Source organism: Nocardia sp. NPDC006630, from assembly GCF_040611495.1.
Lineage (GTDB): Bacteria > Actinomycetota > Actinomycetes > Mycobacteriales > Mycobacteriaceae > Nocardia.
Genome location: NZ_JBEXOK010000014.1, coordinates 111,988 through 169,305, shown reverse-complemented (window position 1 = coordinate 169,305; position 57,318 = coordinate 111,988). Strand labels below are relative to the sequence as shown.

The 57,318-nt window shown below is 66.8% G+C and carries 55 protein-coding genes (2 of these 55 cut by a window edge); 42 read left to right on the top strand and 13 right to left on the bottom strand.

Annotation, left to right across the window (positions count from 1 at the left end):
- Positions 1-616: the 5' portion of a hypothetical protein gene (locus ABZX86_RS35340; RefSeq protein ID WP_355129995.1), read on the bottom strand. The gene continues 71 nt to the left of window position 1, outside the view; 616 of the gene's 687 nt are visible here — the first part of the coding sequence; it begins with the start codon at positions 614-616; the stop codon falls past the left edge of the window.
- Positions 617-1,045: 429 nt separating this feature from the next.
- Here ABZX86_RS35340 and kdpF point away from each other — a divergent pair, with 429 nt between their 5' ends.
- From kdpF to ABZX86_RS35315, 5 genes are all read left to right on the top strand, one after another.
- Positions 1,046-1,132 carry a K(+)-transporting ATPase subunit F gene (gene kdpF, locus ABZX86_RS35335; RefSeq protein WP_355130033.1) on the top strand — a complete coding sequence of 29 codons (87 nt, stop codon included), beginning with the start codon at positions 1,046-1,048 and terminating at the stop codon, positions 1,130-1,132.
- On the top strand, positions 1,133-2,809 hold the full coding sequence (kdpA, locus tag ABZX86_RS35330; RefSeq protein WP_355129993.1) for a potassium-transporting ATPase subunit KdpA: 1,677 nt from the start codon (positions 1,133-1,135) through the stop codon (positions 2,807-2,809). It abuts the gene before it with no gap.
- Positions 2,806-4,956 carry a potassium-transporting ATPase subunit KdpB gene (kdpB, locus tag ABZX86_RS35325; RefSeq protein WP_355129991.1) on the top strand — a complete coding sequence of 717 codons (2,151 nt, stop codon included), beginning with the start codon at positions 2,806-2,808 and terminating at the stop codon, positions 4,954-4,956. The genes kdpA and kdpB overlap by 4 nt, the downstream gene beginning before the upstream one ends.
- Positions 4,956-5,882 carry a potassium-transporting ATPase subunit C gene (locus tag ABZX86_RS35320; protein WP_355129989.1) on the top strand — a complete coding sequence of 309 codons (927 nt, stop codon included), beginning with the start codon at positions 4,956-4,958 and terminating at the stop codon, positions 5,880-5,882. The genes kdpB and ABZX86_RS35320 overlap by 1 nt, the downstream gene beginning before the upstream one ends.
- Positions 5,883-6,128: 246 nt before the next feature.
- Complete coding sequence (locus ABZX86_RS35315; protein ID WP_355129987.1) at positions 6,129-6,464, top strand: hypothetical protein; 336 nt, start codon at positions 6,129-6,131, stop codon at positions 6,462-6,464.
- A 149-nt stretch (positions 6,465-6,613) separates the two neighbouring features.
- Here the strand turns inward: ABZX86_RS35315 and ABZX86_RS35310 are convergent, their stop codons facing one another.
- From ABZX86_RS35310 to ABZX86_RS35280, 7 genes are all read right to left on the bottom strand, one after another.
- Complete coding sequence (locus ABZX86_RS35310; RefSeq protein WP_355129985.1) at positions 6,614-8,716, bottom strand: acyltransferase family protein; 2,103 nt, start codon at positions 8,714-8,716, stop codon at positions 6,614-6,616.
- A gap of 95 nt (positions 8,717-8,811) precedes the next feature.
- Positions 8,812-10,101 carry an ArsB/NhaD family transporter gene (locus ABZX86_RS35305; protein ID WP_355129983.1) on the bottom strand — a complete coding sequence of 430 codons (1,290 nt, stop codon included), beginning with the start codon at positions 10,099-10,101 and terminating at the stop codon, positions 8,812-8,814.
- A 16-nt stretch (positions 10,102-10,117) separates the two neighbouring features.
- A complete protein-coding gene (locus ABZX86_RS35300; protein ID WP_355129981.1) occupies positions 10,118-10,561 on the bottom strand; it encodes a CBS domain-containing protein in 444 nt (147 codons plus the stop codon).
- Positions 10,562-10,775: 214 nt separating this feature from the next.
- On the bottom strand, positions 10,776-11,273 hold the full coding sequence (locus ABZX86_RS35295; RefSeq protein WP_355129979.1) for a MarR family transcriptional regulator: 498 nt from the start codon (positions 11,271-11,273) through the stop codon (positions 10,776-10,778).
- A gap of 284 nt (positions 11,274-11,557) precedes the next feature.
- Positions 11,558-12,106 (bottom strand): hypothetical protein, encoded by a 549-nt coding sequence (locus ABZX86_RS35290; protein WP_355129977.1) that lies wholly within the window; start codon positions 12,104-12,106, stop codon positions 11,558-11,560.
- A gap of 374 nt (positions 12,107-12,480) precedes the next feature.
- Complete coding sequence (locus ABZX86_RS35285; RefSeq protein ID WP_355129975.1) at positions 12,481-13,605, bottom strand: acyl-CoA dehydrogenase family protein; 1,125 nt, start codon at positions 13,603-13,605, stop codon at positions 12,481-12,483.
- A 2-nt stretch (positions 13,606-13,607) separates the two neighbouring features.
- Positions 13,608-14,840: an acyl-CoA dehydrogenase family protein gene (locus ABZX86_RS35280; protein ID WP_355129973.1), complete on the bottom strand. Its 1,233-nt coding sequence runs from the start codon at positions 14,838-14,840 to the stop codon at positions 13,608-13,610.
- A gap of 164 nt (positions 14,841-15,004) precedes the next feature.
- On the opposite strand from ABZX86_RS35280, the gene ABZX86_RS35275 reads away from it, so the two are divergent.
- Positions 15,005-15,433, top strand: coding sequence for a DUF1707 domain-containing protein (locus tag ABZX86_RS35275; RefSeq protein WP_355129971.1), 429 nt, complete (start codon positions 15,005-15,007; stop codon positions 15,431-15,433).
- 6 nt (positions 15,434-15,439) lie between these two features.
- Positions 15,440-15,919, top strand: a complete 480-nt coding sequence (locus tag ABZX86_RS35270; RefSeq protein WP_355129969.1) for a hypothetical protein — start codon at positions 15,440-15,442, stop codon at positions 15,917-15,919.
- Positions 15,920-16,068: 149 nt separating this feature from the next.
- Here ABZX86_RS35270 and ABZX86_RS35265 read toward each other — a convergent pair whose 3' ends face one another.
- Entirely contained in the window at positions 16,069-16,272 is a 204-nt protein-coding gene (locus tag ABZX86_RS35265) for a cold-shock protein (RefSeq protein WP_297628059.1), read from the bottom strand.
- A gap of 340 nt (positions 16,273-16,612) precedes the next feature.
- Between ABZX86_RS35265 and smc the strand changes: the two genes are divergently transcribed.
- Positions 16,613-20,221: a chromosome segregation protein SMC gene (smc, locus tag ABZX86_RS35260; protein WP_355129966.1), complete on the top strand. Its 3,609-nt coding sequence runs from the start codon at positions 16,613-16,615 to the stop codon at positions 20,219-20,221.
- 181 nt (positions 20,222-20,402) lie between these two features.
- Positions 20,403-21,056, top strand: a complete 654-nt coding sequence (locus ABZX86_RS35255) for an HAD family acid phosphatase (RefSeq protein ID WP_355129964.1) — start codon at positions 20,403-20,405, stop codon at positions 21,054-21,056.
- Position 21,057: 1 nt separating this feature from the next.
- On the opposite strand, the gene ABZX86_RS35250 is transcribed toward ABZX86_RS35255, so the two are convergent.
- Positions 21,058-21,990, bottom strand: coding sequence for an NmrA/HSCARG family protein (locus tag ABZX86_RS35250; RefSeq protein ID WP_355129962.1), 933 nt, complete (start codon positions 21,988-21,990; stop codon positions 21,058-21,060).
- Between the two features lie 106 nt (positions 21,991-22,096).
- On the opposite strand from ABZX86_RS35250, the gene ABZX86_RS35245 reads away from it, so the two are divergent.
- From ABZX86_RS35245 to ABZX86_RS35230, 4 genes are all read left to right on the top strand, one after another.
- Positions 22,097-23,023, top strand: coding sequence for a helix-turn-helix domain-containing protein (locus tag ABZX86_RS35245; RefSeq protein ID WP_355129960.1), 927 nt, complete (start codon positions 22,097-22,099; stop codon positions 23,021-23,023).
- Positions 23,024-23,033: 10 nt separating this feature from the next.
- Positions 23,034-23,396, top strand: coding sequence for a cupin domain-containing protein (locus tag ABZX86_RS35240; protein WP_355129958.1), 363 nt, complete (start codon positions 23,034-23,036; stop codon positions 23,394-23,396).
- Positions 23,397-24,038: 642 nt separating this feature from the next.
- Entirely contained in the window at positions 24,039-25,016 is a 978-nt protein-coding gene (locus ABZX86_RS35235; protein WP_355129956.1) for a LacI family DNA-binding transcriptional regulator, read from the top strand.
- Positions 25,017-25,173: 157 nt separating this feature from the next.
- Entirely contained in the window at positions 25,174-25,527 is a 354-nt protein-coding gene (locus ABZX86_RS35230; RefSeq protein ID WP_355129954.1) for a hypothetical protein, read from the top strand.
- 34 nt (positions 25,528-25,561) lie between these two features.
- On the opposite strand, the gene ABZX86_RS35225 is transcribed toward ABZX86_RS35230, so the two are convergent.
- Positions 25,562-26,143 carry a helix-turn-helix domain-containing protein gene (locus ABZX86_RS35225; RefSeq protein ID WP_355129952.1) on the bottom strand — a complete coding sequence of 194 codons (582 nt, stop codon included), beginning with the start codon at positions 26,141-26,143 and terminating at the stop codon, positions 25,562-25,564.
- An 89-nt stretch (positions 26,144-26,232) separates the two neighbouring features.
- On the opposite strand from ABZX86_RS35225, the gene ABZX86_RS35220 reads away from it, so the two are divergent.
- A complete protein-coding gene (locus ABZX86_RS35220; protein ID WP_355129950.1) occupies positions 26,233-27,339 on the top strand; it encodes an FAD-dependent monooxygenase in 1,107 nt (368 codons plus the stop codon).
- Positions 27,340-27,351: 12 nt separating this feature from the next.
- Here ABZX86_RS35220 and ABZX86_RS35215 read toward each other — a convergent pair whose 3' ends face one another.
- Complete coding sequence (locus tag ABZX86_RS35215; protein ID WP_327144786.1) at positions 27,352-27,741, bottom strand: DUF2237 domain-containing protein; 390 nt, start codon at positions 27,739-27,741, stop codon at positions 27,352-27,354.
- 215 nt (positions 27,742-27,956) lie between these two features.
- On the opposite strand from ABZX86_RS35215, the gene ftsY reads away from it, so the two are divergent.
- From ftsY to ffh, 6 genes are all read left to right on the top strand, one after another.
- Complete coding sequence (gene ftsY / locus ABZX86_RS35210) at positions 27,957-29,480, top strand: signal recognition particle-docking protein FtsY (protein ID WP_355129948.1); 1,524 nt, start codon at positions 27,957-27,959, stop codon at positions 29,478-29,480.
- A 263-nt stretch (positions 29,481-29,743) separates the two neighbouring features.
- Entirely contained in the window at positions 29,744-31,102 is a 1,359-nt protein-coding gene (locus ABZX86_RS35205; RefSeq protein WP_355130031.1) for an ammonium transporter, read from the top strand.
- Between the two features lie 5 nt (positions 31,103-31,107).
- Positions 31,108-31,446: a P-II family nitrogen regulator gene (locus ABZX86_RS35200; protein WP_297628039.1), complete on the top strand. Its 339-nt coding sequence runs from the start codon at positions 31,108-31,110 to the stop codon at positions 31,444-31,446.
- A 142-nt stretch (positions 31,447-31,588) separates the two neighbouring features.
- Positions 31,589-34,057, top strand: coding sequence for a [protein-PII] uridylyltransferase (locus tag ABZX86_RS35195; RefSeq protein WP_355129945.1), 2,469 nt, complete (start codon positions 31,589-31,591; stop codon positions 34,055-34,057).
- Positions 34,058-34,213: 156 nt separating this feature from the next.
- Positions 34,214-34,528 (top strand): hypothetical protein, encoded by a 315-nt coding sequence (locus ABZX86_RS35190; protein ID WP_327144789.1) that lies wholly within the window; start codon positions 34,214-34,216, stop codon positions 34,526-34,528.
- 74 nt (positions 34,529-34,602) lie between these two features.
- A complete protein-coding gene (ffh, locus tag ABZX86_RS35185; RefSeq protein ID WP_355129943.1) occupies positions 34,603-36,183 on the top strand; it encodes a signal recognition particle protein in 1,581 nt (526 codons plus the stop codon).
- A gap of 408 nt (positions 36,184-36,591) precedes the next feature.
- Here ffh and ABZX86_RS35180 read toward each other — a convergent pair whose 3' ends face one another.
- Positions 36,592-36,765, bottom strand: coding sequence for a hypothetical protein (locus ABZX86_RS35180; protein WP_355129941.1), 174 nt, complete (start codon positions 36,763-36,765; stop codon positions 36,592-36,594).
- A gap of 74 nt (positions 36,766-36,839) precedes the next feature.
- Here ABZX86_RS35180 and ABZX86_RS35175 point away from each other — a divergent pair, with 74 nt between their 5' ends.
- The 22 genes from ABZX86_RS35175 to ABZX86_RS35070 all read left to right on the top strand — a co-directional run.
- Positions 36,840-37,766 (top strand): LysR family transcriptional regulator, encoded by a 927-nt coding sequence (locus ABZX86_RS35175; protein WP_355129939.1) that lies wholly within the window; start codon positions 36,840-36,842, stop codon positions 37,764-37,766.
- Positions 37,767-37,885: 119 nt separating this feature from the next.
- Positions 37,886-38,986, top strand: a complete 1,101-nt coding sequence (locus ABZX86_RS35170; RefSeq protein ID WP_355129937.1) for an amidohydrolase family protein — start codon at positions 37,886-37,888, stop codon at positions 38,984-38,986.
- Between the two features lie 257 nt (positions 38,987-39,243).
- Entirely contained in the window at positions 39,244-39,819 is a 576-nt protein-coding gene (locus tag ABZX86_RS35165; protein WP_355130029.1) for a class I SAM-dependent methyltransferase, read from the top strand.
- A gap of 113 nt (positions 39,820-39,932) precedes the next feature.
- The gene (locus ABZX86_RS35160) at positions 39,933-40,511 is read left to right on the top strand and encodes a Uma2 family endonuclease (RefSeq protein ID WP_355129935.1); all 579 of its coding nucleotides are present in this window, start codon (positions 39,933-39,935) and stop codon (positions 40,509-40,511) included.
- A gap of 491 nt (positions 40,512-41,002) precedes the next feature.
- Complete coding sequence (gene rpsP / locus ABZX86_RS35155; RefSeq protein ID WP_327144794.1) at positions 41,003-41,449, top strand: 30S ribosomal protein S16; 447 nt, start codon at positions 41,003-41,005, stop codon at positions 41,447-41,449.
- Complete coding sequence (locus tag ABZX86_RS35150; RefSeq protein ID WP_067827290.1) at positions 41,449-41,691, top strand: RNA-binding protein; 243 nt, start codon at positions 41,449-41,451, stop codon at positions 41,689-41,691. Before rpsP ends, ABZX86_RS35150 begins: the two co-directional genes overlap by 1 nt.
- Positions 41,692-42,228, top strand: coding sequence for a ribosome maturation factor RimM (gene rimM, locus ABZX86_RS35145; protein ID WP_355129932.1), 537 nt, complete (start codon positions 41,692-41,694; stop codon positions 42,226-42,228).
- A 5-nt stretch (positions 42,229-42,233) separates the two neighbouring features.
- Positions 42,234-42,917: a tRNA (guanosine(37)-N1)-methyltransferase TrmD gene (gene trmD, locus ABZX86_RS35140; protein WP_355130027.1), complete on the top strand. Its 684-nt coding sequence runs from the start codon at positions 42,234-42,236 to the stop codon at positions 42,915-42,917.
- Between the two features lie 152 nt (positions 42,918-43,069).
- The gene (locus ABZX86_RS35135; protein WP_355129930.1) at positions 43,070-43,393 is read left to right on the top strand and encodes a hypothetical protein; all 324 of its coding nucleotides are present in this window, start codon (positions 43,070-43,072) and stop codon (positions 43,391-43,393) included.
- A 159-nt stretch (positions 43,394-43,552) separates the two neighbouring features.
- A complete protein-coding gene (locus ABZX86_RS35130) occupies positions 43,553-46,006 on the top strand; it encodes a Tex family protein (protein WP_355130025.1) in 2,454 nt (817 codons plus the stop codon).
- A 444-nt stretch (positions 46,007-46,450) separates the two neighbouring features.
- Complete coding sequence (locus ABZX86_RS35125; protein ID WP_355130023.1) at positions 46,451-47,323, top strand: hypothetical protein; 873 nt, start codon at positions 46,451-46,453, stop codon at positions 47,321-47,323.
- 24 nt (positions 47,324-47,347) lie between these two features.
- A complete protein-coding gene (locus tag ABZX86_RS35120) occupies positions 47,348-49,015 on the top strand; it encodes a thiamine pyrophosphate-binding protein (RefSeq protein ID WP_355129928.1) in 1,668 nt (555 codons plus the stop codon).
- 177 nt (positions 49,016-49,192) lie between these two features.
- Positions 49,193-49,534, top strand: coding sequence for a 50S ribosomal protein L19 (gene rplS / locus ABZX86_RS35115; RefSeq protein WP_355129926.1), 342 nt, complete (start codon positions 49,193-49,195; stop codon positions 49,532-49,534).
- A 191-nt stretch (positions 49,535-49,725) separates the two neighbouring features.
- A complete protein-coding gene (gene lepB, locus ABZX86_RS35110; RefSeq protein ID WP_355130021.1) occupies positions 49,726-50,421 on the top strand; it encodes a signal peptidase I in 696 nt (231 codons plus the stop codon).
- A 93-nt stretch (positions 50,422-50,514) separates the two neighbouring features.
- Positions 50,515-51,213: a ribonuclease HII gene (locus ABZX86_RS35105; RefSeq protein ID WP_355130019.1), complete on the top strand. Its 699-nt coding sequence runs from the start codon at positions 50,515-50,517 to the stop codon at positions 51,211-51,213.
- 43 nt (positions 51,214-51,256) lie between these two features.
- A complete protein-coding gene (locus tag ABZX86_RS35100; protein WP_067514125.1) occupies positions 51,257-51,562 on the top strand; it encodes a DUF2469 domain-containing protein in 306 nt (101 codons plus the stop codon).
- A gap of 86 nt (positions 51,563-51,648) precedes the next feature.
- Complete coding sequence (locus ABZX86_RS35095; RefSeq protein ID WP_355129924.1) at positions 51,649-52,008, top strand: YraN family protein; 360 nt, start codon at positions 51,649-51,651, stop codon at positions 52,006-52,008.
- Between the two features lies 1 nt (position 52,009).
- Entirely contained in the window at positions 52,010-53,518 is a 1,509-nt protein-coding gene (locus ABZX86_RS35090) for a YifB family Mg chelatase-like AAA ATPase (RefSeq protein ID WP_355129922.1), read from the top strand.
- A 425-nt stretch (positions 53,519-53,943) separates the two neighbouring features.
- Positions 53,944-55,101, top strand: a complete 1,158-nt coding sequence (dprA, locus tag ABZX86_RS35085) for a DNA-processing protein DprA (protein WP_355129920.1) — start codon at positions 53,944-53,946, stop codon at positions 55,099-55,101.
- A 311-nt stretch (positions 55,102-55,412) separates the two neighbouring features.
- Complete coding sequence (locus ABZX86_RS35080) at positions 55,413-56,336, top strand: tyrosine recombinase XerC (RefSeq protein ID WP_355129918.1); 924 nt, start codon at positions 55,413-55,415, stop codon at positions 56,334-56,336.
- 4 nt (positions 56,337-56,340) lie between these two features.
- Entirely contained in the window at positions 56,341-57,135 is a 795-nt protein-coding gene (locus ABZX86_RS35075; protein ID WP_355129916.1) for an N-formylglutamate amidohydrolase, read from the top strand.
- Positions 57,136-57,220: 85 nt separating this feature from the next.
- Positions 57,221-57,318 carry the beginning of a siderophore-interacting protein gene (locus ABZX86_RS35070; RefSeq protein WP_355129914.1) on the top strand. 664 nt of this gene lie beyond the right edge of the window, so 98 of the gene's 762 nt are visible here — the first part of the coding sequence; it begins with the start codon at positions 57,221-57,223; the stop codon falls past the right edge of the window.

The following is a 57,318-nucleotide window of genomic DNA, read 5'->3' as shown; positions in this document are numbered from 1 at the left end:
TGTGTGCGTTGGTGATCACAGTCTTACCCAGCGCGTGGTTGCCGACACCACCGATGACCGCGCCGATTCCGGCGGGCAGCGTCTTACCGAACATGAGGACACCGCGCTTGACGATGAACCCGCCGATGAACCGTTTCGCCATGGCATTGTCGATATTGCGGACGACGGGAAGTTTGTCGGCCACCACGGTGGCCCAGTCCCGGGCCGATTGGCTGGCGCTCTTGCCGAGCATTTCCGAGCCGGCCTCACCGAGAACGACACCGGCGATGAGCGTGCGCCGCTGTTTCGGCGGCAGCGACTCCATACCGTGCACCGCGCTCATCGACGCCGCGTACAGCGCGGACGCCTCCAGGAAGAACACCGATTCGACGCCGCTGACCGCCAATCCGATCAGCGTGCCCACGCCGGGCACCGCGGCGCTAAGACCCGCGACCGTGCCGCTGACGGTGACGATGGTCAGGTATCGCCATTCCAGGCCGTGCGTAATGTCCTCGGGCGAACGGCCGGGGTGCTTGCGCCGCAGCCTGCCCACATACTTCGCCGCCAGCGGGGCCTGTATGCCCGTCCCACCGCGGATCACCATTTCCACGGACTTCTGCAGCGCACGTTCGAACATTGTGGCATCCCCTTCTTGTCGGCCTGCCCGAGATTACGGACGGCGTGCAGCGGTTCGGCGGTCCGACACGAGGATTCGCCGACCCGTTACGGCGGATACCCCGGCTGCCGTATCTGAACCCGTCACCTGGATCAACTAGGTAATGCCTGGTCCTGACGCTTTCTTTACGGCATTGCGGCGGATGTTGACGGAGCGCGTTCGACACTCCGGGAACCTCTGTAAGCGGAACGTCAATGCGTCGGTTTGAGACGCTAAGAGAGCGTAAAGGCCCTCGAAATCGAACCGAACGAGCGTTTGACTCACTCCCGTCGCATCTGAGGTGCGGCATGTAGAGAGAGGTTTCGAAGAGATGTCCGTCGTCGTTTTCACAGTGCTGACCGTGGCGATTTTCGCCCTGTTCGGCTTGATCCAACGCGGGGTGGAACGGCTGTGACTCAGAACATCATCGGTCTGGTCCTGGCCATCGCGATCGCTGTCTATCTGATTGCGGCGCTGCTTTACCCGGAGAGGTTCTAGGTGAGTACGACTACAGCGGGGATCATCTTCGTCATATCCCTGATTGTCGCGCTGGCCCTGGTTCATGTCCCCCTGGGCGACTACATGTACCGGGTTTACAGCAGCGAGAAGAATTCCAAGGTCGAACGCGGCATCTACAAGCTGATCGGCGTCAAGCCGGGCGTGGAGATGACCTGGGCGGTCTACGCGCGCAGTGTGCTGGCCTTCTCGGCCGTCAGCGTGCTCTTCCTGTTCTTCATGCAGCTGCTGCAGGGCAAACTGCCGCTGCACCAGCATGATCCGGGCACCAAGATGACCCCGGATCTGGCGTGGAACACCGCGATCAGCTTCGTCACCAATACCAACTGGCAGAACTACGCCGGTGAGTCGACGATGGGTCACCTCGTGCAGGCCATGGGCCTCGGGGTGCAGAACTTCGTCTCCGCCGCCGTGGGCATGGCGGTCGCGATCGCGCTGGTGCGTGGTTTCGCGCGCCGGCACACCGGCGAACTCGGCAACTTCTGGGTGGATCTGGTGAGGGGAACCACCCGCATTCTGCTGCCGTTCGCGATTCTTTTCGCGATCGTGCTCGTCGCGGGTGGTGTGATCCAGAATCTGCACATGTACGACCAGGTCGCGACGACGGTCGGCAACACCGGTTCACAAACCCTGCCGGGTGGACTCGTTGCCAGCCAGGAGACGATCAAGGAACTCGGCACCAATGGTGGCGGCTTCTACAACGTCAACTCCGCGCACCCGTTCGAGAACCCGACCGCGTGGACCAACTGGCTGGAAATCTTCCTGCTGCTGGTCATCAGCTTCTCGCTGCCGCGCACCTTCGGCCGCATGGTCGGTTCCAAGAAGCAGGGCGTCGCCATTGCCGCCGTCATGGGCGTGCTGGCGATCCTGAGCGTCACGGTCATGAACATCACCCAGCTGCAGCACCACGGCACCGTGCCGACTGCGATCGGCGCGTCCATGGAGGGCGTGGAAACTCGCTTCGGCGTACCGGATTCGGCGACCTTCGCGACCGCGACCACGCTGACTTCGACCGGTGCGGTGGACTCCGCGCACGATTCGTACACCAGCCTCGGCGGCATGATGACCATGTTCAACATGCAGCTGGGTGAGGTCGCGCCGGGTGGTACGGGCTCCGGCCTCTACGGCATGCTGATTCTCGCCGTGATCACGGTCTTCGTCGCCGGCCTGATGGTCGGTCGCACCCCGGAATACCTGGGCAAGAAGATCAACCCGCGCGAAATCAAGCTGGCCGCTTCATATTTCCTCGTCACGCCGCTGATCGCCTTGACCGGCACGGCCATTGCGATGGCATTGCCCGGCGAACGAGCCGGTATGGCCAACAGCGGTGCACACGGTTTGTCGGAAGTGCTCTACGCGTTCACCTCCGCGGCCAACAACAACGGTTCCGCGTTCGCCGGTCTGTCCGGAAACACCCAATGGTGGAACACGGCACTGGGTTTGGCCATGGTGTTCGGCCGCTTCGTCCCCATGATCTTCGTGCTGGCTCTGGCCGGTTCGCTGGCGAAGCAGGGCTTCACCCCGGAATCCGAGGGCACCCTGCCGACGCATCGGCCGCAGTTCGTCGGCATGGTCGCGGGTGTGACGGTCATTCTCGTCGCGCTCACCTTCCTGCCCATGCTTGCGCTCGGGCCGCTCGCTGAAGGAATCCACTCATGACCACTCCCACTATCGATTCCGCACCGGTGACGGAACCGGAAACCGCCTCGAAGGGGCGCGTCGCGAGCGGGGCGTTCGATCCGAAGATGCTCGTGAAAGCGCTTCCGGACGCCTGCAAGAAGCTGGATCCGCGCACCATGTGGCGCAATCCGGTCATGCTGATCGTCGAGATCGGCGCCGTCTGGTCCACCATCCTGGCGATCACGCACCCGACCTTCTTCGCCTGGGCGATCGTCGTATGGCTCTGGCTCACAGTGATTTTCGCCAATCTGGCCGAAGCCGTCGCCGAGGGGCGCGGTAAGGCACAGGCCGACGCACTGCGAAAGGCGAAGACCGACACCATCGCTCGTCGCCTGGCGAATTGGTCGCCCGGCGCCCGCGTGGTGGAGGAGAAGGTTCCGGCACCGGAACTGCAGCGCGGCGACTACGTCGTCGTCGAAGCCGGACAGGTCATCCCCGGTGACGGTGATGTCGTGGAAGGCATTGCCTCCGTGGACGAATCGGCCATCACCGGTGAATCCGCGCCGGTGATCCGCGAGTCCGGCGGTGACCGCTCGGCCGTCACCGGTGGCACCACGGTGCTGTCGGACCGGGTCGTCGTCAAGATCACCCAGGAGCCCGGCGGCTCGTTCATCGACAAGATGATCGCGCTCGTCGAGGGCGCGAGCCGGCAGAAGACGCCGAACGAGATCGCGCTGAACATCCTGCTCGCCGCGCTGACGATCATCTTCGTCTTCGCGGTGGCGACGCTGCAGCCGCTGGCCATCTTCTCGAAGATCAGCAACCCGGGTGTGCCGGACAATCAGGCGCTCGATATCAACGGTGTCACCGGCATAGTCATGGTCTCGCTGCTGGTCTGCCTGATTCCGACCACCATCGGCGCGCTGCTGTCCGCCATCGGCATCGCCGGTATGGACCGTCTGGTGCAGCGCAATGTGCTGGCCATGTCCGGTCGTGCCGTCGAGGCCGCCGGCGACGTCAACACGCTGCTGCTGGACAAGACCGGCACCATCACCCTCGGCAACCGCCAGGCCGCGGACTTCGTGCCCGTGCCCGGCGTCACCGCGGACGAATTGGCCGATGCCGCACAGCTTTCCAGCCTCGCGGACGAGACGCCCGAGGGGCGCTCCATCGTGGTGTACGCCAAGACGGCGTTCAACAAGCGCGAGCGCACCGCCGGGGAACTGACCGGCGCGACCTGGGTGGAATTCACCGCCCAGACCCGTATGTCCGGTGTGGACCTGTCCGATGGTCACCAGCTGCGCAAGGGCGCCGCCAGCGCCGTCACCGAATGGGTGCGGTCGCAGGGTGGCGAGGTGCCGAACGAGCTCGGCGCTGCCGTGGACGGTATTTCCGCCTCCGGTGGTACCCCGCTGGTCGTCGGTGAGGTCGTCAAGGGCAAGCCCCGCGTGCTCGGCGTCATCCACCTCAAGGATGTCGTCAAGCAGGGCATGCGCGAGCGCTTCGACGAGATGCGCAAGATGGGCATCCGCACCGTCATGATCACCGGTGACAATCCGCTGACCGCCAAGGCGATCGCGGACGAGGCCGGAGTCGACGACTTCCTCGCCGAGGCCACCCCCGAGGACAAGCTGGCGCTGATCCGCAAGGAGCAGCAGGGTGGCCGCATGGTCGCCATGACCGGTGACGGCACCAATGACGCTCCCGCGCTTGCCCAGGCGGATGTCGGTGTCGCCATGAACACCGGTACGTCGGCGGCCAAGGAAGCCGGCAATATGGTCGATCTGGATTCGGATCCGACCAAGCTCATCGAGATCGTGGAGATCGGCAAGCAGTTGCTGATCACCCGTGGCGCGCTCACCACGTTCTCGATCGCCAATGACATCGCCAAGTACTTCGCGATCATTCCTGCGATGTTCGTGGTGCTGTTCCCTGGCCTGGACGTGCTGAACATCATGCGTCTGCACAGCCCGCAGTCGGCGATCCTGTCCGCGGTCATCTTCAATGCCCTCGTCATCGTGGGCCTGATTCCGCTGGCGCTGCGGGGTGTGAACTACACGCCCTCGAGTGCGTCGAAGCTGTTGAGCCGAAATCTCCTCATCTACGGCATCGGCGGCATCGTCGCGCCGTTCATCGGGATCAAGGCCATCGACCTTGTCATCCAATTCTTCCCGGGGATGTCCTAATGCGTATGTCAACCTGGATCCGGCAACACATCGCGGCGCTGCGCGCGCTGCTGGTGCTCACCGTCATTACCGGAATCATCTATCCCGCAGTGGTTCTCGGTGTCGGTCAGCTGCCCGGTCTGAAGGACAAGGCAGAGGGGTCCCTGCTGAAGCAGGACGGCAAGCTCGTCGGCAGCAGCCTGATCGGTCAGGCCTACACCGACGGCAAGGGCACGGCGCTGAACCAGTACTTCCAGACCCGCCCATCCAACTCCGCGCCGACCGACGGCAGCATTCCCGACGGCTACGACCCGACGAACTCCGCGTTCGGCAATATGGGCCCGGAGTCCGTGGTGGATTCGCTGGACGCGAGCGACCCGAAGAAGGACAAGGCCAGCCTGCTCACCACGGTGTGCTCGCGCAGCGCCGCGGTCGCCACGCTCGAGGGTGTGGACGGCAGCCGGCCGTTCTGCACCTCCGGCGGCGTCGGCTCGGTGCTGTCGGTCATCGGACCGCGGGACTCGCACGGCAATGTCACGCATCCGGCGCAGGTGATCAGCGTCAACGAGGCCTGCGCGACCAGCGGACCGGCGACCAAGCCGTTCCAGGACGCCTATGAGGGCGTCAAGGTCGAATGCGCCAAGCGCGGCGAGGATTACTCGGCCGGCCAGATCGTGCCGATCCGGGGCGACGCCTCGGTCGATACGGCGGTTCCGTCCGATGCGGTCACCGCTTCGGCCTCGGGGCTGGATCCGGATATCTCGCCGGAGTACGCGGCCATTCAGGTCGCCCGGGTGGCCAAGACCCGCGGTATCTCCGCGGATCAGGTTCGGGCGCTGGTGGATTCGAATACGCACGGCCGGGCCCTCGGGTTCATGGGTGAGAAGCGGGTGAACGTGGTCGAGCTCAACCTCGATCTGGACGGCAAGTACCCGTTCAAGGGCTGATGCATCGCAGCGTCATCGCAAGCAACGGCTGACCACCGCAGAGGTCGGCCGCGAAGGGCCGCAGTCGCTTCCGCACAGGGAAGGGACTGCGGCTCTTGCGCTGTTCGTGGCGCGCGACTGTATGGATTCGGTAAATATGCGCAGGCGGGCCGCATGGGCCCCGTCAAGGCGGCTGCCGCCGGATTCGGCCTGCGAATAGCGTTGAAACAAGCAAGGATTCGGCCCCGAAGGTGAGGCAGTGGTTCGATGGACAACCAGGCATACGAGCTGAGCGCACTGCGCGAGCTGGTGAATCACCGCGGGGTGGTGGAACTCTTGGACCTGCTGGCCCAGGAGCCGCAGACCGTCGATGAATTGCGAGGCGCGCTCGGCATGCGCCGCCAGGGCGCGGCGCGAGTACTGCGCGTGCTCGCCGCCTACGGACTGGTCGCCACCGACGGTGTCGGCAGCTGGGACGAGTCGCTGCAATTCCAGGGACCGATCCGGCTGACCGAGACCGGCTGGCGCACAGTCGAAATGCTCTCCAACTTCGCGGTCTGGGTCGAACTGTACGAACAGTCCGACACGGCCCGCGACCGGTGAATCAGCTCGGCCACAGCTGAATCACCCCGGCCACAGTCGCCGCCCCCGAGAGCGGCGGCTGTGGCCGGGCCGTATCTCCGTGATCGCTGACGCGGGCGGCGCAGGGGGCCGCTCGCCGCCGATATCGGATGTCGCCCTGACGGACTCGGTCACCACCAGCCGAGGATCGGCTGTAGTTGACGGTCGAGTTCCGGTGCGAGAGAACGTGAATAGCTGGCTGTCAGATGGTGTTCGTCGTGGTAGACGAGGATATTGCCCTCCACCACGGCGCAGACGGCAGGTTCGCAGACGGCATTGTTCAGGTCGATATTGTGCACATTGGGCAGCCCGGCGGCGGCGGCGATGGCCGGGTTCACGGGGTTGAGGGCGTCCGTGCGCTTCATGCCGCATTCGACACGATTGCCGCCCGAGGCCAGGCAATCGATGGCGCGGTAGCGAATACCGTTGCGGCGCAACCACGGGGTGTCCCGGATGGTGATCAGCTGCAGGCCGCGGTCCGACAGCGCCGACCACACGTCCCGGTAATCGTCGGGAACCTCGTCGCCGCCATTGTCCGCGGGGCGGGTGCCGGTCGTGAAGACGAAGTCGGGGCGTTCGGTGCCGAGCCGCTCGATCACATCGTGCGACCAGTCGCGGCAGTCCGGATTGTGCTGGCCCTTGTACATCGGGTCCTCGTCGGCGACGGTGAGCGGACACCCCATCTTCAAGTACACGACAATGCGGAAGCGGTACTTCTCGCCCAGGATCTGCAGCGCCGGAATCCAGTGCTCGGCATGGGAATTGCCGACGACGGCCAGCGTGCGATGGGCATTGGCGTCACCGTAGTTGCAGGTGATGACCGTGCGATTGTCGAAGTCGGCGATGCAGCCGTCCCGGGTGGGATAGGCGATATCGGCGGGCGCCTCTTCGGTGGTGGGGCGCATGGGCGCGCGCGGCACCAGGGCGTGATCGGTCAGGGCCGAGGCGCCGGGGTACTTGGCCGGGTCCAGTTCGCCCACCGCGTGGGCCTTGGCGCTATTGCTCCACTGCCACGCCAGCGTCGAACCCAGCAGCAGCACACCGACGGTCGAGACCGCGACCCCGGTGAGCATACGGGTGCGGGACGGCAGGATCGGGCCCGAGCGCAGCCGCAGCGGCTCCTCCACGAACCGGTGGATGCCGTAGGCCACCACGAACGAGATCGCGATGATGATCAGGCCGCCGAGCGCGCCCGCCTCGCGTTCGTGGCGCTCACCCAGATAGAAGATGAGCATCGGCCAGTGCCACAGGTACAGCGCGTACGCGAATCCGCCCAGCCCCACCATGGGCGCGGTGGCGAGTAGCCGGTTGACGACTGGTTGATCGGCGGTGTCCTGCCCGGCCCCGGCCAGAATGAGCGCGGCGGTCGCGGCCACCGGCAGCAGTGCGGCGGGACCGGGAAACACCATGACGCCGTTGACCAGCCAGCCGCAGGCCACGATCGCGGCGATACCGGCCCACGCGAATATCTCGCGCACCGGCTTCGGCAGCTTGACCAGGGGAGCGGCAATGGCCAGCAGCGCACCCGCGAGCGGTTCCCAGGCGCGGGCCAGGGTGTCGTAGTAGTTCCAGCCCTGCTGTGTCGAGACACCCTGGGCGGCATACCAGAACGAGGCCGCGGCGATACCGGTGAACAGCACGGCGGTCGCCAGGCGCAGTCGTTCGGGGTGTGCGGCGCGGCGGCAGCACCAGGCCAGCAGCGCGATGAGCAGCAGCATGCCCAGATAGCACTGGCCCTGCACCGACATCGACCACAGGTGCTGCAGCGGGCTCACCGAGGGATCGGCGGCCAGATAGTCCGACCAGGACAGGGCCAGATACCAGTTCTGGTAGTAGAAGAGCGAGGCGAGCGTCTGTCCCGCGATATCGGACCAGCGGGTGTGCGGGAGCAGGATCACCGCGGTGACCACGACCGCGGCCAGCACCACCACCATCGCGGGTAGTAGGCGGCGCAGGGTCCGCCGGATGGTCGCCGGGACGCCCACCGGGCCGTGGTCGGCGCGGCGCAGCAGCATGCCGCCGAAGAAGAAACCGGACAGCACCAGGAAGACGTCCACGCCGCCGGAGACCCGTCCGAACCAGATATGGAAGGCGACGACCAGGGCGATGGCGATACCGCGCAGCCCGTCCAGATCGTGCCGGTAGGCGCCGGGAACTCGACTCGGCGCCGGTGCGGCCTGCGGGTCGCTGTCCGGCGTTCTGGGCGCGGGTTGCTCGGTGCTGGATAAGGACATGGCGGCGACCATTCTTGTATCGGCAACGCGAAATTTGCCAATCGCCACACATATCTTGACCTGAATGTGCTCTTCGTCCCTGTTGGAAGGGGTTCTCAGGCGAAGGCGAAATACCGCAGCCACAGATACGGCGCAGCTACCGCGATGGTGACCACCGTCACTACTATGCCCTTGCGGGTGAATTCCCAGAACGAGATGGGATGGTCCGAACGCCGCGCGATTCCGAGCATCACCACATTCGCGCTCGCGCCCACGGCGGTCAGATTGCCACCGAAATCCGCGCCCAATGCCAGCGCCCACCACAGCGCATGCGCCTGACTTTCATTGCCGACGGTCGCCGCCAGCTGTGCTACCAGCGGACTCATGGTGGCCACGTACGGAATATTGTCGATGACACCCGACAGGACCGCCGAGACGACCAGGATGAGCATGGTGGCCACCAGGGCATTGCCGCCGGTGAGCTCGGTGGCGTATTTCGCGAGTCGCCCGATCACACCGGTTTTCACCAGTGCGCCGATCATGACGAACAGACCCGCGAAGAACAGCAGCGTCTCCCATTCCACCGCGGCCAGGTAATCCCGCTGCGGCAAACCCGAAATCAGCACCAGCGCGCCCGCGCCGAGCAATGCGACGAGTGACGGTTCGAGGTGGAAAAGCGGCTGCCCGAAGAAGCCCGCGAATACCGCGGCCAGGACGACCGCGCTCTTGATCAGCAGTTTCGGATCGCGAATGGCCTCACGCTCGTTCAGTGCCATGATGTCGGCCACGCGTTCGGGATCGACGGAGAACGAACCGCGGAACAGGCGCGGCAGCAGCAGGGTGAACACCGCCAGTTCGATCAGCACGATCGGGGTCATATTCACCACGAAGTCGTTGAACGACAGGCCCGCCCGGCTGCCGATGATGATATTGGGCGGATCGCCGATCAGGGTGCCCGCGCCGCCGATATTGGAGGCCAGCACCTCGGCGATGAGGAACGGCGCGGGCGGGATATCCAGGCGCTCGCACACCAGCATGGTCACCGGGGCGATGAGCAGGATCGTGGTGACATTGTCGAGGAAGCCCGAGGCCGTGGCGGTGATGAGGGTCAGCAGGATCATCACCCGCAGCGCGGAACCCTTGGCTCGCTTGGCCGCCCAGATGGCGGCCCATTCGAAGACGCCGGTCTGCCGCAGCACGCCGACGATGATCATCATGCCGAGCAGCAGGAAGATGACATTCCAGTCGATGCCGGTCTCGTGGGAGTAGAAGGCATCGTCGGAGTCCATGACCCCGAGCGCGATCACCACACCCGCACCCGTCAGCGCCGCAATGGTTTTGTGGACGCGTTCGGTCGCGATCAGGATGTAGGCGATCGTGAAGACCGCCACGGCCACCGCGGTCACGTGGACCGCGCCGGGGTCAGTGCGTCAGGGCCACTTCGAGCAGCCGCGACGCGGTGATCACGCCGAGCAGCTTCTTGCCGTCCAGCACCGCGATGAGCGGCGTCTTGTACCGCGCCATGAGCGCCGCCACCTCGACGGTATTGTCGTCGGCCTGCGCCGCCGGAATCTTGGTGAGCCGCTCCGGAATCACATCGCGAACCTTCTTGCCGCGCAGCCGATTCGCCACCTGATTGCACATGCTCTCGTTGAGCACCCCGGCCAGTGACGGATCGTCCTGCACATACTTCGGCACGATGAACAGCACCACCTGCGAGGCCGGCAGCACCGAATGCGGCGCGCCCTGGGCGTCGGTCACCAGGATGCCCGGTAGTCGATGTTCGGCCAGTAGTCGCGCCGCGTCCATCGCGTCCGAGTCCAGGTCGATCATCGGGTATTCCTCGGCCATCTGAGCGGCATGCATAACTGCAGGATACGACGCTGCGCCGGGGTATCACGCGAAGAGAATACGTCAAGATCGAATACAGTCGCCGCACCGAAGCTCCCACGTCGAGGCGCACGACCCGAGGCTTCGGGCCGCACGCCGACCAGGCTTCCCGGCACACCGCAAGACAGAATTCCGTTAAAGAATACGTCCGGCGGGCCACATGTTCGGCATCGGCGAATGGACTGCCCCTTCAGGGCCGCGGGTAGGGGTCCATGGTGCAGAGGCGTTGCCGGTGTATTTCCTGCAGCTCGCTCACCCGGGTGAGAAAGCCCGCGATCATTTCGAGTTCGGCGGGGGCGTACCAGCTCAGCATCATCTTGTAGCCCTCGTCGACCAGTGATGAGATGAGGTCCTGGACGCGGCGGGCGGCGAGTTCGGTGGCCACCACGATCACGCGGCGGCGATCGGTGGGGTGCAGCGAGCGGGCGATATAGCCCTGCTTCTCCAGCCGGTTGAGCATGATCGTGGCGCCCGCGGCGGTGAGGCCCAGCCGTTCGGCCAGCATTCCGGGGGTGGTGGATTTCGCGTCTCCGAGCAGGACGATTTCCAGCGCGCGCCGATCGGTCTCGTTGACGCCCAGCAGCCGGATCAGTTCGCGGGCAAGATCTTCGAGCGTTCCGTGATAGAACTCCAGGGCTTTTCTGAGCTCTACCGCGATCGGGGCCGGTTCGGTTGATATCGGACGCACAGGCTCCCACCCTCGAACAGTTGAAACATGAAACCTCTCAACAGGAGTCACCGTCCACGTCTGGGCCGGACATGCACTGTACGACACAGTGGCGTTGCTATAGTCCGCATTACACACCCGGGCCAGATCGGTTTTCGCGCATGAAAACCGAAGCGGGGCACGGTAATTACCTGATACAACTCGTGGAACCTGGACCGGGCCGCTGCGGGCAGCCCGGTCCAGGCCTTCACCACATGGCGCCGGCGGGTATGCCGGCGGTCATGCTGATCCTGCTGCCCTGCGGATCAGCTGACGGTTGTTGTGGTGAGCGTGGGGGACGGGCTCGGGTAGCACGCGGTCGCGACATTGCCGACGATGGCCACCTTGGTCGTCATGGTCATCCCGGGGTTGGAATAGCTGGTCCCCGCGTATTTGCTGGTGATCGGCGTTCCGGGGGTGCCGGCCGTGACATTGATGGTCACCGCCGGCGGGGTGAAGCTGGTGCCGCCCGCGATCGGACCCGGCACGGTGAGAACGACATTCCCGCCGGAGGTGGACACGGTGCCGGCCACGCTACCGCCGGAAGCGGTGGCCGAGACCAGCGTCGAATTCGCCGGAGTCGGGAAGGTCATCTTCAAATTGCTGATGTTCGTCACCGTGAAGCCGGAGGCCGAACTGGGAACCGAGGACGCACCCGGGGTGAGGGTGATGGCCACGGCGGAGCCCGATGTCGTCGAGCCCGGCGCGGTGCCGGTGACCGAGGTGGACATGCTCGAGGTTTGGCTGATGCCGAAAATGGTGCCCTGACAACTCCAGTTCACGCTGACAGGGGTGGCGCTTGCGGGTGCGGCCAAACAGAAGAGAGTGGCAAGTGCCACCGGCGTAACAACACCGGCACGAAGCAGCACAGATGCGGTCGATCTCATAATAATCTCCAAAATGTGAAGCAATGGCACGACCCGAGGGGTGGTGGGCCGTAACCGTAAGAGATTTGAAATGTAACCTGTTCTCATCTGGCCGCGGGCGGAATTGAAAATAACGGTTTGGCATCGATGATACATACCGGACGTTCTGCCCGGTATGTATTTATCTGCAGTTAGTAACTCACTCTGGAAAATTAATATGAGCCCTGAACAGGGGTTCAGTCATATTCTCGACTATTAATTTCCCGGCATATTCCTTCGGCCTCGATACTTCTTTCTTTCGTCGAGCGGCGATATCGATACGATTACGGCCGGGTCAGCGCCGCATAGCGGGCGGTGTGGTGGGCGGTGGTGCCGTATTCGTACTGGATTGCGGTGAGGCGCTTGAAGAAGTGACCGATGGGCAATTCCTCGGTCATGCCCATGGCGCCGTGCAGCTGGACCGACTCCTGGCCGATGAGGCGGGCAGCGCGGCCGATGGTCACCTTGGCGGCCGCGGCCGCCTTGGCCCGTTCGACGGGGTCGGCGGTCAGTTTCAACGTCACCAGATATGTTGCGGCTACCGCCTGTTCGAGCTCCAGATGCATATTCACCATGCGGTGCTGCAGGGCCTGGAAACTGGCGATCGGGACGCCGAACTGGTGGCGCTGCTTGGCGTATTCGACGGTATCGCCGACCACCTTGCGCATGATGCCCACCGCCTCGGCGGCGACGGCGGCAATGGCCTCGTCGAGGGTGGCGGCCACGGCCTCGCCCGCCTGCGCCAGCAGCAGGGAATCCGCTGGGAGGCGCAGGTTTTCGAAGGTGAGGTCGGCGGCGGGGCGCTCGTCGATGGTGCGGAACGGCTCGACGGTGAGACCGGCGGGTGGGGCGGCGGGGTCGACATCGACGACGAAGAGCGCGATTTCACCGTCCGCCACGGCGGTCACCAGCAGGTGGGTGGCCAGCGGCGCCGAGGTGACCACGCACTTGCTGCCGGTGAGCAGCCAATCGTCGCCGTCGCGGCGGGCGATGGTGGCGACATTGGTGTAGTCGTAGCCCGATTGCGCTTCCAGAGCGGCGAATCCGGTGATGACCGCCCCCTCGGTGATACCGGCGAGCAGATCCTCGGCCCGCTTACCGGTGGCGCGCCGCAGCAGGCCGCCGCCCACCACCACGGTGTCGATATACGGCTCGACCACGAGCGCGCCGCCCAGCGCCTCGGCGATGATCATCGTCTCGACGGGTCCGCCGCCGATGCCGCCGACCGATTCGGGCAGCGCCGCGCCCAGGATGCCGACCTCCTGCGCCAGTCCGCGCCAGACCTGCGGCTGCCAGCCCGCCCCGATTCGGGCTGCGGCGCGGCTGTTTTCGAGGTCGTAGCGGGCCGCGAGGAACTCCGTGACGGTGTCGCGGAGCAGTTCTTGTTCAGCGGTGAAGGAGAAGTCCATGGCTACAGTCCCAGGGTCGCTTTGGCGATGATATTGCGCTGAATCTCATTGCTGCCGGCATAGATCGAACCGGCGCGGTCGTTGAAGTACCGCAGGGGTGCGACCGCCTGCCACTCCTCGCCGCTGACGAAACCGTCTGCGGGCGGGGTGAAGTCGGCGATCGGGCCGCCCGGCATGGTGGCGTGCGGCTGATACGCGCGACCGCGCGGGCCTGCGGCCTCCAGGGCCAGCTCGGTGAGGACCTGGCTCAATTCGGTGCCCAGGATCTTGATGGTGGAGGCGGCCGGGCCCGGATCCTTGCCGCTGGAAACCAGTGCCAGCGTGCGGTATTCGAGAATCTCCAGCACGTCCGCGCGGATCCGCGCATCGGCGAGCTGCGCCGCGAAGGCCGGATCATCGAGCAGCGCACCGCCGTTCGGCCCCGGCTGGGTCTGCGCGGCCTGGGCCAGCTCCTCGGCCATCACCTGCAGCGCCGGTGCGGCCGCGCCGCCGCCGCGTTCGAAATTGAGCAGGAATTTGGCGACGGTCCAGCCATCGTCGATGCGGCCCAGCACATTCGCCTTCGGCGCCCGCACCTGATCGAAGAAGACCTGGTTCTGCACCTGCTCACCGGAGGTCATGACCAGCGGCCGGACCGTGATGCCGGGCGCGTCCATCGGTATCAGCAGGAACGTGATGCCCTGCTGCTTCTTGGCCTGCCGGGAGGTGCGCACCAGGGCGAAGATCCAATTGGCCTCGGTGGCATGGGTGGTCCAGATCTTGGAGCCGGTGATCACCAGGTCCTCGCCGTCCTCGACCGCGGCCATGGACAGCGAGGCGAGGTCCGAACCGGCCTCGGGCTCCGAATAGCCTTGGCAGAAGAAGACTTCGCCGGTGAGGATGCGCGGCAGGAAGAAGTCCTTCTGCTCCGCGGTGCCGAACGCCATGATGGCGTGCGAGACCATGCGAATACCCATGGGGGACAGGTTCGGTGCGCCGGCGAGGGTGCATTCGCGGCCGAAGATGTAGTGCTGGGTGAGGCTCCAGTCGCAGCCGCCGTATTTCACCGGCCACGCGGGCGCGGCCCAGCCTCGGGCGTGCAGGATGTGCTGCCACTCCATGCTGGCTTCATGATCCGGGTAGACGCTGGTGGCCAGCCGCCCGGCCCGCCGCAGTCGCGGGGTCAGATTCTCATCGAGGAAGTGGCGCACTTCATCGCGAAACGCCAGATCACCGGGCGACCAGTCGAGGTCCACAAAAACTCCTCTTGTGCGAAGAACTGGCCCCAACCATCTCACTGCCTCACCCCCGCTGGCAAATGTGCTGGCACCCGCCCTCACTTGGAGCTCTTGACACTCCACTATGGAGGTTTATTCTTGGGCTATACATTCCACTTTGGAATATCTCCGAAAGGCTCGACATGGATATCACCGCCGGTACTCGTGCCTCCGACGCCGAGCGCGCACAGGTCGCCGACGCCCTCGGCCGGCATCTGGCCGAGGGCCGTCTCGACGTCACCGAATACAACGAACGCCTCAGCCGGGTCTATGACACCGCCACCATCGAAGACCTGCGACCGGTGCTGAGCGACCTACCCCCGCTGACGACCGAGACCGCCGCGCCTCGAACTGCCCGCATCCCGATCTGGCAGCGCATCGAAGGCGGCGCCTGGCTCGGCGTGAGTCTGCTCTGCATCGTCATCTGGGCCGCAATCTCCCTCGGCACAGGCGAATTCACCTATCCCTGGCCGCTGTGGGTTATCGGCCCCTGGGGCGCAGCCCTGGTCTTCCGGGTCCTCACGGGCTGGGAAGCCGGCGCCTCGAATCATCATCGCCACCACCTCCGGTAGATCGCCATGGCCGGATACACGGCGGTGCTCGGCATTCATATCGTTGCGGGAACGGCGGGTCTACTGCTCGGCCCGACGGTCGCCTGGGCCGACACACGCGGCCGGCGCGGGTCCCGCGACCTCGGCGGCTGGTATCTGGGAATCGTTGTCGCCGTCGCCATTACGGCAACAGCACTGGTGATCTGGAAACGCACAGATCTGTGGTGGCTGGTCCCGGTCTCGGCGCTGACCGTGGCACTCGCCGCCCTCGGCCGTCACGCGACCGGACGCCCGGGCGGGTGGACACACGCCTACGTACACGGCCTCGGCGGCTCCTACATCGCACTGCTCACCGCCACGGCCGTCGTGGCCTTCGCCCTGCACGGCCCGCTCTACGGCCCCGCGGAACTCATCGCCTGGCTCACCCCGACAGCCCTGCTCGCCCCGCTGCTCGAGCTCTGGCGGCAGCGACTTCCAGTCCCATCGGCAGCGACAGGTCTTCGTTGAGACAACCGCAAAGTACGGTCGCCTCCGAGGCATGACAAAGGCCCGGTGGGGGAGAGCGGTGTCGACCGCTACCGTCCTACCGGGCCCACAACGAACGGCGGCCCGGCGTATCAGATACGCCGGGCCACCGTTCGATCACCTGCTAAAACTTAGGCAGGGGTGATGTTCTCGGCCTGGGGGCCCTTCTGGCCCTGCGCGATGTCGAAGGAGACCTTCTGGCCTTCCTGGAGCTCGCGGAAGCCCTGTGCGGCAATGTTCGAGTAGTGAGCGAACACGTCAGGGCCGCCACCGTCCTGCTCGATGAAGCCGAAGCCCTTTTCGGTGTTGAACCACTTCACGGTACCGGTAGCCACGATTGACTCTCCTCTTTGTTTTGGTGCGACCCGCACTTTACGGATCTGATGTCGCTGTAATGACCCCGTCAGGAATCACTGGAAACACAAATGCGCGCCTGCGTGATGGTCAGCAGGCGCGTACTGAAGTCTGTGAGAACCAAAAGTTGCAACACCCAGAGAGTACCTGATCTTCGGGACATCCGACGAATTCCCACCTCGGGGACGTGTCGCAAGTCTCTGCGCCACAGGATCGCGACGCAGCCCACTCCCTGGACCCTACGCCCCGGCCGCTCGGGGAACCGGACGCGTTCCCGGCATACCCGGGGCAATCGGGGCAGAGCGGGTAACCTGAGCGGCTGTGCATCTGAAGAGTCTGACGCTGAAGGGATTCAAGTCCTTCGCGTCCGCGACGACGCTGCGGTTCGAGCCCGGCATCACCTGTGTGGTGGGCCCGAACGGTTCCGGCAAGTCGAACGTCGTCGACGCGCTCACCTGGGTAATGGGGGAACAGGGCGCGAAAGCGCTGCGTGGCGGGAAGATGGAGGACGTCATCTTCGCCGGCACCTCCGGCCGCGCCGCGCTCGGCCGCGCCGAGGTCACCCTCACCATCGACAATTCCGACGGCGTCCTGCCGATCGAGTACTCCGAGGTCTCCATTACCCGGCGCATGTTCCGGGACGGGGCCGGTGAGTACGAGATCAATGGCAGCTCCTGCCGCCTGATGGATGTGCAGGAACTGCTCAGCGACTCCGGTATCGGCAGAGAAATGCACGTGATCGTGGGTCAGGGCCGGCTCTCGGCCATCCTCGAGTCGCGGCCGGAGGACCGGCGGGCCTTCATCGAGGAGGCGGCGGGCGTGCTCAAGCACCGCCGGCGCAAGGAGAAGGCGGTCCGCAAGCTCGACGCAATGCAGTCGAATCTGGCGCGGCTCAATGACCTCACCACCGAACTGCGCCGCCAGCTCAAGCCGCTCGGGCGGCAGGCCGAGGTGGCCCGCCGGGCCGCGACCGTGCAGTCCGAACTGCGTGATTCCCGGCTGCGACTGGCTGCCGACGATCTGGTGAGCCGCCGCGGCGAGCTGGAGAGTCAGCAGAGTAAGGAGTCGTACGCGCGCGAGCAGCAGGTCAATGTGCATGCCGAGCTGGATGCCGCCAATGCCGCGCTGGCACAGCAGGAATTCGAGCTGTCCCGGCTCACCCCGAGTGCGGAGGCCGCGGCGCAGACCTGGTTCCAGCTCTCGGCGCTGACCGAACGTGTCAACGCCACTATCCGGATCGCCCGCGATCGGGCGCGCAATCTGACCATCGAACAGCCCACCGGCGCCGGTCGCGACCCGGAGCAACTCGAGCGCGAAGCCGAGCGCGTCGAAGCCGAAGAGGCCGAACTTCTCGAAGCGGTCGAAATGGCCACGGCCACTCTGGAAGCCGCCCGCGATCAGCTCTACGACCGCGAACAAGCTGCCAAGGCCGCTGAACAGGCACACCTGGCCGCGGTACGTGCCATCGCCGACCGCCGCGAGGGTCTCGCCAGGCTGTCGGGCCAGGTAGACACGCTGCGCTCGCGGGCGCAGTCGGTGGATGGGGAGATCACCCGCATCTCGGCCTCCATCGCCGAAGCGCGGCAGCGCGGTGCGACCGCCGATACCGAATTCGAAGCGGTACAGGAGGAATTGAACGAGCTCGACGCGGGCGAGGCGGGCCTCGACGCCCAGTACGAGCATGCCGCCGAGGCACTGCACAGCGCCGATGAGCGCGTCACCGAACTGCGCGAGAAGGATCGCGAAGCCGGTAAGCGCGTCGCCTCGCTGGGCGCGCGCATCGAGGCGCTCACCATGGGCCTGGCGCGGCGCGACGGCGCGGCCTGGCTGCTCGAACATCGCACTGACGGGCTGCTGGGCCCGCTGTCCGGGCTCATTCGGGTGCACGGCGGGTTCGAGGCCGCGGTGGCCGCCGCCCTCGGGCCGCTCGCCGATGCGGTGACCGCCGATACCGGGCCGTCCGCGCACGCCGCCGTGCGTGCGCTCAAGGAGGCCGACGGCGGGCGGGTCGCACTGGTGTATGCCGGTGCCGCGCAGTCGAATACGCGCGCCGGGGGCGAGCTACCGGGTGCGGCGCGCTGGCTCGCCGAGGTCGTCGACTGCCCCGATCATCTGCGCGGCGCGATCACCGCGCTCACCACCGGCATTGCCGTCGCCGACAGTCTCGATGCCGCCGCGCAGGTCATCGCGGCTCGCCCGGAATTGCGCGTGGTCACCCGCGAGGGTGATCTCACCGGCGCCGGCTGGGTGCTCGGCGGCTCCGATCGCGCGCCGAGCCAGCTCGAGGTGCAGGCCGAGATCGACTCCGCCGGAATCGAACTCGCCGACTGGCAGCGGCAGGCCGAAACGCTCGAGGCCGCGCTCGCGGGCGCGCTCGCCGAACAGACCGACCGCCGCGAAGCCGTGGATCACGCGCTGCTGGCCCTGCACGAATCCGACCAGTCGCTGGTCGCCATCTACGACCGGCTCGGACGGCTCGGGCAGACCGCCCGCAATGCCCAGCGCGAGTGCGAACGTCTGCTGGCACAGCGCGTCGAGACCGAGACCGGGCGCGAGGAGACCCTCACCAAGCTCGCCGAACTGGAGAACCGGCTCCGGCACGTCGAGGACGAACAGTCCGGCATCGGCTCCGAATCCGAGAGCACCGAGACCGCCGGATACGCCCGCGAACAAGCCGCCGCGGCACTCGCCGAATCCCGCTCCATGGAGGTGGAGGCGCGGCTCACCGTGCGCACCGCCGAGGAACGCGCGGAATCGGTGCGCGGTAAGGCCGACGGTCTGCGCCGCACCGCCCGCGCCGAACGCGAGAACCGGGCCCGCGCCGAACGCCAGCACGCCGCCCGGCGGCAGGCCTCCGCGGTTGCCGCCGTGGTCGCCGAATCCGCCGAGAAGGTCGCCGCCGAACTGGAGAAGGTGGTCGCGCAGGCCGCGGTCCGCCGCGACGAATTGGTGCGCCGCCGTACCGAATTCGCCGCGCAGGTGGATCAGACCAAGGAGCGCGCCCGCGCGCTCAATACGGCGCTGGCCCAGCTCACCGATGCCGTGCACCGCGACGAGGTCGCCCGGGCGCAGGCCGCGCTGCGCATCGAACAGCTCGAAACCAACATCTCCGAACAGTTCGGGCTCGCGCTCGAGGATCTGATCAACGAGTACGGTCCGGACACCCTCATGCCGCCGACCGCGCTGGAACTGATGGAGTACGAGCAGGCCAAGGAGCGCGGCGAACAGGTCAGCGAACCGCAGCCCATGCCGTACGACCGTGCCACCCAGGAGCGCCGGGCCAAGCGGGCCGAGAAGGATCTCACCACCCTCGGCAAGGTGAATCCCCTTGCGCTGGAAGAGTTCGCGGCGCTCGAGGAACGCTACAATTTCCTGGCCACCCAGCTCGAGGATGTCAAGAAGGCGCGACAGGATCTGCTCGACGTGGTCACCGAGGTGGACGCCCGCATCCTGCAGGTGTTCACCGAGGCCTGGGAGGACGTCGAGCGCGAATTCGTCGGCGTCTTCAGCAAGCTGTTCCCGGGCGGCGAGGGCCGGCTGCTGCTCACCGACCCGAACGACATGCTCTCCACCGGAGTCGAAGTCGAGGCGCGCCCGCCGGGCAAGAAGGTCAAGCGGCTGTCGCTGCTCTCCGGCGGTGAGAAGTCGCTGACCGCGGTGGCTTTGCTGGTCGCCATCTTCCGGGCCCGCCCCTCCCCGTTCTATGTCATGGACGAGGTCGAGGCGGCCCTGGACGACACCAACCTGCGCCGCCTGATCGGGCTGTTCGAGCAGTTGCGGGAGAAGAGCCAGCTCATCGTCATCACCCACCAGAAGCCGACCATGGAGATCGCCGATGCGCTGTACGGCGTCAGCATGCGCGGCGACGGCATCACCCAGGTGATCTCGCAGCGGCTGCGCGGGGAGAATCTGGTCGGCGCGACCACGTAATCGGGCGGTCCGGTCATCTCGCGGCAACTCGGCTCCGGGGGCCTCGAACAGGCCGGTCGCGGACGTATCTTCGTCGCTGTCCGCAACGCCTGACGGGCGGATCCCGGTGACCGGGATTCCTTTGTGCGACAGTGTGAAACACCTGCGCGTCGCACATTGCGGCCGCTAGCGTCCCGTGCTCATGAGACGTTCTATCGCAGGTATTGCTCTCGGTGTTGCTGTCACTGTCGCCGTCCCGCTGCCCGCCGCGCTGGCGGACAGCGGGTCCTCGTCACTGTCGGGAGGGACCGGATCCTCCTCGCTGTCCGGGGGCGGCTCCGGCTCCGGTGGCGGCGGCAGCCTGCCCAGCGAATCCCAGTGGATCTCCGATGTCACCACGGTCATCAACTCCGCACAGGCCTACCTCACCACCGCGCTGCCCGGCGCGACCAAGCCCGCCATCGTCCTCGATATCGACAATACGAGCCTGGAGACCCAGTACAGCCCGGGTCTGATCACGCCCGCCATCCCGCCCGTGCTGGCCCTGACGCAGTGGGCGAAACAGCAGGGCGCCGCAATCATTTTCGTGACCGGCCGGCCGTCGCTGCTGAACATCTACAGCCAGCTCAACCTGTCCGCCGTCGGATACACCGTGGACGGGCTGTACGGCGGCGGACTCACCACCGGCTCCAGCGGTGCGGGTGCGCTCGCCGACTACAAGACGGCGACCCGCGTCTCCATCGAGCAGCAGGGGTACACCATCGTCGCGAATATCGGCAACAGCGCCTCCGATCTGTCGGGCGGGCACGCCCAGCAGACCTTCAAACTGCCCGACTACAACGGCGCACTCTCCTGATTCAACCGGCCAGTAGCGGCTTCAGTTGGGCCGCACCGGTTTCGGCGAGCCAGGTATCGAAAGTGCGCAGACCCGGATGGATTTCGCGAAGGGCGGGGATATCGGCATGCCAGCCCCTGCCCTCTCGTGACATTCGCCAGACATTGATGATCGAGTCGCCGAGTGTGCTCGCTTCGGCCTCCGGGACTTCCTCGTAGCGCACCGGATGGCCGGTGACCTCGCTGATCGTCGCGGCCGCGGCCACCATGGTGCGCGCGTCACCGGCCAGTTCGATCACATGTCCGTGGAAGCGTTCCGGATCGGTGAAGGCCAGCACCGCGAAGTCCGCGATATCGTCCAGCGCGACCATCTGGATCGGGCGGTCGGCGGGGAACAGGTGCCGGTGCACACCATTGTGGATACCGTCCACCACCAGGCCGCGTGCCAGATAGTTCTCCATGAACCGGACCGGGCGCAGGATGGTCCAGTGCAGACCGCTGGACTGTACGGCCTTCTCGATGCGCCGTTTGCCGTTGGCGCCCCACGAATCCTCCTGATCGAACGAGGCGATACCCGTGAAGACGAGGTGCTCGACGCCGGAGGAGCGGGCGGCCGCGACCAGATCCAGGCCGCGCCGCGCCTCCAGTTCGATATTCCAGCCGCCGGGCCCGAAAACCGCGGGCGGCACCAGGAAAGCCGCACGCGCGCCGGACATTGCGGTCGCGAGGGATTGCGGATCGTCGAAGTCGCCGGGTGCCAGTTCGGCGCCGGCGGCCGCAAGCTCCTGTGCCGCAGTCGATTCCGGGTCCCGCACCAGTGCGCGTACCGCACGGCCCGCGGCCAGGAGGCGGCGCGCGGTCGCGCCGCCCTGCTGCCCGGTCGCGCCGGTGACCAGAACCAGGTCATTGTGCACCGGCCCCGCATTGTGCACCGGCCCCGCATTGTGAACAGACATTGTCACCCTTGTCGTTTCGGTAGTATTCGGGTCGGGCGACCCGAATACCGACGCTACGAGCGGGCGTATCCGGTTGGCCAGCACCGGAAAGGAACGCCGTAACGAAATGACCGCAGCAACTCCGGTCCGCTCCGGGCCCAATGCTCGCGCCGACGCCCGCCGCAATCGCGCCCTCGTACTGGCCGCCGCGCAGCGGGCTTTCGTCGAGTACGGCACCGAGGTGTCGCTGGCCGAGATCGCGCGCCGCGCCGGGGTCGGTGCGGGCACCGTGCACCGGCATTTCCCCAGCAAAAACCATCTGCTGGAAGCGGTGATGCAATTGCGCATCGACCGCCTCACCGCCCTCGCACTGGGGTATCGCGATGCACCCGACGCCGGCGCCGCCTACTTCGCCTTCTGCGCCGAGGTGGTGACCTCCACCATCGGAAACGGTGCGCTCTGCGAGCTTTTCGACAATGACGGCTGGCCGCGCGACGGCCTGCGTGAGGCGGGGGAGCGCTTCCATCTGGCGCTGGGGCAATTGCTCGCCGCCGCACAGCGGCAGCACGCGGTGCGCGCCGATCTCACGGTGCCCGATGTGCTGGCCCTGTTCACCGGATATGTTGCCATCCAGCGCATATCGACGACCCAGCCCGGTCTCGCCCGGCCCGCGGCACTCGTCCTGGAGGCCATGCGCGCGACCACCCCCGACCGGCGCGTAACGAAACCCCGAAATCCCGCCGCTGCCCGTGACGAAAACGCCCCGCATAACGTCACGGCACTCTGCCCGGTCTGCGCCACCCCGCTGCGCCCGACCGGCACCGGCCGCCCAGCCCGCTACTGCTCACCCGCCTGCCGCCAGAAGGCCCACCGCCGCCGCCATTCCGTAGCCGCCGCCGGAACAGCGGCAGATGCGGTCGCCGTTGCCGCCATCGGCACTGCCGCCACTGCCGCCATCGCCGATACCGGCGGCACGACGGCCATCGCCGCTGCGGGCGCTACCGCAAGTGCTGTCGGAGCGACCGCCGACCCCGGGCGCCACACGGCCAATTAGGCTGGCGGACATGGCAGAACAGAGCGATGGCCGCACCCTACCGGCGACGGTGACGCGCACGATCGAGCTGGACGTGCGGCTACCCCAGCCGAAACTCACCGCGCGAGTCGAGGTCCGCCGCATTCGCATGGCCGCGGGCACCCTCGCGGGACTACACGTCCACAACGGCCCGGTATTCGGCAGCATTGTCACCGGAACCGTCATCTTCCAACTGGACGGTGAGCCCGAAATCGTGCTCGGCCCCGGCGACGTCTTCTACGAACCCGAGGCTGCCCGCATCGCCCGGTTCGACGCAGGCGACACCGACGTCGAATTCCTCGGCTACTTCCTGCTGACCGCCGACCAGCAGCCCGAACTCGAATTCCCGGAGTAGCAGGCCGGATTCGTCGCCACGCCGCTGTTGTCGAATGCCCGGCCGAGGGCTTGTCACACCGGCGACTGAATTCCACTGTCGCAGCGGCCTGCCGCCCCACGGCTCGCTGAGGTGGAAGCGCACGCGCCGGTGCAGCTTTCAATCAGATCTGTGAACCATGCAGCAGGCGTCCTGCCGTGCCGGGTCCCATGTCTTGACAGCCGAACCGTCGTGCGCCTGTCCGAAAGAGCAACGGGTCCAGTTTATTTCGTGCAGTCGCATGCCTGTTCGCGGTTATGGGGTCGTGTCCCTTGCCGCCATCGCCTGGGGGAGGAAAGCGCGCAGTGCGTCGAAATCGTAGAAGCGGTTGAGGTCGTCGGGGCCGGGGTGCGTCCTGTGCGGTCGCGGGCCCCGCACTGAGCAGTCCGGACAGCAGCACCGGGGCGATGATCGCGGTCCAGCGGCGTCTCATCGGGTCCGCCCGGACTCGCTACGGCGGGGGCCGATGCTGGCGGTTGTGGCGGCCTCGGTGCCGACTTCCTCGCCGATCATGGCGTCTCCGTGCTGTTCGTATACGCTAATTCGTATTAGTTATCCGACGATCGTGAGGGCGGCCACAGAACGCAATAGACTGCGGGCAGGTGACGAGGAGTGAGGTGCAGCGTGGCGCGGGTGACAGCGCGGGACGTCGCGCAGGCGGCGGGCGTTTCGCAGACGACGGTGAGCTTCGTGCTCAATGATCGTGCGGACCAGACCATCTCGGAGAGCACCCGGCTGGCGGTCCTCGATGCGGCCCGCAGACTCGACTACGTTCCCTCCGGTGCGGCACGGAACCTGCGCCGGGGGCGCAGCAATGTCGTGCTGTGCGTGATTCCTGACATTCCGGTCACGGAGGTCATGGAGGTTTTCCGCCGCGGACTGAGCCGCGTGCTCGAGGCGTCCGGATTGACGTGCGTATTCCTGCACACCGAGGACGGCACGCAACTCACCGGACTGTGGTCGCATGTCGACCCGGTTGTGGTGCTGTCCTTCGGCGCTCTCGGCCGGACCGACGCCGAGCACATTCGCCGGACCGGCGTCGCCCTCATCGATGATCTGCTCGGCACCTCCGGAAAGGCCCTGACCGGCCTGGACCAGACGCAGATCGGCGAGCTGCAGGTGCGGCACCTCGCGGCGCGCGGGCACACCCGCATCGGGTTCGGCACGGTCGGCGATCCCCGCGAAGCCGCCTTCTGCGCACCGCGCCTGCATGGTGCGCAGCAGGCATGCGGCAGCCTCGGACTGCTCCCGCCGGTCGTGTTTCCGGTCGAATACACGCGAGTGAGCGGTCTCGCTGCCGCGCGGCACTGGGCCGATCACCAGGTCACCGCCGTCGCCGCCTTCAACGACCTGGTTGGGTTGACCCTGTTGGCCGGTGCGCGCGATGCCGGACTCGGGGTGCCCGAAGATCTGGCGGTCGTCGGCGTGGACAACCTGCCCATTGCCGCGCTGGTCTCCCCGCAGCTGTCGACGGTGGCGATCGATCCACTCGTCCTGGCCACCGCGCTCGCGGGTCACATTGTCGCCGCCGCTGGAATGCCCGAATCTCCCACCGAGCCAAGTGGATCCGCACTGCGGCTCATCGAGCGAGAGTCGACCTGATCGATCGGCCGGCGTCCGCGGAGAGCTCCGCATCGGGCGCATCCACTGCGCGAACACCTCGGGACGGTGTAACCTTCTGCCCCACCGGGTTCCGTTAACGTCCGAGGTCAGGCGCTCGGCTCGACTTGAATTCCGGTCGAATGGGAGATCTTGCGCCATGCTCGGAACCAGGCAACATACGCTTCGCACCATCAGCAGATGGACTCTGGCACTGCTGATCTCGACCATCGTGGCGCTCGGTGCCCTGTCGGCAGCAGCGGGTCCGTCCGGCGCCGCGACAGGCGGCGTCCCGTCGATCGCATCGCGGATCCAGTCGGCGTCAGCGCCCGGGCCGAACATGCCCGCGCCCGCCCGCCGCAGTCACGGGCATACGCACCACCACTTCTTCGGTTCGTCGAATTCCCACTCCGGTGTGGGCGGAGCCATCGCGGTGGTGGTCCTGCTCCTCGTCGTCGGCGTCATAGGCGCAATCGTCTTCGTGATCATCCGGATTCGCAGCCGGCGGCGCTGACCGATTCCTGACCACCGGCGGCTGTTCACTCCCGTTATGAATGCTGTTGTGGCCGTAGGCCGTCGATCATGATCTTCATGACTCGGTCGACCGCGTCGGTGTAGGACTCGTCGCCGCGGGTGTAGACCTGCACGGTCATCAGCAGGGCGATTTCCTCGGGGCCGATATCGGTGCGGAGGTCGCCGTCGGCCTGGGCTTGGGCCGTCATCCGGGTGACCAGATCGACCGCGGCGGCGCGGACTCCGGTCAGTCGCGGGTCCACGTGCATGGCCTGGTGGGTGGCGGGGCCGACCGCGGCGGCCTGTGCGCCGAGCTGCATTTCGGCGCATTCGCGCAGGAAACGGCACATGCCGAGCCAGGCGGTGCGCTCCTCGCGCCAGGCGGCGGTGGCCAGCTCCGCCAGTCGCTCCAGATGGGCGCGCGCGGTCGCGATCAGCAGGGCGTCCCGATCGGGGAAGCGCCGGTAGAGGGTGCCGACGCCGACGCCGGCGTGGTCGGCGATGTCCTTCATCGGGACCTCGGTACCGCGTTCGCGGAAGACGTCGAGGGCGGCATTCAGGATCTGGTCACGATTGCTGCGCGCATCGGCCCGCAACTGCTCGGCCGTGATACTCACCTCCGATAAGTGGACGAAATGCTTCCGGTTAGCCTAACATGAGGTTAAGCGGACGAAATTCGTCCAGTTAGAAATCAGAGGTGATGGTCATGAGCGCAAAAGTCCTGATTTCCGGAGCCGGTGTCGGCGGCTCGACCCTGGCCCACTGGCTCGGCCGCAGCGGGTTCGAGGTGACGGTGGTCGAGCGCGCCGCGGGACAGCGGTCCAGCGGCAACCCGGTCGATGTGCGCGGTGCGGCGGCGGATGTGGTCGCCGAGATGGGCGTGCTGCCCGAATTGCGCAAGGCGGCAACCAGTGTCGCGCGCATCAGTTTTGTCGACGCGAACGGCCGCCGCCGGGTCTCGATGTCCACCAAGAACTCCGGCGTCTCCGCCGACCGCGATATCGAGCTGGCCCGCGCCGACCTCGCCCGCATCCTCCTCGACGCGGCCCGTGATCAGGCCGAAATGCGCTGGGGCGACACCATTACCGGACTCACGCCGCAGGATTCCGGTGTCGCGGTGACCTTCGAGAACAGCGCGCCGCAGACCTTCGACTATGTGGTCGGCGCGGACGGGCTGCACTCGAATGTGCGCAAGCTCGCCTTCGGCCCGGAATCGCAGTTCGTGCGGCATATGGGCATCTATGTCGCCACGCTGCCGGTGGACCGGGCGTACGGCGATGCGGATGAGGTTGTCATGTACAACACGCCCGGGCGGTCGATCTCCGTGCATCCGGCGGGTGGAAAGCCGCTCGCGGCCTTCATGTTCCGCAGTCCTGTCCGGCCCGGCTTCGACTACCGCGATATCGAGCAGCACCGGCGATTACTGCTGGAGGCATTCGACGGACCGGCCGGAATCTTCGGTGACCTCTTCGACCAGGTGCGCGCGGCCGGTGATCTCTACTTCGATGCCGTCAGCCGAGTCGACCTGCCGCACTGGTCGAAAGGCCGCATCACGCTGCTCGGCGATTCCGCCTCCAGCGTCTCACTTTTCGGCGACGGCTCCAGCCTCGCCATCGCGGCCGCGCATACCCTGGCCGAGGAACTGGGCCGCACTCCCGGCGAACCGGACACCGCGCTGCGCCGCTACGAACAGCGGCATCGCCGGGTGGCGGGCCCCAAGCAGCGTGGCGCCCGCGCGGCCGGGGCTTTCATCGTGCCCGGCAGCCGGCTGGCAATCCTGCTGCGCGACACCGCTGTCCGCTTCGTGCGCTGAGCGCGGCCCGGATCAGAGCAGATCGCTGACATCGTCCGGAACGTCTACGGCGTATTTGCGGAGAGTTTCCATGGGAACCACCTCGAGCGCGTTCTCATGGGTGGCGGCCAGCACCACCGGCGCCGCCACCCCGTCCTCGTGGGCGTGCAGCCAGCGCACCGCCACCACGCACCAGCGGTCACCGGGTTGCAGGCCGGGGAAGTTGTTCTCCGGTCGCGGAGTGAGAAGGTCGTTGCCGATCGACTTCTGGTGCTCCAGGAATTCTGCGGTCACCACGGTGCACACGGTGTGGCTACCAAGGTCTTCGGGACCGGTGCTGCAGCAGCCGTCCCGGTAGAAGCCGGTGAGAGGATCGGTGCCACACTCCTCCAGCGATCCCCCAAGCACATTTCGATCGGTCACGCCGCCGATCCTATTGTCTCGGTGTCGCATTCGCCGCTCCTTCCGCAGTGTGGTGCGTTGATGAACAGACCGGTCGGTCGCAATTGGGCCTGAAGCCAGCCAATTCGGCGCATTCATAGCCGCGATGCATTGACGTGTGCTAGGCAACACGGCTCCGGAACTCGTGGGTAGGTGTGTGAAACCGGCAATAGTCGGGCCTCTGAAAGGATGGGGGTGTGACTGCACAAGCTTGGATCCTCATTGCCGCTATCGCCGCGGTCCTGCTGGTGGCGTTCGTTTCCGGATTCGTCCTGTACAAGCGCCGCCGCATCTCCCTGACCCCGGCCGCCGAAGAGACGCAGGCGGAGCTCACCGACCGGTCGGGAGGGTATGCGGCATCGGGGGGATTCAACTTCAGTCAAGGCGGCGGGGCGGCCACGCTGCCCAAGCCGGCGCCCGAGCCCGAGCCCGTGCGCATCGAACGCACCGATACCGATGGGCAGCCGCAGATCGGCGACGATGCGGCAGTCCCACGTGATTCGGGCAAGCGCACCATCCAGGACATTCCGCTACCTGCTCCGGTCCAGGGACCCGAGCTCGCGCCTGAGGCTGTCGCTCCGGCCGAGGAGCAGACCACCGAGGCGATAGCACCTGCCGAGACGGTCGAGCCGACCGAGGCGCCCGCCGAAGCCGAGCCCGTCGCGCCGGTGGAAGCCGCAGCGCCCGAGGTCATCGCGCCGACCGCGCCCGACGAGACCGCTGTCGACACTGCCGTTGTCGCAGACGACACCGTCACCCCCGCCGCGCCCGAACTCGACATCGACTTCATCCCCGAGATCGACCCCACCGCGGGCCGCCTGACCCGCCTGCGCGGCCGTCTCGCCCGCTCCCAGAACGCCGTCGGCAAGTCCCTGCTCGGCCTGCTCGGCGGCGGCGACCTCGATGAGGACTCCTGGGAGGAGATCGAGGACACCCTGGTCATGGCCGATCTGGGCACCGCGGTCACCGCCACCATCGTCGCGCGGCTACGCGAGGAAATGGCGGCGCGGACCGTCCGCACCGCCGACGAGGCGCGCGCCGTGCTCCGCGAGGTGCTGATCGAGGCCCTGCGCCCCGAACTCGACCGCTCGATTCGCGCCCTCCCGCATGCCGATCATCCGGCCGTGCTGCTGGTCGTGGGTGTGAACGGCACCGGAAAGACCACCACCACAGGCAAACTCGCGCGCGTCCTGGTGGCCGACGGCCGCCGCGTCCTGCTCGGCGCCGCGGACACCTTCCGGGCCGCCGCCGCCGATCAGCTGCAAACCTGGGGCGAACGGGTCGGCGCGGATACCGTGCGCGGCAAGGAGGCCGCGGATCCGGCCTCGGTCGCCTTCGACGCCGTCAGCGTCGGCATCGAGCGTGGCGTGGATGTGGTGCTCATCGATACCGCCGGCCGCCTGCACACCAAAACCGGCCTGATGGACGAATTGGACAAGGTCAAGCGGGTCGTGGAGAAGCGGGCCAAGGTCGACGAGGTGCTGCTGGTGCTCGATGCCACGGTGGGTCAGAACGGGCTCACGCAGGCCCGGGTTTTCGCCGAGGTCGTCGATATCACCGGCGTCGCGCTGACGAAGCTGGACGGTACGGCCAAGGGCGGCATCGTTTTCCAGGTGCAGCACGAGCTCGGCGTACCGGTGAAACTGGTCGGTTTGGGCGAAGGCGCGGACGACCTCGCACCCTTCGAACCGGGCGCTTTCGTGGACGCTCTGCTCGGCTGAGCAGCACCGAACTGGGCGAACCACGCGAATCACCACAAGCCTCACGTCCCACGCGTAACAGCGGTGCGATTTCGGAAACCTGACCGAAACAGTGCAATCTCATCCGTTCACCTACGCGAAACGCCGCAGGATCACGTCGGAAACACCACTTGCGCAACCTTCATGTCAGGCTCGTTCGCCGGTTGCGGCAGAGCCCGAGATGAGGAGGAACGAAGGTGGCTTATCCCTTGCTCGGTGTGCCGGACACCGGCGACACCGCATGGATGTTGGCTAGCTCCGCGCTAGTGCTGTTGATGACGCCTGGACTGGCGTTCTTCTACGGCGGCATGGTCCGTGGCAAGAACGTCCTGAACATGATCATGATGAGTATCAGCGCGATGGGTCTCATCGGCGTGCTCTGGGTGATCTACGGATTCTCGGTCGGCTTCGCCAACGACAAGTTCGGCGGTCTGATCGGTGACCCCGGCCAGTTCTTCGGTCTGAAGGGCCTGATCGGCAGCAATGGCGCGGCGGCAGTCGCAGCCGACGCGGCGAACGGGGTGACGGCCGCCGATGCGGTCAAGATCCCACTCGCCGGCACTATCCCGATGACCGTGTTCGTCGCTTTCCAGCTGATGTTCGCGATCATCACCGTCGCCCTGATTTCGGGCGCCGTCGCCGACCGCCTGAAGTTCGGCGCCTGGCTGCTGTTCGCCGGCGTCTGGGCAACGGTCGTGTACTTCCCGGTCGCGCACTGGGTCTTCGACGCGGACGTGAAGGACGCCGCGGGCAATGTGATCCACCACGGTGGCTGGCTGATCAACAAGATTCAGGCCATCGACTTCGCCGGTGGTACCGCGGTCCACATCAACGCCGGTGCGGCGGGCCTCGCGCTCTGCATCGTGCTCGGTAAGCGCAAGGGCTGGCCCACCACCCCGATGCGCCCGCACAACCTGACCATGGTCATGCTCGGCGCCGGTCTGCTGTGGTTCGGCTGGTACGGCTTCAACGCCGGTTCGGCTGTCAGCTCGAACGGTCTCGCCGGTTCGACCTTCATGACCACCAGCATCGCCACCTGCGCCGCCATGCTCGCCTGGCTGCTCGTCGAGAAGATCCGCGACGGCAAGCCCACCACCCTCGGTGCCGCTTCGGGCATCGTGGCCGGTCTGGTCGCCATCACCCCGTCCTGCTCCTCGGTCAACGTGCTCGGCGCGCTGGCTGTCGGCGCCGTGGCCGGTATCGCCTGCGCCCTGGCCGTCGGCCTGAAGTTCAAGCTCGGCTTCGACGATTCGCTCGACGTTGTCGGTGTTCACCTCGTCGGTGGTGTCATCGGCACCCTGATGATCGGTTTCTTCCTGGCTCCCGAGTCCGGTGCCTCGCAGGGCCTGGGCGGCGCCAAGGGCATCTTCTACGGTGGCGGTTTCGATCAGCTCGGCAAGCAGGCCATCGGCGCCTTCTCGGTGCTGGCCTTCTCCTTCATCGTCTCGCTGATTCTCGCGTACGCCATCAAGTTCACCATCGGCCTGCGCGTCGACGAAGAAGCCGAGTTTGTGGGCTTGGACGAGTCGGAGCACGCTGAATCGGCATACGATTTCGCTGCTGTGGGTGGCACGGCACGTTCCACCGCCGTCAAGGAGGCATGACGCAAATGAAACTGATCACTGCAATCGTCAAACCGTTCACGCTCGAGGATGTCAAGACCGGGCTGGAGCAGGCAGGCGTGCTCGGTATGACTGTCAGCGAAGTGCAGGGCTACGGTCGTCAGAAGGGCCACACCGAGGTCTACCGCGGTGCGGAGTACTCCGTCGACTTCGTCCCGAAGGTCCGGGTCGAGGTAGTTGTGGACGACGCCTCCGTCGAGAAGGTCGTCGAGGTTATCGTCGAGGCCGCTCGTACCGGCAAGATCGGTGACGGCAAGGTCTGGGTCACCCCGGTCGAGGCCATCATCCGGGTTCGCACCGGTGAGCGCGGGTCCGACGCTCTCTAGCACTACAGGGATCGAGCGAGCGGCGGCCCCGCTCCCCGCCGGATGAGGACCGGAGGGGACGGGGCCGTCGCCGTGCTCGGGCAGAGTTGAAAGTTCCGGGCGCAGCCGGAATGACGAACTGAATGAGATGGGTGGTGGGTTTGTGGGATTCCAGCAGGCACGCGACGAGAAGGGCTCCGAGGAGACGATCTCCAACGGCGCTTCGGATCTGGTCCGGGCTCGAAACCAACTGCTCGCCGAGCACCCCGGCGGCCGCACCGCCCGCCTGGAACCCGAGGCGCTGCGCCAGGCGCTGGTGGACCTCTACGAATTGTGGCTGACGACAAAGGGACACGAGGTCGGCATCACCGCCGACAGCGGTCTGGCGATCGTCGCCGTGGGTGGTCTGGGACGCCGCGAAATGCTCCCGTACTCGGATCTGGATCTGGTACTGCTCTACGACGACGTCGATCCGGCGCGGGTCGCCGAGGTCGCCGATCAACTCTGGTATCCGCTGTGGGACGCACACATCAAGCTCGACCACAGCGTGCGCACGGTGCCGCAGGCGCTGCGCGTGGCCGCGGACGATCTGACCGCGGCATTGGGCATGCTGGAGGCCCGCCATATCGTCGGCGACGAAGGCCTGAGCAATCTGCTGATCAGCGGCGTGCGGCGGGACTGGCGCTCCGGGGTGCGCTCCCGGTTCGACGGGCTCATCGCACAGGCCGAAACCCGGTGGCGCCGTAGCGGAGAGATCGCGCACCGCGCCGAACCCGATCTCAAGAACGGCCGCGGTGGACTGCGCGATATCCAGCTGCTGGACGCCCTCGCCATCGCACAGCTGACCGATGCCATGCCGGGGCTCGGTCCGGATGTGCCGGGTGGCGGGCTGAAGCAGGCGCATCGCCGATTGCTGGACGTTCGCACCGAACTGCATCGGGTCGCCGGTCGCGCCCGCGACCAATTGCGCGCCCAGGACGCCGATGAGATCGGCGCCGCCCTGCGCATCGGCGACCGCTTCGATCTGGCCCGCACGCTCAGCGATGCGGCCCGGACTGTCAGCTATTCGACCGATGTCGGATTGCGCACCGCCGCGAACGCGCTGCCCCGCCGCGGACTCGCCCGCCTGCGCCGCATGCCGGTGCGCCGACCACTCGATGAGGGGGTGGTCGAGCACTCCGGCGAGGTGGTGCTGGCGCGCGATGCGCGGCCACAGCGTGATCCCGGTTTGATACTGCGGGTGGCCGCGGCCTCCGCGCAGTCCGGATTGCCCATGTCCGCAACAACTTTGAACCGTCTCTCCGAGGATGCGCCCGAGCTACGCGAGCCGTGGCCCAAGGAGGCGCTCAACGATCTGCTGGTGCTGCTGGGCGCGGGTCGCGGCACCATCGACGCCATCGAGGCCCTCGACCGAACCGGTTTGTGGGGCAGGCTCTTTCCGGAGTGGGGCGTGGTGCGGGATCTGCCGCCGCGCGATGCCATGCACACCTGGACCGTCGACCGTCACCTCATGGAGGCCGTCGCGCAGGCCGGTACGCTCTCCACCCGCGTGGCCCGCCCGGACCTGCTGCTGATCGGGGCGCTGCTGCACGATATCGGCAAGGGGCGCACGGAGGATCACAGTGTGGTCGGTGCGGAGCTGGCCACCTCCATCGGCCGGCGGCTCGGACTGTGGCCGTCGGATGTGCGCACGCTCTCGGCCATGGTGCGGCAGCACCTGCTGCTGCCCGATACCGCGACCCGCCGCGACATTTCCGATCCGGACACCGTGAAAACGGTGGTCGAGGCCCTGGACGGCGATCCGCTGCTGCTCGAATTGCTGCACGCGCTCGCGGAGGCCGATTCGCTGGCGACCGGGCCGGGCGTCTGGAACGACTGGAAGGCCTCGCTCATCGGCGATCTGGTGCGCCGCTGCCGGTTGTCCATGGCGGGGGAGGAGCTGCCGCAGCCCGAGCCGATTCCGGACGATCTGCGCGCCCGCGTCGAAAACGGCGGTGTGCATGTGGAATTGAAGCCGGGCGATGGCCGCTACACCCATATCGTCACGGTGGTCGCGCCCGACACCGCGGGCCTGCTCTCGGATGCGGCCGGAATCCTGGCCCTGCATTCGCTGCGGGTGCTCTCGGCCGAGCTGGTGAGCGTCGGGGCTTCGGCGATCGACACCTTTGTGGTCGCGCCGCGTTTCGGTGATCCGCCGGATCCTGGTCTGCTGCGCCAGGAATTGATCAGGGCGATAAACGGAGATCTGGACTTGGTTTCGGTGCTCGCACGCAAGGAACGGGAAGCCGGTGGCACCCAGCGAAGTCCGTTTGCGCAGGCGGAGCCGCGCGTGATTTGGGTGGATACGGCGGAACCCGGACGGGTGCTCCTGGAATTGCGCGCGGAGGATCGTATCGGTTTACTGAGTCGTTTGGCAGCCGCTTTCGCGGAATGCGATGTAAATGTGTCGTGGGCGAAGGTGGCCACGCTCGGTGCGGCGGTGGTGGACTCGTTCTACCTGGATCTCGGTGCCTCCGACACGCCGGAACGCCGCGCGGAAATCGAAGCGGCGGTGCTTTCTGTGGTGCCTCCGCAACAACCGAAGAAAACGCCCGAATCAGACACTGAAATAGGATCAACCTCAGGTTTCTGACCATTCGCCAGGTTGCTTGATTAACTGGCAAACCGTACGTTTGCCAGTTAATCCGATCGTTGCACGTAATTTGCTGAAATACCGATCTGGCGGTCCGCGTTCCCCCCTAATATCGCCCTCAACCAATGGTGTCGCGCGTATGAGGGGAGCTGGTCGGTGGCAATTGAAGTTGTTTCGGCGTCGATGATGACGAGCGATATGACCCCGCATATAGCGCGCTGCGTAGGCGGTGACCGCTGGGTGGTTTCCTGGCTGCCCGGTCGCACCCTCTCCGGTCAGCAGGCGGTGACGGCCATGACCATTGCCGGGACGGTGACCATGCCCCCGGTGACCGACTCCGAATGGATCACGCTCGACGGTCTCGCCCTCGAACTCGGGCTCACCGCCCGCGAGGCGGTCGGCATGGTCGCGAGCGAGCCGCACGCCCTCCGGCGCCCCTCCACGAAGCCGCGCCCGCGCAGTCTCGAATAGCCTGGAATAACAGCTCACCGCGGATCCCACTACCCTGGTATCTCGAGTGACGTCCCTCGAGATCAGGAGCATCGGTGTTCGAATCCCTTTCCGACCGGTTGGCCGGTGCCCTCCAGGATCTGCGCGGGAAGGGGCGCCTGTCTCCGGCCGATATCGATGCGACCGCCCGTGAGATCCGCCTCGCCCTGCTCGAGGCCGATGTGGCGCTGCCGGTGGTGCGCACCTTCATCGCCAAGATCAAGGAGCGTGCCAAGGGCGCGGAGGTCTCCGCGGCGCTGAACCCGGCCCAGCAGGTCGTCAAGATCGTCAATGAGGAGCTCGTCGGCATCCTCGGCGGCGAGACCCGGCGACTGCAGTACGCCAAGAATCCGCCGACCGTCATCATGCTGGCGGGTCTGCAGGGCGCCGGTAAGACCACGCTCGCGGGCAAGCTCGCGAAATGGCTGAAGGGCCAGGGGCATCAGCCGCTGCTCGTCGCCTGTGATCTGCAGCGGCCCGGCGCGGTCACCCAGCTCCAGGTGGTCGGCGAACGGGCCGGTGTGCCGGTCTTCGCGCCCAATCCGGGCACCTCCATCGGCGGTGGCGACAACCCGCTCGGTGTTTCCGCGGCCGATCCGGTGGATGTGGCCCGGCGCGGTATCGAAGAGGCCAAGTCCAAGCAGTACGACATCGTCATCGTCGATACCGCCGGTCGCCTCGGTATCGATGCCGAGCTCATGACGCAGGCTTCCGGCATTCGCGATGCGGTCAACCCGGACGAGATCCTCTTCGTCCTCGATTCCATGATCGGTCAGGACGCGGTCACCACGGCCGAGGCCTTCCGCGACGGCGTCGGCTTCACCGGTGTCGTGCTCACCAAGCTCGACGGTGACGCCCGCGGTGGTGCGGCGCTGTCGGTGCGTGAAATCACCGGGCGCCCCATCCTTTTCGCCTCCACCGGTGAGAAGCTCGAAGACTTCGACGTCTTCCACCCCGACCGCATGGCCAGCCGCATTCTCGGCATGGGCGATCTGCTCACCCTGATCGAGCAGGCCGAACAGGTCTACGACGCGCAGCAGGCCGAGGAAGCCGCCCGCAAGATGGGCTCCGGCGAGCTCACCCTCGAGGACTTCCTCGAGCAGATGCTCGCCATCCGCAAGATGGGCCCGATCGGCAATCTGCTCGGCATGCTGCCGGGCGCGGGTCAGATGAAAGATGTACTGGCCCAGGTCGACGACAAGCAGCTCGACCGGGTGCAGGCCATCATTCGCGGCATGACGCCCACCGAGCGTGACAACCCGAAGATCATCAACGCCTCCCGCCGCCTGCGCATCGCGAACGGTTCCGGCGTCTCGGTCTCCGAGGTCAACCAGCTCGTCGACCGCTTCTTCGAAGCCAAGAAGATGATGGGCGCCATGAGCCGCCAGTTCGGCCTCCCCGGCGCGCGCGGCGGCAACAACAAAAAAGGCAAAGGCAAGAAGGGCAAAAAGGGCGGCCGCGGCCCCACCCCGCCGAAGATGCGCGGCGGTTTCCCGGGTATGCCCGGTATGCCCGCCCTCCCCGGCGGCATGCCCGGCGCCATGCCGGACATCTCCAACCTCCCCGCCGGCCTCAACGAACTCCCCCCGGGCCTGGAAGGTTTCGACCTCTCCAAGCTGAACTTCCCCAAGAAGTAAGCGCCACAACCGAATTCACCTCGGCCCCGTCGCACAGCGGCGGGGCCGAGGTGCGTCGAGAGCCCGGCGTCACACCGAATTGGGCGGCCGACTCCATTGCGGCTCCGCCGCGCGGAGCGCAATTGCTCGCGTGGGACGAGGTCGTTGGCTCGGCGGATGCGTTCAGGCTCGAGGTTCGTGACCGCCAGGGAATTAGTGGCGGGCCCTTCTCGGCCGATGCCGCCGTCAACTCCTGGTGAACGTCCGACCAGGTCGGAGGTGGGGACGGGGGCGAGGACTGGTCGAAGGCGAGGTATGTCGGCAGCGAAGGATTGGCAGGCGGCGCATGGACGGGCGGGGCTTTCGGTAGGGAATTGCAGGTGGGTGGGGCTTGGAGGGTGTTCGGAGACCAGGGTGTGTGGTTGTGGCTCAGTGGGGGCCGAGCTGGTGGGGGGTGTTGGGGGACAGCCACATTCGGACGGTGCCGCAGGTGCAGCGGGTGTAGGTGACCAGGCCCTCGGAGGTGTGGTGGCGGGAGATTGTGGTCGGGGGAAGGGTGGTCGGCCATCCGCAGGTGCCGCAGTGCTCGTCTGATCCGGTCATGGGTTCGAGTCTTTCCGGGCGTGATAGGTGCGGTCCATCGAATAATTCCGCAGGGAATCGTGTGGAATGTCCACATGATCGATCCACGGTTGCAGTCGTTGCGGGTGTTGCGGGAGCAGGGGACGGTGACGGCGGCTGCGGCGGCGCTGCATTTGACGCCGTCGACGGTGTCGCAGCAGTTGCGGGGGCTGGCGCGGGATTTCGAGGTGGAGTTGCTGGAGCATGTCGGGCGGCGGGTGCAGTTGACGCCTGCCGCGTTCGCGCTGCTGCGGCATGCGGATCTGCTTGCGGCGCAGGGGGAGTTGGCGCGGGCGGAGTTGGCTGCGCATCGGGCGGGTATTGCGGGGCGGCTGCGGTTGAGCGCCATGCCGACCGCGCTCGCGGCCGTGGTGGCTCCGGCGGCGGCGCGGTTGCGAGATACCCATCCGAGCTTGAGCATTTCGCTGATCGAGGACGAGAGCACGCACTGTTTCGAGCTGCTGCTGGCCGGGGACTGCGATATCGCCGTGGTCCTGCCCGCGCCCGGCAGTCCCAGTGCGGACGATCCGCGGTTCGAGCAGCGGCCGTTGCTCGCGGAACCGATGGATCTGCTGGTTCCGGCCGGACATCGGCTCGCGGGGCGCTCGGACGTGCAGCTGATCGAGGCGGCCGCGGAGCCGTGGATCACCGGGCGGGATTGGATCACGCACTCCCTGGTGGTGTCCGCAGCCTGTGCCGCCGCCGGGTTCACCCCTCGAATTGCCGGGCAGGCTGTGCATTTCGTCGGAGTATCGGCAATGGTCGCGAACGGATTCGGGGTCAGCCTGATCGCGCGGCTGGCCTTGATCCCGCCGGAGCTGGCGGTGGTGCGGGTGCCGCTGCGGGGTGACCCGGTGCCCATTCGGCGGCATCTGGTCGCGCTACGCCGGGGTTCCGCCGAGCACCCGGTCATCGCGGCCGGGGTCGCCGCGATCCTTGCGGTGTGTCGTGAACGCGCGGACATCTCCGTGCTGGACGAATAGTGGGACACGCGGGTTCAGGGGGTGCGAGGCCGCGCGAATTCTTGCGGAGCGGCGAGCAGTAGTTTGTAGTGGAGCTGGGTTTGTGTCGAGGCACGGTGTGCGTGGCGAGGAGGCTGATCATGCGTCTGCATTTCCGCGGAGTGGTGCTGCCGGACGGGGATATGCGGGACCTGTGGGTCCAGGACGGCGTCATCTCCTGCGAACCGATCGCCGATGCCGAGACGGTGCACGCCGCCGGCTGGATCGTGCCGGGACTGGTCGACGCGCACTGCCACGTCGGCATCAAATACGGTGGGGGAGAAGAGGATTCGGCGGGCGCGATCGCCCAGGCCGAGGTCGAGCGGGATGCGGGCGCGCTACTGCTGCGCGATGCGGGCTCACCCATCGACACCCGCTTCATCGACGACCGCGAGGATCTGCCCAAGATCATTCGAGCGGGCCGCCATATTGCCCGGCCACGGCGCTATATCCGGGAACTCGGCATCGAACTCGAGGACGAACGCGACCTCCCGGAAATCATTGCCGAGCAGGCCCGCCGCGGCGATGGCTGGGTCAAGATCGTCGGCGACTGGATCGACCGCTCGGCAGGCGATCTGGCCCCGCTGTGGTCGGATGCCATCCTCAAGGAATCCATCGACGCCGCGCATCGTGAGGGCGCCCGCGTCACCGCGCACGTCTTCGGCGAGGACGCGCTCTACGGCCTGCTCGACGCCGGGATCGACTGCATCGAACACGGCACCGGCCTCACCGACGAGACCATCGAGATGATGGTCGCGCACGGCACCGCTCTGGTACCGACCCTCATCAATATCGACACCTTCCCCGAAATCGCCGACAGCGCAGGAAAATTCCCCGTCTACGCCGCACACATGCGCGATCTGCACCGTCGCTCCCGCGAGACCGTCGCCAAGGCGCACGATGCCGGCGTCCCCATCTACACCGGCACCGATGCGGGCGGTTCCATCCCGCACGGTCGCATCGCCGACGAGATCACCGCCCTCATGGGCGCGGGTTTCTCACCGCACGATGCCCTCGGCGCTTCCTCGTGGAATGCCCGGACGTGGCTGGGCCGCACCGGAATCGAACCGGGCGCACCCGCGGATTTCGTCGTCTATCAGGAGGATCCGCGCACCAGTCCGCACGTGCTGTCCACGCCGTCGTGGGTGGTGCTACGCGGCCGCGCCTACGACCGGCGCGATCCGGTCACCGGCCACCGCTGAGCGGATACCATCGACAGCGGGTGTTTCGGGGTTAACTCTCGACGCGTCCAATGGTCTTGCGGCACACCATATGACGGAAGGTGAGCGGTATGAGCACGGTCTCGCCCGCGCAGCGCAACGGTTCCTACGGTGTGGACGCACCCGCCCAGATTCTCTGGATGGGCGGTTTCGCGGTCGTATTCTTCGTGGTCGCCGTGGTTTTCGGACTTCTCGGCAGTGCCGGCGCGCTCGGCTGGTTCGTCTTCCTCGGCATCGTCATGCTCATCCAGCTGGCCCTGTACGTACATTCCACGCGCCGAGGCAAATTCGAGGTCTGGGAACAGGTGCTCGACGACCTCCGGCTGCACGGCGACGAACGCATCCTCGATATGGGGTGCGGTCGCGGTGCGGTCCTGCTCGCAGCCGCACGCCGCCTCCCCAGCGGCAGTGCGGTCGGCATCGACCTCTGGCGCACGGTCGACCAGTCCGGCAATGCCGAAGAGGTCACCGCCCGCAATGCCGTCGCGGAGGGTGTAGCCGACCGAGTGGAACTCCGTACCGCGGATATGACCGAATTACCCTTCGGTGACGGCGAATTCGACCTGATCGTCTCCAGCCTCGCCATTCACAACATCCCCACCGCCGAGCTACGTGCCCGAGCCGTCCGCGAAGCCCTCCGCGTCCTGCGCCCCGGCGGCCGCCTCGTCATCGCCGACATCTTCAAGACCCGCGAATACACCACCGTCCTCAAAGCCGCCGGCGCCTCCGACGTCACCCTGCGCAGCCTCGGCTGGCGCATGTGGTGGGGCGGCCCCTGGGTCTCCACCCGCCTGGTCACCGCCCTCGCTTCCTGAGGGTGACCGCTTGACGTCCCGCATGCCTGGTGACGTGCAACAATGGTCCTCGATCGAGGGTGATCGCGCAGCACCCGGAAGCTCGTAGGCGACACGATCGAACGGAAATGACGATGACCGCCGAGGTTTCGATGATCCACCCCCTGGGACAGACGAGAGTGGAAGACTGGCTAGCCGAAGAGCAGCCGTCCGATGGGTCTCGTCTCGAGCTGATTCTGGGGTACCTCTACATGACACCCGCGCCTACCGGGTCGCATCAATACGCGGCCGGCGAGCTTTTCGTTGCACTTCGTGATGCCATCCGAGCCGCTGGGCGGGCCGATTTACGGGTGCTCCCCGGCGTCGCAGTCAAGATCAGTACCGCATTTCGTACCGGCGTGATTCCCGATGTCGCGATCGTTGCCGCCGATATCGATCGGACCAGTTACGAGGCTGACGAGCTCGTTGTGGCGGTCGAGGTCTGGTCGCCGGGAAATACCCGGGAAGAGCGCGATACGAAGATCGCGGGCTATGCCGCAGCGCGGGTTCCCTACGTCTGGATTGTCGAACTGCCGCAGGGCAAACCGGCCAAGTTCTGTGGATATCGCCTCGGAGAGACCGGCTACCGGCAAGAGGTCTACGCCGCGTCCGGGGAGACCGTGACCGCGCCGGGCCCGGTACCGGTCGTTGTGGATACTGCCTCGTTGCGCTGAGTTTGCGGCGGTAGGTTCGACGTTTTTCGCGTGCCGACCTTGCGATTTGCCTGCGCGCTCGAAGTGAATAGGTCATGCTTCACATGTTTTGATTCCAATCTGGTGAGGAGAATGACCTATGGGTTCTGCCGAGAACTTCCTGACTGCCGTACTGGCGGGTCTGGTCGTGAAGCTGCTGACGTCCGGTAGCTCCGGCAACTAGCGGCCGGAAACGGCCGGCAGCCCATCGGAGTCGCGCGGGCTCCGGTGGGCTGTGTCGTTGGCGGACCATGGCGAGTCGGCTCCGCCGAGGGCGATTTCTTCGGGCCGGGACCTCTCTGGCAGAATGGACCACCGTTCTCATCGAGAACAGTGAAGCCCGTCTCCGGATACGTTCCGCGCGGCGGTCACACACTCAACGCAAAACCGGGTCCACCCCGCGTGGACTGCTGAATTGCGGCCGTGACCAATCAGGCTGCCCCATGGGCGGCCGCCACCGAAAGGCACAGCTAATGGCTGTTCGCATCAAGCTGACCCGCATGGGCAAGATCCGCAACCCCCAGTACCGCATCGTGGTCGCCGACGCGCGCACCCGTCGCGACGGCCGGGCCATCGAGTCCATCGGCATCTACCAGCCCAAGGAAGAGCCCTCGCTCATCGAGGTCAACTCCGAGCGTGCGCAGTACTGGCTGAGCGTCGGGGCGCAGCCGACCGAGCCGGTGCAGCGTCTGCTGGAGATCACCGGTGACTGGCAGAAGTTCAAGGGTCTGCCGGGCCAGGAGGGCACCCTGAAGGTCAAGGCGCCGAAGCCGTCCAAGCTGGACCTCTTCAACGCCGCGCTGGCTTCCGCTGACAGCGAGCCGGTCGCCGAGGCCGTCACCCCGAAGAAGAAGGCCGCCAAGAAGGAAGAGGCCGCCGAGGCTGCCTCTGAGGCGACCGAGACCCCGGCCGCCGAGTAATGACAGCCGTCGTCGCCGATGCCGTCGAACATCTCGTTCGCGGCATCGTCGCCAATCCGGACGATGTCCACGTCGAGCTGATCACCAGCCGTCGTGGCCGGACCGTCGAGGTGCATGTGCACCCCGAGGATCTGGGCAAGGTGATCGGCCGCGGTGGACGTACCGCGACCGCGCTGCGCACTCTCGTCGCCGGTATCGGCGGTAAGGGCATTCGCGTCGACGTGGTCGACACGGATCAGTAGATGGAACTTGTCGTCGGTCGGGTCGCCAAGTCGCACGGTGTGCGCGGCGAACTCGTCGTAGAAGTCCGAACCGACGAGCCTGATCTGCGCTTCGCGCCCGGCACCACCCTCACGGGCAAATTGCCGCGCGCGAAGCAGACGCAGCAGTACGTAGTGGAGTCGGCCCGGGAGCACTCGGGCCGGCTTCTCGTGCGTCTGGCAGGGCTCGACGATCGCACCGTGGCAGATGGGTTGCGCGGCATGCTCTTTGTCGTCGACACCGCCGATCTGCCGCCCTCGCAGGACCCGGACGAGTACTACGACCACGAACTCGAGGGCCTCACCGTGCAACTCGGTGACGGCACGGTCGTGGGTACGGTCCGCGAAGTACTGCATTCCGCTGCGGGAGAACTGCTTTCGATCACCGCGGCCGAGGGCTTCCCGCCCGCGGGCCGGGAGATCCTGGTGCCCTTCGTGAATGCCATGGTGCCGACCGTGTCCCTCGCCGACTCCCTGATTGTGATCGACCCGCCCGAAGGTCTGCTGGATCCGGAGTGAGCACGATGCGCATCGACGTCGTCACGATCTTCCCGGAATACCTGGAGCCGCTGCGAACCGCCTTGCTGGGCAAGGCAATCGACAAGGGCATCCTGGAAGTCGGCGTGCACGATCTGCGCGGCTGGACGCACGATGTGCACAAGGCCGTGGACGACACCCCGTACGGCGGCGGACCGGGCATGGTCATGAAGCCGACCGTATGGGGCGACGCCCTGGACGAGGTGTGCCCCGATGACGCACTGCTGGTGGTGCCCACCCCGGCGGGTCGCCCGTTCACCCAGGCCATGGCCGAAAGCTGGTCTGCCGAAAAGCATCTGGTCTTCGCCTGCGGTCGCTACGAGGGCATCGATCAGCGAGTTTTCGACGATGCCGCCCGGCGCGTCCGCGTCGAGGAAGTCAGCATCGGCGATTACGTATTGATCGGCGGCGAGGCCGCGGTCCTCGTCATGACCGAAGCCATTGTGCGTCTCATCCCCGGCGTGCTCGGCAATCAGCAATCGCACGAACAGGATTCGTTCTCCGACGGCCTCCTCGAGGGTCCCAGTTACACCCGCCCTGTCTCCTGGCGCGAGCTGGATGTCCCGGAGATCCTGCTGTCCGGCAACCACGCCAAGATCGACGCCTGGCGCCGCGAGCAGTCGCTGGAACGCACCCGCGAACGCCGCCCCGATCTGCTCCCGCCGGACTGATGTGATTGCCGCGCAACATATTGCGCGGCAGTCCGCGTCGGCGCCGAGAGCGAATCTGTCGCACCCCTGGGCTACATTCTGTGAGCGGCCGCCCTGCGAAAATCGCAGAGTGCGGCCGTCCGTTTTCAGATGAGGAAAGAGTGGGGGCGAACATGTTTCGCAAAGCTGTTGTCGTGGTGACCGCGAGCGTTGCCATGATGGGAGTCGGTGGCGCAGTGGCGAATGCGTTCACCGTGCAGGACGAGATCAAATTCTTCCTGCTGCAGGATCAGCAGGCGTCGCCGGATTACAAGCAACTCGACGTCGACCTGGGACGTCTGGACTGCCAGATTCTGGACCTCGGGGGTCCGGGCACCAAGGCCGAACTGATGGCGCTCGACCGTGAGTACCCGGGCACCTCGACGGGCCTCCTCGGTGTCACCGAAACCGAGATCGACACTCTCGTCTACTGCCCACAGCACATCCTGTCGTCGTAATCGAGTTCGTTGCGGCGGCGCGCGGGCTTCGAAACGCGTGTCGCCGCAACGTTTCGGTGCGGCACTGTCCCAGCGTGTCAGCGGACGCCGGTAGTGTCTGCGGGCGTGACGACAGCCTCCGAACCCGTCAGCGCGGAAACCACAGGTCCCGCGAGCACCGTGACCACCGGCACCGAGAGCGCCGTTCGACTCGGCAGCGTCAGCCGGCGCATCGCCGATGAGCTGGGCGTGCGCGACGAGCAGGTACGCGCGACCATCGAACTACTGGACGCCGGCTCGACCGTGCCGTTCGTGGCCCGCTACCGCAAGGAGGTCACCGGCGGGCTCGACGACGCGCAGCTGCGTACCCTCGACGAGCGCCTGAACTACCTGCGCGAACTCGACGAGCGCCGCGGTTCGATCATCGAATCCATTCGCGGCCAGGGCAAATTGGATCCGGAACTGCATTCGCAGCTCATGCTCGCCGATACCAAGGCCCGCCTCGAGGACATCTACCTGCCGTACAAGCCGAAGCGGCGCACCAAGGCGCAGATCGCGCGCGAGGCCGGGCACGAGCCCGTCGCCGACGCCCTGATCAACGATCCGACCACCGATCCCGCGCAGTACAGCGCCGAACAGCTCGACGGTGCGCGCTCCATTCTGGTCGAGCGTTTCGCCGAGGATGCCGACCTGGTCGGTGAACTGCGCGAGCTCATGTGGACGCGCGGACAGGTCAGCTCCAGCGTGCGCCCGGGCAAGGAGGAGGCGGGGTCCAAGTTCTCCGACTACTTCGAATTCAGCGAGCCGTTCACCAAGCTGCCCTCGCACCGCATTCTGGCGCTGCTGCGCGGTGAGAAGGAAGAGGTGCTCACCCTGCACCTCGCCGCCGATGCGGAAGAGCCCGAGCCCGGCGAGCGCACCATCTACGAGGGGCGCATCGCCTACAAGTTCGGCATTGCCGAGCAGGGCCGCGCCGCCGACACCTGGCTGCTCGATACCGTGCGCTGGGCGTGGCGGACCAAACTGATGGTGAGCCTGGGCATCGATGTCCGCATGCGCCTGCGCCAGTCCGCCGAACGCGACGCCGTCGACGTCTTCGCCATGAACCTGCGCGATCTGCTGCTGGCCGCGCCCGCCGGCACCCGCACCACCATGGGCCTGGACCCGGGCTTCCGCACCGGTGTGAAGGTGGCCGTGGTCGATTCCACCGGTAAGGCCGTCGCCACCGAGGTCATCTACCCGCATACGGGTCAGACCGAGAAGTCGCTCGCCGTGCTCGGCGCGCTGGTCGCACGATTCAATGTGGAGCTCATCGCCATCGGCAACGGCACCGCCTCGCGCGAGACCGATGCCCTTGCCGCCGAACTCATCTCGCGTATTCCGGAGAACAAGCCCACCAAGATCGTGGTCTCCGAAGCGGGCGCCTCGGTGTACTCGGCCTCGGCGTACGCCTCGGTGGAGCTGCCGGATATGGATGTATCCCTGCGCGGCGCGGTCTCCATCGCCCGCCGTCTGCAGGATCCGCTCGCGGAGTTGGTGAAGATCGATCCGAAGTCCATCGGCGTCGGCCAGTACCAGCACGATATCTCCGAGACCCTGCTCGCCCGCTCGCTCGGAGCGGTGGTCGAGGATGCGGTGAACGCGGTCGGTGTCGACGTGAATACCGCTTCGGTGCCGCTGCTCTCGCGCGTTTCCGGCATTACCGGTTCGGTCGCGGAAAGCATTGTCGCGCACCGCGATGCCAATGGTCCCTTCCGTAGCCGCACCGCACTGCTGAGCGTGCCGCGCCTGGGCCCCAAGGCTTTCGAGCAGTGTGCGGGCTTCCTGCGCATTCGCGAGGGCGAGGATCCGCTCGACACCTCGTCCGTGCACCCGGAGGCGTACCCCGTCGTCCGCCGCATGCTCGAGGCCAGTGGTCGTGGTGTGCACGAGCTCATCGGCAATACCACGGCGCTGCGCGCGCTGCGGCCCGCGGACTTCACCGATGAGCGCTTCGGTGTCCCGACCGTCACCGATATCATCGCCGAACTCGAGAAGCCCGGCCGCGACCCGCGTCCGGAATTCAAGACCGCCGAATTCGCCGCGGGCATCGAGAAGGTCGCCGATCTCGAGCCCGGCATGGTGCTCGAGGGGGTGGTCACCAATGTGGCCGCCTTCGGCGCCTTCATCGATATCGGCGTCCACCAGGACGGCCTGGTGCACGTCTCGGCCATGTCGCACAACTTCATCAAGGACCCGCGCGAGGTCGTGAAGTCCGGTGATGTGGTGAAGGTGAAGGTCATGGAGGTGGATGTGCAGCGCCAGCGCATCGGCCTGTCCCTGCGCCTGGACGATGAGCCCGGCGCCCCGAAACCCGAACGCGGCGAAGGCCGTCCGCGCGGCGGCCAGGGCCACCGCCCGGCGGGCAATGACAACCGCCCCCGCCAGGGCGGTCAGGGCAACCCGCGCCAGGGTGGTCAGGGCGGCGCTGCCCGCCAGGGTGGCCAAGCTGGGGCTGCCCGCCAGGGTGGCCAAGCTGGGGCTGCCCGCCAGGGCGGCCAGGGTGGCGGCGCTCGTCAGCAGGGCAACCGCCCCCAGTCCGCCCCGAGCGGCTCCATGGCCGACGCCCTCCGCAAGGCCGGCTTCGGCAAGTAGCTCCAGCCCGAAAACCGCAGGCCGGCCGCAAGAAGTGGCCGGCCTGCGGCATTCCGCGACGCTGCGCCACCAGCCCAGCCCAGCCCGTCTCCGATCCGATCGGGCCTGGCCTCCGGTCCAGCCCCGTCGTCAGTCCGATCAGGCTCTGTCCTCTGGCAGGTCGTCTCTGTCCTGCCTCAGCTCGGCCCCGTCCTGCCTCAGCTCGGCCCCGTCCTGCCTCAGCTTGGCCCCGTCCTATCTCTGCTCGGCCCCGTCCTTCGGCAGGGGCCCCGTCTTGCGGGAATTGGCCTGTCCCTGCGGAAGACGGTCCGTCATCCCGGCCTGCGTTTGGCCGGGATCCACCTTCTGACCATCACGACGCGCGAGGAATTCAGGCGGTTTCGGAGCGACAGGTAGCGTTGCTTCGTCAGGTGTGTGCGAATTGATCGCGGAGGCGACGAGGGCATGGGGCATGTGCGGCGGTGGTGGATCGACGGTGTGGTGGATACCGGCCGACTGCCCCTGGCGTGCCTATTGCTCGGATTCATCGTCGGATTTCTGCTGATCCGAATCAGCGTGCGGCTCATCCGCAAGGAAGTGCGCTGGTGGCCGGGCAATGTGCGGGCCGGCGATGTGCACATCCACCACATGGTGTTCGGCGTGGTGCTGGTACTCAGCTCGGGGGTGGGCCTGGTCACCCTGTACGACAGCAGTGTCGGGGTGATCAGTGTTTTCGCGGCGGTCTTCGGGGTCGGCGCGGCGCTGGTGCTGGACGAGTTCGCGCTCATCTACTACCTGCGTGATGTGTATTGGGAGGAGCAGGGCCGCACCTCGGTGGATGCCGTTTTCGTGGCGGTCGCGGTCACCGGTCTGCTGCTGCTCGGCTTCCATCCGCTGTGGCTGCTCAATCTCGGTGATGTCCGCCATGATCCGAACTCCGCCGATCGCACCTTCGTCATTGTGTTCGCACTGGTGAATCTGGTGCTGGCCGCGATTGTCATTGCCAAGGGCAAGATCTGGACGGGTCTGTTCGGCATGTTCTTCCTGCCGCTGCTGTTGATCGGCGCGCTGCGCCTGAGCCGTCCGGGCGCACCCTGGGCGCGGTGGCGCTATTCCTCGCGCGCCGGGCTCATGCGGCGGGCGGTGGTGCGCGAACGCCGGTACCGGCGGCCGATGATCCGGGCGAAGATCTTCGTCCAGGATCTGGTGGCCGGTAAGCCCGATGTCGCGCACGTCCGCCGGGCTGCGGAGGAGGAGTTGGCGCGCACGGTGCTCCCGGCTCCGCCCGCTCCGCCCTCGACGCACCATCTCGTAAGTAGCCGTAAGGTTGCTGACTGACGACCGGCGTGCCACTGTTGCCGAATGGGCTACGTTGTCGGCGATTACCTGCTCGATCGGCTCCACGAACTCGGAGTCACCGAAATATTCGGTGTTCCGGGGGATTTCAATCTGCAATTCCTCGATCACGTGGTCGAGCACCGCGGCATTCGCTGGGTCGGCAGCGCCAATGAGCTCAATGCCGGCTACGCCGCCGACGGTTATGCCCGACTACGCGGCATCGGCGCGGTGGTCACCACCTACGGCGTCGGCGAGCTCAGCGCGGTCAATGCGATTGCGGGCAGCTATGCCGAATACGTGCCGGTCGTGCACATAGTCGGGGTGCCTGCCAAGGACATCCAGGCCAATCATCGCGTCATCCACCACACCCTCGGCGACGGCGATTTCCATCACTTCCGGCGCATTGCCGCCGAAGTCACCTGTGCCCAGGCCGATCTCGGCGCGGCCGATGCCTGCCAGGAAATCGACCGGGTGCTGAATTCGGTACTGGTGCACCGGCGTCCGGGCTATCTGATGCTCGCCACCGATACGGCACGGGTGGAGGTCCAGCCGCCGGCCACGCCGCTGTCCCCGCCCGCGGACTTCAGCAGTGCCGGTGCGCGAATGGCTTTCGAGCAGGCCGCCCTCGATTTCCTCGTCGACCGCCGGGTGACCGTGTTGGCCGACGTGTTCGTCAATCGCATCGGCGCGACCGATCAATTGCGGTCACTGCTGCACGCTGCCGATTTGCCGCATGCCACGCTCGCCTGGGGCAAAACGCTGGTGGACGAATCGACGCCGAATTTCCTCGGCGTCTACACCGGTGCGGCCTCACCCGAGGCGGTGCGCGCGGCGGTCGAGGATTCCGAGCGCCTGGTCACGGTCGGCGTGCAGTACACCGACAGCATCACCGCCGGATTCAGCCATCGCATCGACCCGCGCCGGACCATCGATATCGGCCCGGAGCGCACCGTCATCGGCGGTATGGACGCGTACGCGCCGCTCTCGCTGACAGCTGCCCTGGAAATTCTCACCAGGATCTCCGGCGCGTTCGCCGAACCGGATCCGACCACCCCGGCCGCCGATGTCATCCCCGTCATCACCGATCCCGGCGAGACCCCGCTCACCCAGGCGACCCTGTGGCCGCTCGTGGCCGGAGCCCTCGACAACGACAATGTGGTTGTGGCAGACCAGGGTTCGGCCTTCTTCGGCCTGGCCGCCCTGCGCATGCCCGCCGGCATCACCTTTGTCGGCCAGCCGCTGTGGGGTTCCATCGGCTATGCCCTGCCCGCCGCGCTCGGCGCCGGGCTGGCCTGCCCGGACCGCCGTCCCGTGCTGGTGATCGGCGACGGTGCGGCGCAGCTGTCCATTCAGGAGCTCGGCACCTGGATCCGGGAACGCCTGACCGGCGTCATCATCCTGGTCGACAACAACGGCTACGCCATCGAGCGTGCCATTCACGGTGAGGCAGCCCCCTACAACGACATCGCGCCCTGGCGCTGGGGTGAACTGCCGCACGCTTTCGGCGGCGACGAGGATTCGGTGCTGACACTGCGAGCCACTACGGTCGGAGAGCTACGCGAGTGCATGGAGGTTGCCGCCGCCGCCCAGGACTGCCTGGTTTTCCTGCAGGTTGTCACCGGCGCCACCGACTATCCGCCGCTCGTCTCGGATATCGCCTCCGCGATCACCCGGGCGAACTCCGGGTCGTAGCCGGTGCCGGGGGACCCGATTTCCGGGCGCGCGCTGCCGTCTGGCACTATGGTCAGGTTGCCTTGGGCGCTGGTATGCCCGGGCACCGCCCATTATCCGGAGCACGAACCGGTAGAGCATCTCCATTCGAGGTAGCCACCAGGTTCCTCTGTTCGCGCGAACATCATAAGGACGGAAATGAACACCCTCGACTTCGTCGACGAAAAGTCGCTCCGCAGCGACATCCCGGCTTTCCGCCCGGGTGACACGGTCAACGTGCACGTGAAGGTTATCGAAGGCAACAAGGAGCGCGTCCAGGTTTTCAAGGGCGTCGTCATCCGCCGCCAGAACGGTGGCATCCGCGAGACCTTCACGGTCCGCAAGGTGTCGTTCGGCGTCGGCGTGGAGCGCACCTTCCCGGTGCACTCGCCGAACATCGATCACCTCGAGATCGTCACCCGTGGTGACGTCCGCCGCGCCAAGCTGTACTACCTGCGCGATCTGCGCGGCAAGGCCGCCAAGATCAAGGAAAAGCGCTGAAGTAGCTTTTCGCTCCGAACGCCGAGTAGCCCGGCACCGCATAGTTCTTCGCGGTGCCGGGCTACTCTGTTCCGGTGGCAGACGAGAGCGAGTCGTTGACGGTGTCCGGGCCCGGCGATGAGGGCCGTGCGGATGAGCCGGCGACCACCAAGCCGAAGAAGAAGCAGCGCCCGTTCTGGCAGGAACTGCCGATGCTCATCGGCATTGCCGCAGTGATCACCGCGCTGGTCGTGACATTCATCGGCCGGCCGTACGTGATCCCGTCGCAGTCGATGGAACCGACCCTGCACGGCTGCACCGGTTGTACGGGCGACCGCATCTACGTGCAGAAGCTGAGCTACTACTTCGGTGATCCCAAGCCGGGTGATGTGGTGGTGTTCGTCGGGCCGAGTGATTCCTGGAACAAGCACTACACGTCGATCCGCTCGCGGAACACCGTGGTGCGCGGCGCCCAGAACTTCTTCTCCTTCTTCGGCCTGGTGCCGCCGGACGAGAACGATCTGGTCAAGCGGGTCATCGCCACCGGCGGGCAGACCGTGCAGTGCTGTGATGCGCAGGGCCGCATCCTGGTCGACGGGAAGCCGCTGGACGAGCCGTATATCGGCACCTACCCCGACGGCCGCAGCCGCAACAATCCGTTCAATCCCGCACAGCCCGATCTGCCGTACAACGCCGGCGGCCGCGCCTTCGGACCGGTCAAGGTGCCCGACGGCAATCTCTGGGTGATGGGCGACAATCGTGCCGAATCCGCGGATTCGCGCTACCACCAGGACGATCAGTATCACGGCACCGTGCCGATCAAGGATGTGCGCGGCAAGGCGGTGTACAAGATCTGGCCACTGGGCCGGATCGGATCCGTGCGGTCCCAAGACCCGCAGACCAACTGAGTCCTGCGGGATAATCGACCGGTGGGGAAGATGGCGAACGGTGCGGGTACGCGGGCCGCGAGCGGTCCGGCGCGGAAGCCGCGCGGCGGCAAGATGATTCAGCAGCCGGTAGAACGCGGCGACTGGCCACCGCGCGTGGTCATGCGCCGCGCCGGCGGGCTACGCACGCTGGAATCGGCGCTCATCCGCAGCGGGCTGGGTCCGGTCGCGGGTGTCGACGAGGCGGGCCGCGGCCCGTGTGCGGGACCGCTGGTGGTGGCCGCCTGCCTGCTGGCGCCCAAGGCGTACACCTCCCTCGCCGGGCTCGACGATTCCAAGAAGCTCACCGAATCCGCGCGCGAGGAGCTGTTCCCGATCATCAAACGGGTCGCGCTGGCCTGGAAGGTGATCGTCGTCCCGGCCTGGGAGATCGACTCCATCGGTATCCACGTCGCCAATATCGAGGGCATGCGGCGTGCGGTGGCGGGGCTGGACCCGGTGCCCGGGTACGTTCTCACCGATGGGTTCCGCGTACCGGGCATTCCGGTGCCGTCGCTGCCGGTGATCGGCGGCGACGCGACGGCGGCCTGCATCGCGGCGGCGAGCGTGCTCGCCAAGGTGACCAGGGACCGCATGATGGTGCAGCTCGACGAGCAATTCCCCGGCTATGGATTTGCCGGTCACAAGGGCTACAACACGCCCGAACACACCGAGGCCCTGCAGCGGTTGGGCGTCACCAGTGAGCACCGGCGGTCCTGGCGCAATGTGCGGGAGACCGGCCGAGTGGCTACCGATACCGCGTATGCGGGATGATGTCTCTACACCCAGTTGGGCGACAAGGAGGACGTTCCACCCGATGAGCGCCGAGGATCTCGAGAAGTACGAAACCGAGATGGAACTCTCGCTATATCGAGAGTACAAGGACATCGTCGGCCAGTTCTCGTATGTGGTGGAGACCGAGCGCCGCTTCTACCTGGCCAACACAGTCGAACTGCGGCCGCAGAACGCTGACGGCGAGGTGTACTTCGAGGTGCGTATGTCCGATGCGTGGGTCTGGGATATGTACCGGCCCGCCCGCTTCGTGAAGCACGTTCGAGTCATCACCTTCAAGGATGTCAATATCGAGGAGTTGGAGAAGCCTGACCTGCGGCTTCCCGAGTAGTCCACAAGCTCCTCGCTATCCACAGGCACTCTGTTTCCGCAGGTCGGCATGGCCGGGTCCGTCATGGGCCCGGCCATGCTGGCTGAATGGGACACAATCTCGCGCTGGGCGCACACGGGGAGGAACTGGCGGCGCGGTATCTGAGCGCCGCCGGTATGGAGATCGTCGCCCGCAATTGGCGGTGCCGGTACGGCGAACTCGATCTGATCGGGCGCGATCGCGCGGGCGTCACGGTGTTCATCGAGGTGAAGACCCGCCGGGGCGTGGCCTTCGGCCCGCCCGCAGAGGCCGTCACCTACCTCAAACAGCAACGCATACGCCGCCTCGCGCTGCTGTGGCTGCACGAGCAGTCCGGCCCGTGGTCGCGGGTGCGGTTCGATGTGGTGTCGGTGCTCATGCGGCCGGGCACAGAACCGGTGATCGATCACCTCGAGGCGGTGTTCTGACATGCCTTTGGGGAGGGCGTATTCGGTGGCGGTGGCCGGGGTGGACGGGCAACTGGTCGAGATCGAGGCCGATATCGGGCAGGGCCTGCCGTCGGTGCACCTGGTGGGGCGTCCGGACACCACGCTGCAGGAATCCCGGGACCGGGTGCGGGCAGCGGTCACCAATACGGGGGAGAAGTGGCCGGACGGCCGGGTGATCCTGGCGCTGTCTCCGGCGACCCTGCCCAAGGTCGGCAGTGTCTACGACCTCGCACTGGCGGCGGCGGTGCTCGATGCGGCCGGGTCCATTCCGGTGCAGCGTCTCGCCGATGCGGTGCTGTTGGGTGAATTGGCCCTCGACGGGCGCGTGCGGCGGGTGCGCGGCATCCTGCCCGCGGTGCTGGCGGCCCGTACCGCCGGGCGCAGCACGGTTGTCGTCCCCACCGCAGCACTGGCCGAAGCCGGGTTGGTGGACGGCATCCGCGTACTCGGCGCCTCGACTCTGGGCGAGCTGGTGGATTGGCTGCGCGGTGCCACGGATCTGGCTCTGCCCGATCCGGTCCAGCCTGCCCCGATCCCGTCCATCGGCGATCTGAGCGAGGTGGTCGGCCAGGACGAGGCCCGCTGGGCCCTGGAGGTAGCTGCCGCCGGCGGCCACCACCTGCTCCTCACCGGCCCACCCGGAATCGGCAAAACCATGCTGGCACAGCGTCTTCCAAGCCTCCTCCCGCCCCTGCGGGAGCGAGAATCCCTGGAGGTCACCGCAATCCACTCGGTAGCGGGCATCCTCTCCGACGACCACCCCCTGATCTTCGCCCCGCCCTTCGTCGCCCCGCACCACTCGTCCTCGGTGACGTCCATGATCGGCGGCGGATCAGGCACCGCCCGCCCGGGTGCGGTCAGCTGTGCCCACCGCGGCGTTCTGTTTCTGGACGAATGCGCCGAGATCGGAAGCAAGGTTCTCGAAGCTCTGCGAACTCCCTTGGAGGAGGGCGAAGTTCGCATTGCCCGCCGCGATGGCGTCGCGCGGTACCCGGCCAGATTTCAGCTGGTCCTGGCCGCCAACCCGTGCCCGTGTGCGCCCGCTCGCGATATCGATTGCATCTGTGCGCCTTTGGCTCGCCGCCGCTACCTCGGCAAACTGTCGGGTCCACTGCTCGACCGCATCGATCTGGCGGTCCAGATGCATGCGCAGTCCGCAGGCGCCTTCAGCGGTGACGAGGTCGAGAACAGCGAGGTGGTCCGGGCCCGCGTGACCGCGGCCCGCAATGCCGCGGCCAAGCGCTGGGAAGGTCTGGGACTCTCGACCAATGCCGAAGTCCCCGGACACGTTCTGCGGCAGCAATTCCGGCTGCCCCGGGAGGCGCTGGCCCCCGTCGAGACCGCGCTCAGCCACGGCCGCATGTCGGCCCGCGGCGCGGATCGCGCCATCCGAGTCGCCTGGACCGTCAGCGATTTACGCGGCGGCGACATCCCCAATGCCCAGGACGTCCTGCAGGCATTGAGTTTCCGCCAGCGAGGTGTGGCATGAGTGACATGCCGCCTGAACAACATCGAATGTCGGCAGCCCCGGAGCGGTCACCGGCCCGAGGCACTGCCGCCGCGGCGGAGATGCCGGCCCGATGCCCTACTGCCCAACCCGCCGGTCGAATCGTCGACGTGCCAGAACGCGCGGACGAACAGGGCGGTCCTGCTGCGGCGGTGCGTAAGTCTCCTGCTGACTCGGTCGGCGCTGCGGCGGCGCGGGCTGGATCAGGCTCCAGTCCGAACGGGAGTCCCGCTGTTCTGGACGGCCGACCTTCCGGGCCGAGTGGGTTGGCCTTGGGGTCGACCAGTTCGGTCGCCGATCCCATTGAGCCAGTGGCCGATTGTGAGACTCCGGACAGTCCGGGCTGGTCGGTGGGTGGTGCCGGCGAGTCGATTCGAGTGGATCGGTCCGACGGTGATGAGCGGAGGTTGGCCTGGGTCTATTTGTCCCGGGTGGTCGAGGGGCCCTGTGCGGCACTGTCTTCGCTGATCGAGTCGGTGGGAGTGGTGGAGGCGGCTCGGGCGGTGCGGGAGTGTGCGCTGCCGGAGGTGTTGCGGGGGCCGACCGAGTTGCGGCGTGGGATCGAGCGGGCCGAGCAGGATTTGGCATTGATGGATCGGCTGGGTGGGCGGGTGGTGACTCCTGACGATCCGGAGTGGCCTGCCTGGCGGATGCTCGGGTTGCGGCAGTTGGATCCGGCGCAGGATGAGGCCGCGGCGGTGCCGCTGGTGCTGTGGGCGCGCGGGCCGCGCTCGCTGCTGGAGTGCACCGAGCGGGCGATCGCGGTGGTGGGTGCGCGGTGCAGTACCGGGTACGGGAATCACGCGACGGGGGAGATTGCCGGGGAATTGGCGGTGCGGGGGTGGACCGTGGTGTCCGGTGCGGCTTTCGGGATCGATGGGATGGCTCATCGCGCGGCGCTGGCGGTGGGAGGCTGCACCGTCGCCGTGCTGGCCTGCGGGCCGGACCGCCCGTACCCGGTGCAGCACGATCGGCTGCTGGCCGAGATTGCCGCGACCGGGTTGGTCGTCACCGAATATCCACCCGGAACCGGAGTGCGCAAACACTATTTCCTGGCCCGCAATCGCCTGATAGCCGCTTTGGCAGATGCCGTGGTGGTGGTCGAAGCGGGTGCACGAAGCGGTGCCCGCAATACGGTGAAATGGACTCGCCGCCTGGGCCGTCCGGCTCTCGCGGTCCCGGGCCCGATCACCTCCGCCGCCTCTGTCGGCTGCCACCGCATGATTCGCGAAGGCGAGGCCTTCATCGCCACCACCGCCGCGGAAATCCTGGACGAAGCAGGCCCGCTTCGCCTGTCCCTGCCCGGCGTCGTCCCGCCCGCCCCGGAGGACAATCTCTCCGAGCACGAGGCACTCCTCTTCACCGCCCTTCCCGCAGTAGGTTCCCGTCTCCCACGTGCCTTGGTGACGGACACCGGTCTGGCCCTACCACTGGTTCGCGCGACCCTCTCCGCCCTGGAGATCGCAGGCCTGGTTGCCTGCGACAACAACGGCTGGCACCGCCTCGCCCCATCGAAGCGGCAGCAGGCGCAATCCGAACCTGCGGTCCGTGACCGGACTCGCTGAACTGTAGGTCTGCTCTGAGCAGACCGGCATACACCGCGCGGCCCGCCGAGAGGTGCCCTGCCGTGCCGCGCTGGGTTCCTCGCCTTGCGGTCTCGCGCTGCGCCCTCCCGCATTGCGCTGGTCCACACCGCATTGCGCTGGTCTGCACCGCCGAGATGGGCACCGCGGCAGCCGATGGGGCCTGGATGCACTCGGAGGGGCGTTGCCGGTCATCGGTGCGATGGGCAAAACCGCGCTGTGACCTCTGCGGAGGTGGGGAGTCGGCGGCGCGGGGGCTTGCTTTGCGGGGGAGGGGCGGTGACCGTGGGGGCATGAGTGGATTGCCCGAAGACGTGGAGGCATTGCTGGCCGAATACGGGCGGCATTTGCGGCTGGGGCGAAACCGGTCGGAGCACACGGTGCGGGCCTATGTGGGGGATGCGCGGTCGCTCCTGGAGCACCTGCTGGAGCGGGCGGCGGATTCCGGTGTGGGCGAGGTGGATCTGGCATTGCTGCGGTCCTGGCTGGCGCAGCAGGCGGCGGCCGGGGCGGCGCGGACCACCATGGCGCGCCGGACCTCGGCGGCGCGCACCTTCACCGCCTGGCTGGCGCATACCGGGCGGCTGGGGGTGGATCCGGGGCCGCGGCTGGGATCGGCGCGGGCGCACCGGGTGCTGCCCGCGGTACTGGGGCAGGACCAGGCGCGGGCAGCCATGGACGCAGCGGAATCCGGTGCGGCACAGCATGATCCGATGGCTCTGCGCGATCGGCTGATCGTGGAGATGTTGTACGCGACGGGGATTCGGGTCAGTGAGCTGTGCGGGCTCGATATCGAGGATGTGGATCGGGAGCGGCGGCTGGTACGGGTGCTCGGCAAGGGCAACAAGGAGCGCGCGGTGCCGTTCGGCGGACCGGCCGACAAGGCGCTGGACGCCTGGCTCCGGCACGGTCGTGCCGCCTTCGCGAACACGACGTCCGGCCGGGCGCTGCTGCTCGGCCGCCGGGGTGGCCGACTCGATCAGCGGCAGGCCAGAACCGTTGTGCACGAGGTGGTTTCCGCCATCCCCGGCGCACCCGATATGGGGCCGCACGGTTTCCGGCACACCGCCGCCACCCACCTGCTGGAGGGCGGCGCGGATCTGCGTGTGGTGCAGGAGATTCTGGGCCATGCCAGCATGGCCACCACCCAGCTCTACACGCACGTCTCCATAGATCGGCTGAAGAAGGTCCACGATCAAGCCCACCCCCGCGCCTGACCTCATGCCCCGAATTCCGGACTCCGTCGAACTGCGCCCCGGTGCGGCGAATTCGCCCGTGATCCTGCATGTTCCGCACTCCTCGCGTGCCATTCCACCGCACGTCCGCTCCGATATCCAGCTCGACGATCGGCAGCTCGCACGCGAACTGGACCACATCACGGACGCGCACACCGCGGCGCTGGCCGAGACGGCCGCCGGGCTCTCGGCAATCCGCCCCTGGCAGTTCGTGAACCGCTTGTCCCGCCTGGTGGTCGACCCCGAGCGCTTTCCGGACGAGCGGGAGGAGATGCGCGCGGTGGGCATGGGCGCCGTCTACACCCGGACGACGCACCGAACCCCGCTGCGCCCCGCGGACTTCGACCCCACCGCACTGCTCGACCGCTACTTCCACCCGTACGCCCGGGCGATGACGGCCGTGGTCGCCGACCGCCTGCGCGCGACCGGGCGGGCCGTCATCATCGACGTGCACTCCTACCCCACCGCCCGCCTGCCGTATGAATTGCACGGCGACGGCAGCCGTCCGCCGATCTGCTTGGGCGCGGACGACTTCCACACGCCGCCCGCCCTGCTGGCCCGGGCGGTACGGAATTTCGGCGATTTCGGCGGCGTTGCCACCAACAGCCCGTTCGCGGGCACCTATGTTCCCCTGGATTTCTACGGCACCGAGCCGCGGGTGACCGCCCTCATGGTGGAGATTCGCCGCGACAACTACATGACCGAACCGGGTGGCCCAGCCGGGCCGGGTCTCGCAGTTCTTGCCGCAGCACTCGCGGCGCTCATTGCCGAACTGCCTTGATCCGCACCTTATCGAAACTCTATCGACGAGCTATCGACAATCATGCTACGGTCTATTAGGTAACCCTAATTATGGAGGTGCCCCCTTGGCTCGCGCCCGCACAACTTTTGTGGTTCAGAACACCATCCGTCTGACCGACCACCTCATTCGTGTCCATCTGGGCGGCCCCGGCTTCACGTCGTT

Excerpts from the sequence above, each read along its gene's own strand:
- kdpB (WP_355129991.1), top strand. The coding sequence starts at position 2,806 with ATGACCACTCCCACTATCGATTCCGCACCGGTGACGGAACCGGAAACC.
- ABZX86_RS35320 (WP_355129989.1), top strand. The coding sequence starts at position 4,956 with ATGCGTATGTCAACCTGGATCCGGCAACACATCGCGGCGCTGCGCGCG.
- ABZX86_RS35315 (WP_355129987.1), top strand. The coding sequence starts at position 6,129 with ATGGACAACCAGGCATACGAGCTGAGCGCACTGCGCGAGCTGGTGAAT.
- ABZX86_RS35310 (WP_355129985.1), bottom strand. The coding sequence starts at position 8,716 with ATGTCCTTATCCAGCACCGAGCAACCCGCGCCCAGAACGCCGGACAGC.
- ABZX86_RS35300 (WP_355129981.1), bottom strand. The coding sequence starts at position 10,561 with ATGCATGCCGCTCAGATGGCCGAGGAATACCCGATGATCGACCTGGAC.
- ABZX86_RS35285 (WP_355129975.1), bottom strand. The coding sequence starts at position 13,605 with ATGGACTTCTCCTTCACCGCTGAACAAGAACTGCTCCGCGACACCGTC.
- ABZX86_RS35275 (WP_355129971.1), top strand. The coding sequence starts at position 15,005 with ATGGATATCACCGCCGGTACTCGTGCCTCCGACGCCGAGCGCGCACAG.
- ABZX86_RS35270 (WP_355129969.1), top strand. The coding sequence starts at position 15,440 with ATGGCCGGATACACGGCGGTGCTCGGCATTCATATCGTTGCGGGAACG.
- ABZX86_RS35255 (WP_355129964.1), top strand. The coding sequence starts at position 20,403 with ATGAGACGTTCTATCGCAGGTATTGCTCTCGGTGTTGCTGTCACTGTC.
- ABZX86_RS35250 (WP_355129962.1), bottom strand. The coding sequence starts at position 21,990 with ATGTCTGTTCACAATGCGGGGCCGGTGCACAATGCGGGGCCGGTGCAC.
- ABZX86_RS35245 (WP_355129960.1), top strand. The coding sequence starts at position 22,097 with ATGACCGCAGCAACTCCGGTCCGCTCCGGGCCCAATGCTCGCGCCGAC.
- ABZX86_RS35240 (WP_355129958.1), top strand. The coding sequence starts at position 23,034 with ATGGCAGAACAGAGCGATGGCCGCACCCTACCGGCGACGGTGACGCGC.
- ABZX86_RS35230 (WP_355129954.1), top strand. The coding sequence starts at position 25,174 with ATGCTCGGAACCAGGCAACATACGCTTCGCACCATCAGCAGATGGACT.
- ABZX86_RS35220 (WP_355129950.1), top strand. The coding sequence starts at position 26,233 with ATGAGCGCAAAAGTCCTGATTTCCGGAGCCGGTGTCGGCGGCTCGACC.
- ABZX86_RS35205 (WP_355130031.1), top strand. The coding sequence starts at position 29,744 with ATGTTGGCTAGCTCCGCGCTAGTGCTGTTGATGACGCCTGGACTGGCG.
- ABZX86_RS35200 (WP_297628039.1), top strand. The coding sequence starts at position 31,108 with ATGAAACTGATCACTGCAATCGTCAAACCGTTCACGCTCGAGGATGTC.
- ABZX86_RS35180 (WP_355129941.1), bottom strand. The coding sequence starts at position 36,765 with ATGACCGGATCAGACGAGCACTGCGGCACCTGCGGATGGCCGACCACC.
- ABZX86_RS35175 (WP_355129939.1), top strand. The coding sequence starts at position 36,840 with ATGATCGATCCACGGTTGCAGTCGTTGCGGGTGTTGCGGGAGCAGGGG.
- ABZX86_RS35170 (WP_355129937.1), top strand. The coding sequence starts at position 37,886 with ATGCGTCTGCATTTCCGCGGAGTGGTGCTGCCGGACGGGGATATGCGG.
- ABZX86_RS35165 (WP_355130029.1), top strand. The coding sequence starts at position 39,244 with ATGCTCATCCAGCTGGCCCTGTACGTACATTCCACGCGCCGAGGCAAA.
- ABZX86_RS35160 (WP_355129935.1), top strand. The coding sequence starts at position 39,933 with ATGACCGCCGAGGTTTCGATGATCCACCCCCTGGGACAGACGAGAGTG.
- rpsP (WP_327144794.1), top strand. The coding sequence starts at position 41,003 with ATGGCTGTTCGCATCAAGCTGACCCGCATGGGCAAGATCCGCAACCCC.
- ABZX86_RS35150 (WP_067827290.1), top strand. The coding sequence starts at position 41,449 with ATGACAGCCGTCGTCGCCGATGCCGTCGAACATCTCGTTCGCGGCATC.
- rimM (WP_355129932.1), top strand. The coding sequence starts at position 41,692 with ATGGAACTTGTCGTCGGTCGGGTCGCCAAGTCGCACGGTGTGCGCGGC.
- trmD (WP_355130027.1), top strand. The coding sequence starts at position 42,234 with ATGCGCATCGACGTCGTCACGATCTTCCCGGAATACCTGGAGCCGCTG.
- ABZX86_RS35135 (WP_355129930.1), top strand. The coding sequence starts at position 43,070 with ATGTTTCGCAAAGCTGTTGTCGTGGTGACCGCGAGCGTTGCCATGATG.
- ABZX86_RS35125 (WP_355130023.1), top strand. The coding sequence starts at position 46,451 with ATGGGGCATGTGCGGCGGTGGTGGATCGACGGTGTGGTGGATACCGGC.
- ABZX86_RS35120 (WP_355129928.1), top strand. The coding sequence starts at position 47,348 with ATGGGCTACGTTGTCGGCGATTACCTGCTCGATCGGCTCCACGAACTC.
- rplS (WP_355129926.1), top strand. The coding sequence starts at position 49,193 with ATGAACACCCTCGACTTCGTCGACGAAAAGTCGCTCCGCAGCGACATC.
- lepB (WP_355130021.1), top strand. The coding sequence starts at position 49,726 with ATGCTCATCGGCATTGCCGCAGTGATCACCGCGCTGGTCGTGACATTC.
- ABZX86_RS35105 (WP_355130019.1), top strand. The coding sequence starts at position 50,515 with ATGATTCAGCAGCCGGTAGAACGCGGCGACTGGCCACCGCGCGTGGTC.
- ABZX86_RS35100 (WP_067514125.1), top strand. The coding sequence starts at position 51,257 with ATGAGCGCCGAGGATCTCGAGAAGTACGAAACCGAGATGGAACTCTCG.
- ABZX86_RS35095 (WP_355129924.1), top strand. The coding sequence starts at position 51,649 with ATGGGACACAATCTCGCGCTGGGCGCACACGGGGAGGAACTGGCGGCG.
- ABZX86_RS35090 (WP_355129922.1), top strand. The coding sequence starts at position 52,010 with ATGCCTTTGGGGAGGGCGTATTCGGTGGCGGTGGCCGGGGTGGACGGG.
- ABZX86_RS35080 (WP_355129918.1), top strand. The coding sequence starts at position 55,413 with ATGAGTGGATTGCCCGAAGACGTGGAGGCATTGCTGGCCGAATACGGG.
- ABZX86_RS35075 (WP_355129916.1), top strand. The coding sequence starts at position 56,341 with ATGCCCCGAATTCCGGACTCCGTCGAACTGCGCCCCGGTGCGGCGAAT.